Below are 57,671 nucleotides of genomic sequence, written 5' to 3' on the forward strand. Positions count from 1 at the left end.
AACTTCAAAGCTTTTAGAGCAGGCTGAACACCTTATTATCGCATATGCCGTCGTATTAGTTGAAGCTGCGGCTATACTTATTTTCGGTTGGATTGTGATCAACTGGATTGTAAATAAGGTTAAACATAAACTCAAAAATAAAACTGATAATCATGAGCTTCTCGACTTTGTATCAAACACCGTAAATTTCTTACTGAAAATTGTTCTTATTTTAGCCGTTATCAGTAAGCTAGGAATTGAAACTACATCTATAATTGCATTACTTGGTTCTGCTGGTTTAGCCGTGGGTTTAGCTCTTCAAGGGTCTCTTTCAAACATAGCAGGAGGCTTAATTATTTTGATTCTTCGCCCTTTCAGAAAAGGTCATTTTATAGAAGCTCAAGGGCAAATGGGTGAAGTCATTGAAATCGGACTTTTTACAACCATCATCGCATCTCCTGAAAACCGAAAAGTTATCATTCCCAATGCTCCTTTGTCAAATGGAATCATCACTAATTATACTGAAAGAGGTACTGTTCGTTGCGATATAAGTATTGGGATTGCTTATGATGCAAATATCGGAGAAGCTAAAAAAGTATTATTAGATGTTATCTCAAATCATCCGAATAGTCTAGATGAACCAGCCCCAACAGTTATTGTCTCACAATTAGCTGATAGTTCTGTTAACCTAATTGCAAGGGTATTCACGAAAGTTGAACATCTTTGGCCTACTTTTTTTGATCTGAATGAAAAATGCAAAATAGCACTCGATGAAGCAAATATTGAAATTCCATTCCCTCAAAGAGTTATCCATATGAAAAAGGAAGAATAGATGAATTATTTCGAAAAAAATCATCAAAGCATTAAAAACTGGGCAGAGGAAGATCGACCTAGAGAAAAGTTTGTTTTAAAAGGGCGATCATCTCTTTCCAATGCTGAATTACTCGCTATTTTAATCCGAAATGGAAGAGCTTCTTATTCAGCTTTGGATATTGCCAAAGACATTTTAAGTTCTGTTGATCACTCTTTAGATGATTTAGCCACACTTTCTTTAGCTGAATTCACTAAAATAGATGGAATTGGAGAGGCTAAAGCTATTACCATTTTGAGTGCACTTGAACTAGGTCGAAGACGGAAGGGAGAAAAACAAAAGTCAAAACCGCAAATAAAATCTTCTAAAGCTGCTTTTGAACTTATGACTCCTCATTTGATGGATCTTATGCATGAGGAATTTTGGATTGTTGTTTTGAGTAGAGCTAATCATGTTTTAAGAACTATTCAAATTAGCAAAGGTGGCGTTGCTGGAACAGTCGCAGATCCTAAACTCGTTTTTAAATTAGCTCTTCAAGTTGAAGGGGCTTGTTCACTCATTCTTGTTCATAATCATCCATCTGGAAACATCCAACCAAGTCAAGCAGATATACAACTCACTAAAAAAATGAAGAAAAGTGGAGAATTTTTAGACCTCCCAGTACTTGATCACCTTATTTTTTCAAATCACAAATATTTCAGTTTTGCAGATGAAGGCATATTATAGCTTTTGATAATCCAACTTTTATGATTAGGTTTCTAAAACTAAACTAGATTCAGTATACAAGTAAAAAGAAACAAGCTATGAATAAGAAACTAATTGTAGGCTTAGCAATTTTAGCAGCTATCGCATATACTTTTTTAGGACAAAATAATGATGCATCTCCTGAGGAAAAAGAAGCTTTTAATACTGAAATCCTTAAATATAGAGACGATCAAGTTAAAGGATTACAAGCCACAGATTACGAGCCTTTTTACAATGACTCAACTTTCCAAGGGCTCTCATACTTCTCACCTAATTTACAGTACAAAGTAAATGCACGCCTAGATTGGAATGATAATGCAGAAAGAATAGCAGTACCTACCTCATCGGGTAAAAAGAAATATTTTAAGAAAGCAGTAACAGCACATTTTAGCTTAAATGGAAACGATCATGAATTGATTCTTCTAAAACCTGAAGCCAATGCTATGCTCAATTATTACTTTTTAGCATTTACTGACCTAACAAGTGGTGAAGAAACTTATGGAGGAGGCCGTTATATAAATATTGAAGGATTAAAAAAAGGACAGCTCCAAACAACTATAGACTTCAATAAAGCGTATAACCCTTATTGTGCTTATAAAGATGGATATAATTGTCCTATACCTCTCAGAGAAAATAGACTTGCCACAAAAGTAGAAGCTGGAGAGAAAAACTATCAAGCTTCACATTAAAAAGGAACTCACATTTGTTATTCATGTATAGAAACGTGAATAGGAATAAATGGAGAAAAACCTTTTTAAATACATAAAACAGCTGAGTTAAAATTGTTTAAATAGATATAGTTCTGTTATTATCTGCATTATATTTATTGATTAACACCATAGTCTAATTAGACAAATAGTTAGCAATTCTAGCTCACATTCAATGACCACAGTTGTTTCCAGACGAAGTGAGCATTTCTTGATCGATAATATTTGACAAAGAAACATAAAATGAAGAAAAAGTTACTATCAGTTTTCATCCCGTTACTCCTTATTGGGGCTTTGCTAGGAGTCGGATTTAATTATTCTCAATTTGAGGGAGATGGAGATACAGTCACCAAAGAAAAACTCTTAAAGCAACTTCTATTTATGGGACTTGAGAAAGTCCACTATGAGCCCAAAAAGATAGATGATTCTTTTTCTGAAGCTTCTTTTAAGGAATACTTTAAGCAAACAGACCCTAATAAAAGATTCTATCTTGAATCAGATATAGAGCAGCTTAGCGCATATAAAGACCAAATAGATGAAGATATCAACTTTGGTAATGTTCCATTTTTAGATAATGCTGAAGAAATTTATAAACGCCGTACTGAAGAAATCAAAAAATATACAGAAGAGATTCTTTCTTCACCTTTTGATTTTTCCATTGAGGAAGATTTTGAAACTTCATCAGATAAAAGAGCTTACGCAAAAAACTCTGAAGAATTAAGAGAGCGTTGGAGAAAATTCTTAAAGTATGCCGTTCTTACTCGTTATGCTGGAAGAATTGAAGACCAAAATAAAGCGAAAGAAACAGCCGAAAAGGAAGGAAAAGATTTTGAAGAAAAATCGTTAGAAACTATCGAGAAAGAGGCTAGAGAAAGCATCAAGAAAAATTATGATGATTACTTCGTTCGTTTAGATAGAATGACTCGTGATAAAAGAGTTGCAAACTACCTAAATGCTGCCATCAGTACTTACGACCCACACACAAGTTATTTCCCACCAAAAGACAAACAAGATTTTGATATCGGAATGTCTGGACAACTTGAAGGAATTGGAGCATCTCTGACTCAAACAGAAGGCGAAGTTAAAGTTGTAAGAATTGTACCTGGTAGCCCATCTTGGAAACAAGGAGAGTTAAAAGAGGAAGATATTATCATTAAAGTAGCTCAAGGAGAAGAAGAGCCAGTTTCTATTGAAGATATGCTACTTGATGATGCCATCAAGTTGATCAGAGGTAAAAAAGGTACTGAGGTTAAACTTACAGTAAGAAAACCAGATGGTAGAATCACTGTTATCCCAATCATTCGTGATGTAGTGGTTTTCGAAGAATCATATGTAAAATCAGCGATATCAATTACACCAGAAGGTAAGAAAGTTGGTATAATCAACCTTCCTAGCTTCTATGTTAACTTCAATCAAGCTGGAGGCGGAAGAAGATGTGCGACAGATGTTGAGAGAGAGCTTTTAAGATTGAAAGCTGAAAACGTTGAAGGAATTGTATTTGACTTAAGAAACAATGGAGGTGGCTCACTGCAAGATGTGATCGAAATGGTTGGTCTATTTGTTGGTGAAGGCCCTGTTGTTCAAGTGAAAGGACGTAATGATGAAATTGAAGTTCACACAGCTCCTGCGAGACCTGCAATCTATGACGGCCCATTAGTAGTAATGGTAAATAGATTAAGTGCTTCTGCTACTGAAATTTTCTCTGCTGCAATGCAAGACTACGGAAGAGCAATTGTTGTTGGAGCACAAACATACGGTAAAGGTTCTGTACAGAGATTTATTGACCTTGACTTCCTGTTGAACGACTATTATGCTGACTACAAACCTCTTGGTTCTTTGAAACTTACAATTCAAAAGTATTACAGAATCAATGGTGGCGCGACTCAAGTGGAAGGTGTAAAACCTGATATCACTATTCCAGACATCTACTCATACATGGATGTGGGTGAAGGAAAACTACCTTATGTTCTTCCTTGGGATGAGATTAAATCTGCTGAGTACAAAACTTGGAATAAAGATAAATATGATCTTAAATCTCTTGATAAGAAGAGTCAAAAACGTCAGAAAGAAAATCCTTTCTTCGAAGAACTTGTAAGAGGTGGTGAACAATTGGCTGCAGAAAGAGAGAATACACTTCAATCTTTGAATTATAAAAAGTACGCTGACAGACAAGAGAAACTGAAAGAAGAGTCTGATAAACTTGAGAAATTCCAAGAAAAGCTAGAAGGTTATGAATTCACAATATTGAAAGATCCTCAATCAAAAGAATTCTCAGCGACTTCTGAACAAGAGAAAGAAGAGTTTGCTAAAATTCAAAAAGAGTCTGAAGATAGATGGAAAGAGTCTTTAGAAAAAGATGATTACATCCAAGAAGCTACAAATATCCTTATCGATATTCTGTAGAAGACTAATTCTTAGAAAATAGAACAAGGCATTCCTTAATTAAAAGGAATGCCTTTTTTTACACGATACAGATAACATCATTAAATAAAGAATTGTTAAATTGCATTTTAGTTTAATGCTTTAACAATTTATAATAAAATCATGGGTAGACACTTTTTATTTTTTTATTTATTTTCACTCACTCTTTTTTCTTGTACTGAAAAATACAATACACAAAAAGTCTATGATTATCAAGTAAGAGGACTCGTACAAAAAGGACCATATGTTTCAGGTTCTCCAATTACAATTCAAGAATTAGATGAAAACTTCATTCCTACTGGGCTTTCTTTTAATACTATTATTCAAGATGATTTTGGTTCATTTGCAATAAGACCTAAAATATCCTCTCCTTTTATCGAAATAATAGCTCAAGGTTACTATTTCAATGAAGTATCTGGAGACCTTTCAAATTCTAGTTTATATTTACGATCTATTTTAGAGGTCAAAGAAGGTACTACAGCAAATATTAATATACTCACTACCTTAACAAAAGATCGAATCATTAGTCTTATTGAAGAGTATGGCTACACATTTAGGGATGCAAAATCTCAAGCTACTTTTGAATTATTAAAAGTATTTGATATTGAAGAAAATACTCTTCATTCATTTAATGAAATGGATCTTAGCTCTACCAATAATGAAGCTGCAATACTCATTGCTATTTCATCCATCATTCAAGGTCAAAATACAATTGCTCAATTATCTGAATTCATTTCAAAGTTTTCTGTAGATTTTAAAGAGGATGGGAAAATTGATTCTGAACTTATTTTAAGACAAATAAAAGAAAACTCAGAAACTTTAAATCCTTCACAAATAGCTAATAATCTAAAAACTAGATATACATCTCTTGGATATGACATTCAAATACCTAAGTTTGACCACTACATCAACAAACTTATAGACTTGAAAGTCATGATGGTATATCCGAATGATCAACAAAAAGACCTATCTAATGATACAGAAATAAAAATCTTTTTCAATAAAAAACTTGATCCTGCTAGTATTAGCTTAAATACAATTTATTTAAGTCTCAAAAATGAAATAGTATCAACCAGTCTTAGCTATAATGAAAAAGACAATTCTATTACTATACGCCCTCTAGAGGAACTGAAATCATTATCAAGCTACACCATTAATATAAAATCAAATCTTAAAGCTCTTGATGATACAAAAATGTCAGATGAATTTATAAGTCAGTTCACAACAGTAAGATTAGATATTGTAAGTGACCTTACTAATCATTATATATTTTCAGGAAATGTAAATGATATAAGTGGTAATAATAATCAAGTAATTCTATCTCAGACTTCCTATTCATCAGATATAAAAGGAGATAGCAATCAAGCTTTAAACTTTAATGGAAATGGTCACTACATGGATTTTAATAGATCTATAAACCCAGTTACTGAAGATTGGACTTTCTCCATATGGTTTAAACTAGATCAACTCCCTTCAAATAAAGACGATGCATTTTTCTTAACTAGTAATAATCATAGTAATGAAAGTGATATTTACCTATATGTAGATAATGATGATAATATGATCAAAACAGGGATTGCTAGTAGTCGTTCTAAAGTCTCTACAAATGTTGTGGTGTCAAAAGATCAATGGTATCAAGCTGCAATTACTTATTCTTCTGATTCATTAAGTATATATGTAAATGGAGAATTAAAGTCTAGAACATCAAATCAATTCTCCTCTAGCAACACAACTAACGAAAAGTTTAGAGTAGCCTGTAATTTAATTGATAGTTGGTATGGTTACAATGAAAATAAAGGTAGAATTTTTGGAAGTATAGATAACTTAAGAATATACTCAAGAGTGTTGAATGAAACTGAGATTGAAAGTATATACAACCTAGAAAATATATCTTCAAACTCTCGCATTTCAAATATAAGTTTCGTCCCTGATGAGATAACTTTAAAATCACGAAAACAGAATAGTTGGCACTAATACTAATTTAATAAAAAGTATTTAGGCATTCCTTAATTAAAAGGAATGCCTTTTTTTAGATTAATTGACAAAGATATTTACTCAAAATTTGACCAATTTGATCAATGAGCTGTATTAAGTGATAGATGTAGTTCTGTATTCTCCAATAATCTTCTACGTTCCAACCTTCTGACTCTAAAATCACAGCTTTTCAAAAGCAAAAACACAAATATCAGAAGCCAGAATAGTAAAAATGAAATCATAACTTTATTGATATTCATACTAATCGTCTGAACATTAAAACTTGTTTATTAAGCCACTTCAAGTGATAGTTCACCTCCGTCAAAGTCTTCAACAACATTGAGGTTTATAGTTGTTATCTCATTTGCTTTTACCTCAAAAGGAATTGATTTATCAATCATTGTAAACTTATGATCTGCTATTGAATACCTGAATTCCATATAGTCAAAAGTGTATTCTCCTTCAGGGAGGTCTATGCCTTGCTCTAGCGCATCAATTCTAATTTTCTCATGGTTGATAACAATAAAACCATATTCCAAAACCGAAGAGATAACTACACTTTCCTCTACATCTTGAATAAAATTAATATTAATGGTTCCCCTACTTTGGTAAGTATCATTTTGCTTATCTGAACAGACAAGTGATACTAAAGACAGACTTATTATGAATAGAATATTTTTCAACATTTCATTTATAACTTTTTTATTAAACAAAAGGTGATGCCCCTAGCAAAGGAGTTGAACCTTTGCACGTTAAAATCGAAAAAATACGTGATACCGATCTAGGGGTTAATAAACACAGTCTAAAAGTCTATGCCTATCTAATAAACTCTATAGTGTATTGCTCCTAAAGGCAGAATCGAACTACCTCAAAACACCATGTCAGGATTCATTTCCGGTTATATAATTCTCTTGATAAAATTTAGGGTGTACGCTCCCTCCCCATTTCATTATTATAAATAACGAGGCGGATAAATGCCAACTAAAAATCTCAAAGAGGTTTTAGCTTGTACCAAGACTTATTTTCATATTCAGAGCAAACAATACATATGAATTGACATTAAAGTGTAGGATAATTAAATGCCTATTCATTCTACTTTTATGAATATAAAAAACTCCTAGTGTGGGAGTCGAACCCACACTAAACCAATCTAGGAGTACAACAACAAACCTAGCATTACGACTCTACTTTTGAATCTACTGACAATCAGATTGAACAGTAAAACTCAAAGCTTTGAGAAGCTCTGCCTTCTGAGAAATTCAACTATGAATACTAAGATTATTTTAAGAGATCCTTTTAACTGAAAATGCTTTCTTTAGGGATAAACTTTAAGGAATTGATTCCTTTTAGATCTTTATACTAATTCTAATTATCTAATTAATCTTCAATAGGTATGGTGATTTGAACTATTAGAAGATTAAGATCTTTCTACTAGGTACTAGTAAATACCCACGCCCGTCTTGGGGTGGCTATACATTTATTTGTATTAATCATTGCTTGTCAATATTGGAATTATAAAAACGTTAGTAAGTAATATTTGATGTTTGCAATATATAAAGAAGGTTTTTAAATCAATGTGAACGTTGTTATACAATAGTTAAACAAGTCTTCTATTAACAAATAATTCCTCTAATTAAATAAAAAAGTCCCAAGATAACTTCCGAAAAAGTTCTTGAGACCTTAGTGGGCAAACTCAGTTCTCAACAGAGTTGAGAGTATTAAGGTATAACTAATTCAATGAAGGCCTTTTACAAGACCTTCATTCCTATTATTTATTTAATAAGCTTATTGAATACTTTTGGTGTTCCATCAATAATCAATGTGTAGATATACATACCTGATTGAAGTACAGATGTGTCATACTCCACTTCTGAAGTTCCAACAGACTTTCTACCTGCTTCAATGCTATCTACTAATTGACCTTGCATGTTATAAACCATAATCTTCACATCAGCTGCTTCTGTAAGATCGAATGAGAATTTAGTACTTGCTGTAACTGGATTTGGATAGTTCATCAACTTGAACTTGTTTGCAAGGATCTCATCTTCTACTCCTGTAACTAATGCTTCTCTAACAATTACAGATACTACTTTTACTACAGATGCCATTTCTGGGTCATAAGCAGTAATTGCAATTTCTGTTTCACCTTCTTTGATAGCTGAAATGATAAACTCATTATTAGCAAAACCTGAAACAACAATTCCATCGTTATTGTCGGCAATACCATAAGTCAACTCATCTCCGTCAGGGTCAGTGATCGCTTGTGTAGCATCCCAGTAGAATACTTCTCCCAAGTCAATTACAATTGTATCAATTTCCTCTGCAACAGGAGCTCTGTTGACATTCATTACTTCTACATCAATAGTAGCAGTTGTTGTAATTCCATATTCATCTACACCAACGATATCGAATGAATGCATACCAGAATGATCAAAAGACGGTGTAAGTGAAATATTCACTTGATTACCTTCAATTGTAGCTGTACCTAAATCATCGAGATTCTCGATCGAAATTGTGAAGTCATGAGACTCAGGATCCATTAAGTTATAACTTAACATTAATGTATCTCCCTCATTCATGCTCTGCTTTTCAACGTTACCATAAACTTGTGGGCCTTTGTTGATGTACATACTCGCGATGAATGAGCTTTCATCTTCAGACAAATCAGGGTCATTTGTGATAATCGCTACTTTCGCGATCAACTCATTTGCTCCTCTTCTGAATCTAGCATCAAAACTAGCAGTTACATCTAGGCTATCACCCATCTCGATTACACCTTCATCATGACTCAATTTGAACCACGTACCATCTACTTTATCTTGAGCATACGCTCTAGCATAGTAACCTGTTGTAGCAAATCTTGTATCAGTTGTAATATCGATCAAGCCGTCATCTGCCACGAAATAGAACGTTTCAGCATAAGTCTGGTCTAATGCGATCAAACCTTGAGGGTATGTAGCATCTGCTTCATAAGTGAAGGCTACATAGATATTTTCACCTGAGAAGAATAATACTTCTTCACTCAATTCAAACAACTCTGCTTTACCCGTTTGTTCTGAAGAACTTGTTTCTGTAGTAAATGTCTCAGTATGAAGTGTAACAAGATTGTCAATCGTTCCTGTCATTACTTCTACTTTGATTTTTCCATTCTCAAGTCCTTCTGGTCTGTACCAAGTAGATACATGTGATAAACCAAAACCTCCTTCTGGAGCGATGAATTTAGTCATAGAAGTCATTTCTTGACTACCACCATATCCAAGTGAATTTGAGATTTCGATATCTTCTGCTCCGTAATAAAGTGCTTGATAGAAATTCGAATCTGCTACTGCATTTGCATATGAAGTAATCCCTACAAACTCATTTATCATTAGAGCTACAGCACTTGCCGAAGAAGAGAAATCAGGCATCATTACCTCTCCTTGGTACTGATAATCAATTGCAAACTGATAATGTAGAGGATATTCGCCATTTTTATTACTGATGTTGAATGACATTTCCTCTTGGTGATCTTCTACCATAGCTACAACAGCTAAAGTATCAGCCATATCAGACTCAAATACTGGAGGCAAATAGAAGTTAGCTTTCACTAAAAGCTCATGCATACTACCATCTGCATAGTTCAATTTAAGAGTATCTTCATATACCCCAGGTTCAGTTGGCTTAAGAACTACTTGAGCATCTACAACCTCATTTACTTTAATTACTAAAGGCTTATAGAATGGATTCAAGAATAAGTTATAGTCTACAAATCCTGGAATAGCAGGGAATGGCAACCAAGGGTTAACTTCCTCTAAAGTTCCCCAGAATTCTAAACCAAGGTTTGAATCTGAAATCACTTCAATTTCTCCTTCAGCTAAAGTATGATGAGCTGTACCTTTATTTTCAATTGCAAACTGATGTCTTGTCCACCATCCTGGTTGATAAAGAACATCACCCAAGTCAAGTTCTTCAACATTCCAAGACAATGCTGACTCTCCATTTACAGTCAAGTTTACAGGAATTGAAATATCTTCACTGTTTGGCGTATGGTTTACAAAAGTAAGATTAGTAACATAGTCTCCTCCAATCAATTCTGTTGCGTTCAACTCAAAAGTAATGTCTTTACTTTCTCCAGCAGCAATATTGATAACTTCTGAAGGCGTGAACTCAATTACTAAGTTATCTTTAATCAGACTTCTATAGAAATTCGCCATTGTACCTTCTGTACCATCAATATTTTCAACTCCTACTACCAAATTGTGATTCCATTGGTCAATTGTCTCTTGGTTAATTGTTTTGTATTGCATTTTGATTCTGCCATCCAAGTACAAAACAACTTGAGCTTCTACCAATCCACCATTTCCTTCTCCGAACGAATGTACCCAACGGTAGTAAGTAAATACCGCTTTATCTTCAAACTCTTTGAAGTAGATACCTTTCATATCATTTTCATCGAAGTAATCATAACCCGTTAATCCCCAGAATACAGCGATAAAGTTGTTAAACTTATCTTCAAAAGGAATAACGTTGTTGATGATTGGTGCTAATTGAACAGGCTCAGTAAATGTGATAATACCAGGGTAACCCATCCAAGCAGTAGAATACTCTTCTCCGTAGAACATAAATGGTTTCTCAAAGTCAATCTTAGCAGACATGATCGATTGATCGAAATCCAATTTTTGACCTTCTCCATTTGTTACAATCTCAATCCAGTCAAATAGTGGTGCATCAGGATCTTCAAGACCAATCAATGCATCATCATTATGATTGAAGTAATATTCAAAGTCTCTCAACGATGGTAGAGACATTGCTCCAACATCAGATTTCTTTTCATATAACCAGTTGCTTCCTTTTGTCAACATTCTAAGCGTAGTATCTCCTGCTACGTTAGAAACATTTACTGTAAATTCAGCTTTCTCACCATGATTCAATGTGAATGACGATTGATCATAAGTTAAATCAATAGCAGGTGCACCGATAACATTCGCACTTACATCAAACACATATGTATTATTCATGTCATCCGTAAATGTAATCTGATCTGAGTACTCACCTAGCTCTGAAGCATCAAAGTAAACTTTTACTGTTGTACCTAATCTAGCTTTAAGTTCAAATGTCTCTTTGTTTACAGAGAATTTAGAACCGTCAGCAAAAGAAGTCGATACTATATCAGCATTGCTATTTCCATCATTCAGGAATGAAATCACTCTGAATAGATCTGTTCCTCTGTAAATCGAACCGAAATCAACTGTATTATCTGAAGTTGATACAATTGCTTCACCACCTTCATTGATATCTACATTTACTGTGAAATGTGCAATTGGTAAAGATGGGTCATTATTTTCGATCGCAATATTTTGCGTATTCACACCTTCTACCAAGCCGTCAGTATCAATATCAAAAGTAATCTCCAATGAGTCACCAACAGCAACTACACCATTTGTATGAGATAGATTTGAAATGATTTTTGAACCAGGGAACGTGATATCAATCCAAGTTGGTTGCGCCCAATACCCAAACAATCTTTCTGGTTTTCTATATACATCATAGAAGTAAATACCATCTTGCTTGTCAGGACTCTCGATACCCATCATAGGATCCCAAATATCAGCATCAGACCAATAAACATCTAGGTATCTCATTTCTGCGTGACCATCGTAGTAAACTGCCAATTGGAAGTTCATTGGTTCTCCAGATAATCCGTGAGTTACTTTTGAATGTACATTTTTATATTCAAATACTACGTGATCATCAAATACATGATAAAGTAGTTTTGTATCGTGAAGTAGATCAAAGTACTGGTAATAAATCGCAAAGTACCCATTTGAAGTAAAGCTAGAACCTAGCAAACCACCCCAAGAACCATTTACAGGATCTTTATCATCCAACGCGATCAAACCAATATGCGACATATAAAGCTTGTTCACTAAAGTATCGTAGAATGGGAATTTGAAGCTCAAATCTACTTCTACGAAGTCAAGGAAAGGATTACTCTTAAACTGATCAGTAACATCAACTGTACCATCCATTCCATCAATTTCTTCCCAAGTGAAGCCATCATTTCTCAACTCCCAAGCATAACCAAACTTATGTCCACCTTCTTTACTTGGTTTCGAGCTATATTTAGGAATGTTGAAATCCAATGGGTAATCACCTTCATTCTTGATCATAATAGAAGATGTAGCTGCAGCCCCATGTGCCAAATAATGAACTTGCGATTGAGGTGTAACAGCGATCTCAGCTGGTGCTTCACCATTACCAAACAGATTTACAACTGCTTTGTAACCATTTCTATCTGTGATTGATAAAACTGCATTCGAGTTACCAGGAGTTGTAGGTACATATTTCACTACTAAGTCTTCAGCAGTTCTTGGCATTACATTGTATGGCTTAGAAACGATTTCAAAAGGAGAACCATCTAAACCTTCGAAAGTAAATGAACCTTTAAACAAACCGTAACCATAGTTCTCCATTCTGATGATCAACTCTCTTTCAGAACCAACTTGAACAGAACCAAAATCCACAATACCAGGAGTAATCAAGTTTGGTTCTTGACCCGCAATTGTAACTTTAGTCGAGATTCTAGCATCTGCTGCATTCTCATCATTAGATTTGATCAAGATATTAGTCTCAACATCACCATTCTTCAAGTGAGAAATATCTGCACTGAATTCTACCTCAGTTTCTCCTACTCCATTGATCATTCCTTTTGCTGGAGTCAATGAAATGAAGTCACCTTGATATTCTTCGTCAGTAAATGCACCCATAGTAAATGCCCATCCTGGCTCTTGCAAAGCATCTGCTAAATTATTCCAAGATGTTCCATCATCGAATGAAATCCATTGGTACCTCTCCGCATCTGGATGATCTGTGATACTGCTAATACCAATTGGGTAACGGTTACCTGCTGGTACTTTTACCACTAACCACAGAATATCATTTTGCTGTACATAATATGATTCATTGTAATCCAATGAAATAGTATGAGAACCTTCTTGTGTATCTTCAATTTCTTTTGACAATACCAATTTAGCATCTGCTAAAATATCTCCATGATAAATTTCTACAGTTGCTTTTCCTGTAGAGATATTATTCAAATAAACATCCATTTCTGTGATATTGAATCCATCAGGATTAGACACAGAGTAGGCTGCAGCGATTGTATTTGATTTTGACAAATCTTCATCTCCGATCAAATAAACTGCATAGAATGACTCCGTATAGTAAAGATACTCGTTTTTAAACTCACGAAGTGGCTCATAATCTTCATTACGAACTACATCAAGTGGCATTACACGAGATCTCTCTAAAGAAATATCAGCATTTTGAGGGTAACCCAAACTAGCATTTGCCCATGATTTAACATAAACATCTGTTTGTCTTGTTTCCAATTCCCACTCCAAAAGTGCATCATTGGTATTACCAATCATAAATGTGTCAACAACAACAGTACTCTCAGTAACATCACCATCTAAATCAATAGCAAATGACCATGAGTTTGGCGCTTCTGGGTATGTCATCGCTGGTCCCATATTAGTCGTAAAAGTAAGTTCTTCTGACAAGTCTGAAGGATTTCCCCAACGGTCAAAAGCTTGTACTTTCAAACTATAATCTGTAGAAGATGTAAGCTCTTCAATTCTATACTCATAAGTCTCTCCTGCTGCTACATCTGAGAATACGAAAATTTCTCTCGCTGTATTCTCATCAAAAGCACCTTCCGAGAGGATGATTTTAAACTTACTAGGTTTTTCATCATCCTCATCAGCAGGTACCGTCCAATTCAAGTCAACAAAATCGTTTGAGATTGCTGATACTATTAATCCGGTTGTAACCTCTGGACCAATGCCTGAGTTTTCTTTTATAGCTAAGCTTGCATCAATTAAACCTGTTCCTAACTGTCCAATAAAATCAGGAGCTGTTTCATCGAGTGACAAACCTGCAAATACAATTTGATTCTTTAGTACATCTTGAGAAAAATCGCCTCCACCTAGTTTTGAAACAACTAAGGCCGCAATACCACTCACATGTGGACAAGCCATTGATGTTCCGTCTAAGTAACCATACTCATTACCAGGTAACGTACTCAATACACCATAAGATTGTCCCTGCCAAGTATCTCCACCAGGAGCTGCAATTTCAATCCATGATCCAAAGTTTGAGTAAGAAGCTTTGTCTCTTGTTCCATCAGTAGATGCTACAGCAACTACAGACTCGTAATAACCAGGGTAATATGCTGCATTTCTACCATCATTTCCTGCGGCAAAAATAACAATACCACCTCGCATAGGGCTTCCTTCATAATCACCTGCCTCAGCAATAAAATAATCAATCGCATCAAGTACAGATTGCTCATACTGACCTGGAACTAAATATCCCCAAGAGTTTTGAGAGATAACAGCACCATTATTCGCTGCATAAATAAATGCTGAAGCGAGGTCTCCTCCTCCTCCGCCTTCTGATAAAATCTGGCAGGCCATGATACGAACACCATCTCCATTTCCAGAACCACCAGCTACACCAGCTACACCTACACCATTATTATTCACTGCCGCTACTGTACCCGCAACGTGTGTACCGTGAGTTTCTGGATCAATGTTTCCAGAGTTATTGGTGAAGTTATAACCATATACATCATCGATATAGCCATTACCATCATCATCTACTCCGTCTTCACCATTAAGCTCGGCTTCGTTGATCCACATATTGTCTCTCAAATCTTCATGATCGACATCAATACCACCATCTGTTACAGCTACAATAACATTTGTAGAACCTGTAACTTCTGCCCATGCTTTATCCAATTGAATAGAAGCATCAGCTCTCTTTCCTGCTTGGCTTCCATCATTAAAATAATGCCATTGGCTAGAAAGTAGTGGGTCATCCATTGTCATAGAAGCAGAAGCATTTGCTGTAATAGCAGCAACCTCTTCCTCTGACAATACTCGAACACCTTTTTCACCACCAATAAGTCTTTTTTCAAGAATTGGCTCTGAAAGCTCTACCGTTTCTACATTGTTATACGCTCTACAAACCACAGTAGGGTCTACATCTAAATCGTACTCAATGTTGTACCAAAGATGCAATCCGTGCTTTCTTAGTTTGTGTTCAAATTTGGCATCATAAGGAAAAACTCTTTCCAAATGATGCCCATTGAATTGCTTTGATACTGCGTCAAAGCTGGCAATTCCTAATTGCCCTGTACTCAGTCCTCCATAACTAACTGTTTGAAGTTTGTCTGCTGTACTTTCAGCAAATTTTACGCGAATGATTCCTTTCGCTTGTCCTTGGTTGTTGTAATTAACAATACCTGTTCTTCCCTGAGCCGTTGCTGTGTAATACTTGTGGGATGAAATAATACAGCACAGACTCAAAAAGACAAAGAGTAAACATCTTCTCATCATTTTGAGTGAGTTTTAGTAATTGAATTGGTTGAAGATGAAGCCAATTTTTGCATTAGCTTCTTTAAGAGATTAATCTCTTTTTTTCGATCCTCAATGAGCTTTATCAAATCTTCTTTATCAGAAGAAGTAGTTTGATTTTTCTTTGACATAGAAGTCGATTAGTCTCAAAAAAAATTGATAAAGCAAGCTTACTGGTTTTTCACCAATTCATCTCTAAATAGTACACCAACAAATCTCCACGATGGTCACAACATTTACCCAACAGCAACTACTACATTGGCACTACAAAAAATCTCAAAACCCTGATTTTAAACACTTAAAGATTAAAAATTCACAAACATTTTAAAATGCTATTTACTCTTGTGAAAGAAGGTTTTTGAAAAATGTTTGATAGTCGGTATCCGTATTTGTAAGTCCCAATTTCTTCCTCAATCGGAATCTCGCAACTTCAATTGATTTTGTACTTTGGTGGGTTATACTAGAAATATCTTTTGTGCTCAAGTTCAAATATAGGTATGCACAAAGCTTCTTTTCATTAGGCGTTAGTTTCGGATAATGGGTATTTAATTGATCATAAAAATCCTGATTAACCTGTTCAAAACGTACTTCCAATTCTTTCCATACATCTCCTTGTTTGTCATTCTGTAAATTGAAAACAATTGATCTTAAAGCCTTTTTGGTTTTAGCATCAACTTGGTCGTACAAAGCTACTATATTTTCTGAAACCGAGTTAATTAATTCATACTTCTGCATCAGGTGCATAATATTCGTTGTCAACTCCCGATCTCTGAAGGAAATATCCGCTTGAAGTTTTTCATTAATTACCTTAATCTTTTCTTGCTCAGATTGTGTCAACTCAACCTCTGTTTGATACTGTATTGTTTTTGCTTTCTGGTGCTTAAGGTTTAATCTGTAGTACCTAAAAATAAGATAACAGACTATCAAGATTAAGCTCATCAAGACGCTTAGTCCTATTATAACATATTGCTGATTTTGTTTTTCATCAATAAGTTCTTGTCGAGCCAATTCCAATTCGTGCTGCTCTTCAAATCTTTCCAACTGTATTTCATAGGTTTCAGAAAGCAGTAAATCTGAATATTCCTTATACTTCTTTAAGTAAAAAATAGCATTTTCAAATTCTTTTACTTCTTCATAATAGACATACAAATTATTGTATGTGTCTTTCATGTGAGTCGGTGAATTAAGTTCTTCAGCCTTTTCCAAAGCTACTTCATAAATTGGTAAGGCTATATCAAAATCACCTTTCAGTCGATGAATATTACCGAGAATATTCAATGAATTTACTACACCACCCCTATCATTTGTTTTCTGCTTAATATCATAAGCCTCTTCAATGGAATTTAGAGCATCATCCAATCTCCCCAATTTTAGATACTGGATCGCCATATTGTGCAAGACTTTACCTCTAAGATTATCTTGAACACCTCCTTTACAATAATTTAATGCTGTGTATAAGGATTGAATTGCCTTTTGAGGGTTATCGGTGTTGTCATATAAGGCTCCTAAATTCAAATATATATGAGGTAAATACTTCTCTGAGAAAGTATCATCCATTTTTTCCAGCTCCTTTATAAGTCTGAGAAACTCTTTTTCCGACTTTTCAAACTGCTTTTCTCTTTGCCCTAATAAGGCTAGATTGATTTGTGTTCTAATCCTAAGCTTCGAGGCTCCTAACTCTGTAAATATTTTCTCTGCTTGTAAATACGATTCTTTCGCATTAATTAAAAAGCCTTTGGTCAGATAAACATTCCCCCTGTTTTTATAGAATTCTCCGAGCAATTCAGAATTGGGTTCTTGGCTCAATAATAAAATCCCTTCCTCTAAGTAATTCAATGACATGTCAAGGTCAGACTTGAAATAAACTTGCGAAAGTTCATATAATAGTTTGGCTCGATCTTCTATTTCAACAGTCTTAGATAGTTCATGCTTCAAACTGTCTAAAGAATTAGCCCATAGCGGTGATGATACTATGATATATAGAAGTAAAGTTTGTATAGATCTCAAGATAGTCGTGTGATTTTGTTGCTTAAGTAAAAATGGTAAAAAAATCTTGTGAGTAGCTGCCATATTCACTCTGTTAAAGAAAAGACAACTTTTTTAACAATTAAAAAAGGTAAAAAATATTGATATAATTAAATATTAAATAATAATATTTAATGAAAAGTGAGATTAGCACGAATATTCCTCGCTAGAAAGCAAATTGTACATGATGTTATTCTCAATACAACAATCCACACTTTAGGCTTTAGAATGCTTAAAATATTTCATAGAAAAGAATGATATACCGTAAGCAATTAAACATCCTAAAAGAACATTACCTAAACGCCACACGGCAACTTCTAAGACTTGAGCTCGTTCGTAGTTGGCCATAAAAATTGTCATAGAAGTCAGTGTTGCTGCATAGGGATATTTTTTACTTGCATTATAAATTCCTAAAACAAAGCCTGTACAAATAACGATGTAATAAAATTGAACTGAATGCAGTTTATAAAGAATAAAATATCCTACTAAAGAAACTAGACCACCTATCGATGTCCCAATTGCTCTGTGTCTTGCCTTTTTAAATGCTTTCTCAACATCATCTGCTGGTGCTAAAATGACAATAATAGTAATATACATCCAGCCTTCATGGTCCAATTGTAAAAAGGTCTGAAATAAATGGGCTATGGAAAGACCAATCACAACATTTAAAGTACGTACAAAATCTTCCCACTTCATATTTTCAAAGGTGTTAGCTTCTATTTTAATAAATGAGTATTCAAACTCATTTCTTCTACTAATTACTATTTATAGTTATCACCAGATATATTATCAAACCAATAAATGCTACACATTCATTCATTGTAGAATTAAATATCAAATTATTGCTCTTATTTTTTTACGTCTTAGCCATTACCTGTTTCTTTCTAGTACCATTATCTGCATAGACGAAATTATTAAGAAGTAAAAATATTCATGATAGTTTATAAACTTGTCACATTTATACTCATACTGCTAATGATAACTCGATGATAAAACAAAGAGCGTAAAGTCAAGAAAATCATTCTGACTTTACGCTCTCATACACCCACAATAACTGATCGTTGTTTTAATTGAATACCCTCATCAAGGAGTTTGTAAACTTGTATTTAGAGTCCAATAATCCATTACAAAAACGTCATCTAATAATGGTCCTACTTTTTGTACAAGAGCCAAATGAGCCTTGTGGAAAAGGTAGATTTCTCTGCCATGCGCATTATTAAATGTCAAAGTAAAACAGTATTGGAAACCTTTGCTATGCCCTTCTGTACTGTTGTTTAAGCCCCATTCCATATGAGCAATTTCTGGAATCTGATTTTTTAGGTTCGAGAATCGAGCTACGGCTTCATCGATCTTGTTTTGGCTAACGTCAGCCTTGAATTTAAGATTGACAACATGTCTCAAGACTTTACCTTTTGTGCTAGGGCTGTTGAGAGCGACTTTATAACTCACCAACTGTTTTAGGTCAAAACGAACTGCTCCTGCAATGAAAAGTAATTCATCTTTTACTTTCAAGGCATTCAAACCGTAATAGATAGGAAAACCCGTTTTTAGAGAAGACAGAGGTGATAGTACTCCCTCTTTATTCAGTTTACAAAGCTGAATGCTTTCGTCATCTCTTGTTCCTACCGCTACAATTGCTTCTTCATCATTGGTCTTCAGAATTTCGATTCTTGTTTGACCCGAAAGCAATGTTGTTTCGTCATCGATTAGGGTAGAATGAGGAAGAAGTTCACCTCTCTTATTTACCTTGAAAACACTCACCGCATCTCCGTGATAAACGAAATCTTTCTTCTTGATGAAGTTGATTCTTTTGTAGTATTTGTGGTGTCTGTGTCCTACCACTACATAGTGGTTGTCTCCTAAAGTAACACCTGTAACAGGATACGTACCTGTCAAGAAACGGTCTGTTGTATTATCACTGATATTTGTGATGTTTTTGAAACGACCGCTTTCATAAACTCTAAAACCACTTAGACCATTGTCTTGAAAACCTCCTGTGTACAGATAAGTCTTTCCATTGATTTTATGTACATACATCCCAATGATACCATCCGTGTGAATTTTATCATTGTCTTTTTGGGATTGTACATGTGTTAGAGAACCGTTAGACTGAATTTTGAAACAGCTTAAACCCGGTGTTTTTTCCAAACCACCGACAAAAAGGTAAGCCGCATTTTTCATTTTGATTACCTGTAGCGTAATGACTGTTCCGATATACGTTTCGTCAGTATCGTTTAGAATAAAGACTCTTTCTAGTGAGCCATTTTCTAGTATTTTGAATACTTCTACTGCATTTGCTCCTTTATTTCCCACAAAAAGGTAATCAGTTCCACTGATTTGAGAAGCTACCAATCCTCTCGCTGGACCTTTACCAATAGCAAGTTCATGTCTGCTGATCGCAGAAAGTGCTCCGTTTTGATCAAGGGAAAAAACGTCTATATTTCCACCATCTCCTCCAGAATAGACATAGTGAGAATTTCCTTTCTCATAACTAGTGACACTAACAGTGTTGTTTGCTGTACCTTTAAAATCTTGTCGGTTAAGCGTTGCTTCTTCAGTAGTTTGAGCAAAACTGATCGAAGATAAAAAGAGTATGCTAACGAGCAGGATACTTTTAATGCTGTTCATATAAAAAGTAAGTTAAAGTTTTGGGATTACTCAATAGCTGCTAATGCCCCAGTAGTAGCTATTTCGTGATCTTGTTCGATAGTGCCTCCACTGACGCCAATTGCTCCTATGATTTCTCCATCATCATTTTTAATTGGTACACCACCAGGGAAACTGATTAAGCCATCATTAGATACTTCAATATTATAAATAATTCCACCGGGTTGAGTAAGTTTCCCAAGATCTCCTGTGGCAATATTGAAATACCTTGCAGTTTTCGCTTTTTTGACTGCTACATCTATACTTCCTAAATAGGATTCATCCATACGCAAAAAAGCTTTCAAGTTCGCTCCAGCATCCACTACGGCAATATTGACCAATACATTGTCTTTCTCCGCTTTTTCTTTGGCTGCCAACATCACTTTTAGAGCATCTTCTTGCGTAATGTTGTAAGTCACTTGAGCATGAGCCAATGTGCATATCGATGAGAGGATAAATATAAGGATAAAACCTTTTATATGTTGAAAGGACTTCATGACTCAGAATTTAGTTGTTTTAGTAGTAACTCAGCGACAAGAATAGATGAGGCAGGATTTTGCCCTGTGATTAAGTGACCATCTTCTATAGCATAAGATGCCCAATCCTCTGCATTCGAGAAGATTCCGCCTTTATTTTTCAATTCATCTTCTACCAAAAATGGAACGATACCGTCTAATTCAATCGCTTTTTCTTCGCTATTGGTAAAAGAGGTTAATTTTTTTCCTTTTACAAGCGGTTCACCCGAAGCTAAAACAGCATCTTTCAATACGACAGGAGCATGACAAACGGCAGCCACAGGCTTATTTTGCGTATAAAATTGCTCTATAAGCCCCACAGAAGTTTTGTTCTCGGCTAAATCCCAAAGTGGACCGTGACCTCCTGGGTAAAAGATAGCATCAAAGTCATTTGGGTTGACTGTGCTTATTTCTGAAGTATTAGAAAGTTTGACTTGTAATTCTTTGTCATTGTTGAATCTGACAGTTGAAGGAGTTTGAGAACCCTCATCATCACTTTTCGGATCGATAGGAGGCTGTCCACCTTTTGGAGAACTTAAAGTAACGTCAACATTATTGTCAGTAAGGTAATAATAAGGAGCTGCAAACTCCTCTATCCAAAAACCTGTTTTTTCACCTGTGTCTCCCAAACGGTCGTGGCTTGTGAGAATAAATAATACTTTCTTCATCATTTACATTTGTTTGAAGACAAAATTAGTGCTCCAAATCAAAAGAATGGTTGAACTAGTTCAACACTAGAAAAGAAAGTAATGCTTATTTTTGGGGTTGCTTTTTCAGTTTGCTTAGGAATTCATAGGTAATGCCTAAGTAGCTTGCAATCTGCCTATCGGTGAGTTTGGATGAGATATTGGGGTAATCTCCGATAAATTGATGGTATCGCTCTTTGGCTGTAAGGCAATTGCTATTGATCAAACGTCTTTGCCAAGCTACAAGTGCTTTTTGAGACATAACTCTGAACAACTTTTCTACTGCAGGGAGTGATTCATACAAAGCGAGTTTATCAGACCTTTTGATTAAAAGTACTTCACTATCTTCTATGGCTTGGATATTTAGGTTTGAGGGACTCTGATTCATAAAGCTATCAATATCCATCAACCACCAATCTTTTACGGCAAAGTATAAAGTAATTTCATTACCCTTTTTGTCAAGAGTAAAGACTCGAAAACAACCATCCAAAACAAAGCCTTCAAACTTGCAAAGTTCTCCTTGTTCTAAAACGAACTCCTTTTTATTTATAGTTTTAGGCTGAAAATACTGGCAGAATTCGTCTAATTCATCCTTTGAGAATTGTACATTTCGCTGTATGTTTTCTTTTAGTAATTGGTGTGTCATGAGTGTGAAGTCAATGATTGGATGATCTGCTAGCGTTCAGTTTTGAGACTACCTCAAAAATTAGTTGATCAATTAGAATCTGGGCTATAACTATTCTAAAATATCATGTTGTTTTTGGTATCGGACATACTCATGTTTTGTAATACCATCTCCTTCATCTTCAAATCGGATGAGATCAATCCAAGGACCTCTATAATTCTTTTGTAGGAAATTCGGAACGATAATATTTAGAGTCTCCATTGCTACACCACTTGCCGTAAAGGACTGCGCCCAACTGTGCTTAAAAAAATCGTCAAAGTTATCAGGTTCAATCAGTTCAATATTCAGACATTTTGCTCCATTTTCTAATACCTCAATCTCAACGCCAAGCTTTAAGCCCTTCATCTTTTTAGAAACATGCTCTGCTATTTCTTTTGCTATTTCAATGAGTGGAGTGCCTTTTTTCACTCTAAGAAAATCATCTACCACACTCGTAATGATAAAATCACCTTGCACATAGTTTAAGCCATACAAAGGTAAAATGTATTCGCTGTTTCCTTTGTCTACAAATTCATAGCTTACAATTTCAGGCTTTTGCCCAAAAGAAAAGTATGGTAAAAAGTAAATGAAAACACTAAAAAAGAGTTTGAATAAAAAGTTTACGTTCATCGGTTTAATTGAATGGTTAGTTTATATAGGGAATATCAATTTTTAGAAACTCAAATCTATCGAATCAATTGGACTTTTAATAGTTATTGATTTGGTTCTTTAATACTTACTCCTTCTCTTCTTTGAAATAGAATTCTTTGTTTTCTCATAAAAAATATAGTTTAACCAAAACCTATTAACGATCTTTATTAAAGTAGAAGTTTTGAAATATAAAAATCTACTTAAAACCCAATTATCAAAACCATTCCACAGATCAATAAAATGGAGAAAATGACATTCAAAAAAAATCTAGAGAAGTATGGATATACATTACCCAATACATCTAAACCAGGTGGTAGTTATAAATCCGTAAATATCAGAGATCATATTGCATACATCGCAATTCAATTCCCTATTTGGAATGAAGAATTTAAATTTCAAGGGAGATTAGGGAATGAAATATCCACGGAAGAAGGATACAAAGCGATGGAAATCTGTGCTTTGAATGTTTTAGCTCAAATAGAGGAAAAGGTTGGCATTGATAATATTGTTGGATTGAATCACATCGATGCCTACTTCCAATCAAGTGAAAATTGGGATGACTCACCTATTGTTGTTAATGGAGCCTCTGACCTTTTTGTAAAAGTACTAGAGCAAAAAGGAGAACATTCAAGAGCCATATTTGGCGTTTATAAACTTCCACGGAACTTTAGTGTCGGGCTAACGGCTACTTTTACGATCAAGAAATATTAAAAAAACTTACTAATTTTACTATATAACTCACAAACAATTAAATAAAATTGAAATATAATATTGAGACGATTCAACAAGAGTTTGAATCTGGGAAAAGGAATAAATTCCTTTTCTTTTGGGGACACCGAAAATCAAAAAACGGAGAAATTGGACAAAGCTGTTTAAGCCAATGGTGGAGTTCTGAATTTGAAGTTGATGGTATTAAATACTTTTCTGCCGAGCATTATATGATGGCCGAAAAAGCTAAACTTTTTAATGACCAAGTTAATTTAGAGAACATCATAAATTCAAAATCGCCTGCTCAAGCCAAGCAATTCGGAAGGGAAGTCAGAGGCTTTATAGAAGAAGTTTGGTTGAAACACAGGTATCAAATTGTCGTACGAGGAAATTTGGCAAAATTTGGTCAAAATCTAGAATTAAAAAACTTCCTAATCTCAACTAAAAAAAGGGTATTAGTAGAAGCAAGTCCTGTTGATGCTATTTGGGGTATTGGTCTTTCCAAAGATAGTAAAGTGATCGAAAACCCGCTGAAATGGAGAGGCTTGAACTTATTGGGTTTTGCTTTAATGGAAGTAAGAGATGAATTTTTAAAATAAAGATATCTTGAATGTAATCTGATACCTTTTTTCAAATCACAAACAATAATTTATTTTTTCAGATGAGACAAATTACTTTTTTAATTTTTATCACACTGTTTTCATGTAAGATATATGGACAGGATATCAAGAATATCCATCCTACTTATGTTCATGCTCTAGATTTTTCAGCATCTGAAAAAGCGAAATGGAAACAAAGAGATACGCTACTTGACCAATTATCTTCAGGGGAAAAGAAATGGAGTGATATGACTCCTCAAGAGCAAGAAATCATGCAAAGGTTTGGAGAGATATATGAAGATATATGGGACATTGTAGGAGGAGCATGTAGTTGGTATTGTGGAGGAGGTCCGAAAGAAGTTACCGCTAGCAGTTATTTAAAATCTCAAGGATCGAATAGCTATGCCCCCAAAAATGCTCATGATTTGAGTTATAAAACTGCTTGGGTAGAGGGTGTAAGTGGATATGGAATAGGTGAAAGCTTGACCTATACATTTTCAGCTATATCACCAAGAATTACAGAAATCATTGTCGTTAATGGATATGTGAAAAGTGAAGCAGCCTACAAAAATAACTCAAGAGTAAAAAAACTAAAGCTATACATCAATGATAAACCACATGCCATTTTGCATCTAAAAGATGAAATAGCAAATCAAGGATTTAAGTTTGAGCCAATAGGTGTTAGTGAAAGAGATGACTTTGAACTTCTAAAAACAAAAGCAGATTGGACGCTAAAGTTTGAAATTCTAGAAGTATATAAAGGCTTAAAATATGATGATGTAGTTATTTCTGAAATTTATTTTGATGGTCTTGATGTGCATTGCTTTGCAGCAGGAACTAAAATTCAACTAGCTAACAGTTCTGTCAAAAACATTGAAGAGATTGAAAATGGTGATATGATTGCCTACATGGATTTTAAGACTAAGACCTTAAAATCTGCAAAAGTTGAGAAAACAGAAAAAGTAAGACACCATAATTTGGTGAAATACCAATTTGAAAGTGGGCAATCAATTATAGCTACTCAAGATCACCCTTTCAAATTAGAGGAAAAAGGTTGGGCTTCTTTAAAACCAAGTAAGTCGAAACAATACAAAGGTTTTGAAAACATAGCTAAGATTAAAGTTGGGGACACTTTTATAACAGCCGAAGGTACTGAAAAACTAACTTCAATTGATTTAATCAAAGAAGAACAAGTTACCTACACAATTTCCAAACTAAGTTCGGGAGATAATTTTATTGCAAATGGGTTTATAGTAGGCGTAGAAGAATTGAAGAATTTTAATTTACAGCTTTCTAAGTAAGAACGATAGAGTCAAATGAGCTAGTATTATTAAACTCATTTGACTCTTTAGTTCTTTAAAATGGTTGATAACAACCTACAAAATTCTAACATTTCGATTTTCGCTACTTTATTTCGATTTTCGCTACTTTATTTCGATTTTTCGATTAGAAGTAGTTGTTTATGATAATCATTAATTCTTGCATTGGCATTTATATCTACTAACAAAATAACGGACATCATAGCGATAGTCGTGATCCCAATTGCTCTCCACATCGGTTGTTCCATAAAGAAAATTAGCATCGCTGCAACTGCAATGATACATGGTATAACTTTAAGAACTCCATTTTGAAACTCTTTTACCGTTTTGTCAGCTCTGGTAATTTCTGATTCCAAAAATGCAGCTGTATCTTTTTCATACTCCTTCGGAAAACTATTCAGTCTGTACATATTATTTCCTACCAATCCAATTCCGATAATTAAGAGTAAAATACCAGCAACTATTGTTGGAGTAACAAATGCTTTTGCCATTTCAGTTTTACCTAAATGCCAAAACCCTGCACTTCCCAATAAAAACAAGATTCCAAAAACAATGAAAAAACTTGTCGAAAAAACTTCGGCTTTTGCCCAATCTGTGGCAGTTTTTAATATATCCATATCAATTAATTTATAATTCGATTTATCCTCTTAGTTGTTGATTACTATTTAAGCTGCTTGGACTATAGCCAAAAGCTTTTTTGAAAGCAAACGAGAAATGTGAGAGGTTTTCAAAGCCTACTGAAAGATACACATCAGAAGTCTTCTGCTTTTCTACATTGAGTTTATGATGTGCCAAATCCAATCTCTTTTCAGTCAACCACTTTCCTGGGGTATTCTGAAATATTTTCTTAAAATCTGATTTGAAAGTCGTTAAGCTTCTCCCTGTTAAAAATGCGAACCTCTCCAAAGGAAGATTATACATATAATGCTCTTCCATATAGGCTTCAAGATCGACTTTCCCAATTTCACTAAACGTACCAAGTATCTTACTAGCCCTTTTATCTACGGTATCAATAATGGTGAGTGCTTCCGTAATTTTAATTGGAACAAGAGCTTCTGGAAGTTCATCTTCCATATCAAAGTAAGGCAATAAGGTTCCAAAGAAGCTTTCTAGCAAAGGATGTGGGTTTATGGGTCTTTGCTTTGAAATATTTTCAATCCAATCCTCTGATACAGGTTTATTCAAATAAAAGTCTCTAAGATTTTCATCTGTCAAGAATAAAGATACGCATTTAAATGGTTTCCCATCTGCAGGCTTTTTAAGACTTCTTGTCAACTGATTTTTGGGTATCAGCACTGTATCTCCAGGAACGAAAGTCAGTGTATTTTTTCCGTAGGTCAGAATTAACTCCCCCGAATAAATAAACACAATGATGTGTTGTGGTGAAATGGTCTCCCATGTGTATTCTTTATCTGTTGTTCCTGATAAAAATACTTTGCCCTTACTTGATGCTTTTGGATGCTCCATTTGTTAAAGATATTACAATTGAAACGTTTGTCCTGTTGCTTGCTCAGAAACTGACCACAATTTTGTAGCGATGGTTTTATCTTGAGCAAACGATTCTAATTTACATTCTCCTACTGGTCCTGTCCATTGCATTCTACCTGTAGGACCATAATAAGCCTTCTGATTCATGTTTACTTCATTTTCTGTAGCACACATGATCTCAGGATAAGCTCCTTTTTCTGCAGATTGAACTAATGGAGTCAAAGACATTAAACCAAAAATAATTCGATCTCTTAAACCTCCACTATTTTCAATAAGCGAAGTAGCTGAAGCTCCTGGGTGACATACATAGACTTTTACGTTCTTTTGAGCTGCTGTAATCCTGTCTTGTAATTCATAGGCAAACATGATTTGAGCCAATTTACTATGACAGTAAGTATGATTCGGATGATAGTTTTTATCCCAATTCATATCATCAAACTGAATCGTCTTCAAGCCCATTTTATACCCTTCACTTCCTACAACTACAATCCTTCCTTTCGTTTGGTCTATCTTTGAGAATAAAAGGTTAATCAATAAAAAGTGTCCATAATGATTCACCCCGAGCTGACTCTCGAAGCCATCTACTGTAAACTTTTGCTTGGGAACTTGAGCAATAGCTGCATTGCAGATCAGTGCATCAATCTGAGGAATCGTATCATTCACTTCTTTTGCTGCACTTCGTACAGAATCAAGTGAAGCTAAATCCATTTTGATAAACGAAACTTTTGCCTCATTGCCAAATTCTTCTTTCAATTCAGCTATTGCTGCATTCGACTTTTCTGCATTTCGGTTCAGCATCACAACCTCTGCTCCCTTTGTCAACAAAATTCGAGCAGCTTCAAAACCTGCTCCAGTATTCGCACCTGTGATTAGATAAGTCTTTCCTTCAAGTGATTCGATTCTTTCTAGAGTCCAGCCTTTTTTACCAAATGTGTTGTTCATGTTCATTTCTCAAAGTCTTTATTTAAAATACATTTATCTTGATTTCGGTGTTACAAAGGTCTTGAGAAATCGGGAGACTGAGTTTGTTTAAAAGTCGTTTATTGTTTGTTCAAAAGTTTGAATAAATCTACTTACATAGATTAACACCTATGCTTTGTCCTTCCCAAAAAATGATACTTCAAACTATTCGTGAAGTGAAAAAGGGTAAAACGCCTATCTTCTCATTTGAAGGCTATAATCTACTTACTTCCACACTGTTAACATAACAAAACCTAATACAATAACTATTATCATATTATTGACTGACATTTATAGTGCAGAAGTGTTAAGTAAATGTACTTCATTTATATAAATCAACTCAATTGCCCTATGTAAAGGGTAAAAGGGAAGGAAAAGTACTAACAATGAGAAAAATAGATTCTACGACCAACTACATCACCTTAGATGGTAACGAAGCCGTTGCCAGTGTCGCATATAAGGTAAACGAAGTATGCGCCATCTACCCTATCACTCCATCCTCTAGTCTTGGAGAAAAATGTGACGAATGGGCAGCTAAGGGGGTTAAGAATATTTGGGGCAATGTGCCCTCGGTAATGGAAATGCAAAGTGAAGGTGGAGCAGCGGGTACCGTACACGGTTCCTTACAAGCTGGAGCCTTAACGACTACATTTACAGCCTCCCAAGGACTACTTCTGAAGATTCCAAACATGTATAAAATAGCAGGTGAATTAACCCCTGCCGTATTTCATGTTACCGCTAGATCTTTAGCTACTCACGCGCTTTCAATTTTCAATGATCATTCCGATGTCATGGCTGCCCGTCAGACTGGTTTTGCCATGCTTGCATCTTCTTCTGTGCAAGAAGCAATGGATACTGCAATTATAGCACATGCAGCTACGCTAAAAGCACGTATTCCATTCATGCACTTCTACGACGGATTCCGTACCTCGCATGAAATCAGTAAGATTAATCCTGTGAGCGATGATATCATGCGTCAGATGATTGATGAAGAGTACGTACGTGCTCATCGTGAAAGAGCTTTAACACCAGACCGTCCGAAGATCAGAGGTACTGCACAAAACCCTGACGTTTACTTCCAAAGCCGTGAAGGTGTAAATACATATTATGCAGATTGTCCGTATGTGGTTCAAGAATATATGGATCGATTTGCAAAGCTAACAGGACGTCAATATAAAGTCTACGAATACGAAGGAGCAGAAGATGCTGAACACGTAATCGTAGCGATGGCTTCGGCAACTGAAACCATCAAACAGACTGTTGACTACTTCAATGCCAAAGGGCAGAAAGTGGGTGTATTGAAGGTTCGTTTGTACCGTCCTTTCGATACAAAATTATTTATGGAAGCATTACCTGCTACTGTAAAGAAAATCTCTGTTCTTGATCGTACCAAAGAACCTGGTGCTTCAGCAGAACCGCTTTGCCAAGATGTTGCAATGACATTGCTTAACGGAATTCAGGCTGGCTATGGAACTTTGAAACAAATGCCAATGATTATTGGTGGACGTTTCGGACTTTCGTCAAAAGAGTTTACACCATCTATGGCGAAGTCTGTATTTGACAACCTATTTGAAGAAAAGCCTAAGAATAACTTTACGGTTGGTATCCTCGACGATGTAACCAATACAAGTTTGACTTACGATCCGAATTGGGATATTGAGCCAGACAACTTGTACAGAGCTTTATTCTACGGATTGGGTTCTGATGGTACCGTTGGGGCAAACAAAAACACCATCAAGATTATTGGTGAAAACACTCCTAACTACGCACAAGGATATTTTGTCTATGACTCGAAGAAAGCGGGTTCAATGACGGTATCTCACTTGCGTTTTGGTCCAGATAATTTCCAAGCACCATACTTGATCAACACTGCTAATTTTGTGGCTTGTCATCAGTTTGTCTTCTTGGAGAAAAAAGAAATGCTCAACGAACTGAAAGAAGGTGGAATCTTCTTGCTCAATACGCCATTCGGTAAAGATGAGCTTTGGGATCAAATGCCTCGCAAAGTTCAAGAGCAGATCATCAGAAAGAAAATCAAAGTCTTTGCCATTGATGCTCAAAAAGTAGCAGAAGAAAGTGGTATGAAACGTCGTATCAATACGATCATGCAAACCTGTTTCTTCGCTATCTCAGAGATTCTTCCAAGAGAAGAGGCGATCAATGCGATTAAAGACGCTATTCATAAAACATACGGAAAGAAAGGGGATAAAATTGTCAATATGAACATCACTGCGGTTGACAATACCCTAGATAATCTTTTCGAACTTGAAATCCCAGCTGAAGCTAAGAGTCAGATCGAGATGCAGCCTCCAGTATCGGAGAATGCACCTGACTTTGTAGATCAAGTATTGGGTAAAATCATTGCTGGTTTCGGTGATGATGTACCAGTGAGTGCTTTGCCAGAAGATGGTACATTTCCTGTGGGTACAGCGGCTTACGAAAAACGTAACATTGCCCTTGAAATCCCTGTTTGGGATATGGATCCATGTATCCAATGTGGTAAATGTGCGGCAGTTTGTCCTCACGCAGCTATCCGTATCAAAGCATTTGAAAAAGATGCAGTAGAAAATGCACCAAGCACGTTCAAACATACTTCTGCTAGAGATAAAGACTTCAAAGCAGATGGATTAGAATACTCTATCCAAATTGCGCCAGAAGACTGTACAGGCTGCTACAACTGTGTGGAAGTTTGCCCTGCCATGAGTAAAGAGGTAGAAGGACGAAAGTCGCTTTATATGCAACCTCAACTTCCTTTGAAACAGCAAGAGAAAGAAAATTGGGACTTCTTCTTGTCTATTCCAGAACTTGACCGTAGCAAGTTGAAGAATTCAGCCTTGAAACAACAACAATTGCAACAGCCATTGTTCGAGTTCTCGGGTGCTTGTGCAGGTTGTGGAGAAACGCCTTATATCAAGATGCTAACGCAGTTATTCGGAGATAGAGCTTTGGTTGCCAACGCGACTGGATGTTCATCTATCTTCTCGGGTAACTTGCCAACTACGCCATACACTACCAATGCAGACGGTAGAGGTCCAGCTTGGTCTAATTCATTATTTGAAGATAATGCAGAGTTCGGACTTGGTTTCCGTTTGGCAGTAGATGAGCAAACAAAGGTTGCAAGAGAGCTTGTTTCTGACTTGAAAGGAGAAATTGGAGAAGAACTTTCTAACAAACTTCTTTCAGCTTCACAAGACAATGAAATCGAAATCTTCGAACAACGTGAGCGAATCGAAGAAGTAAAAAGTATTCTTTCTCAATCAGAAGATACAAAAGCAAAACGCTTACTTGACGTTGCTGATTACCTTGCCAAAAAATCTATTTGGATTGTAGGAGGTGACGGTTGGGCTTATGACATCGGCTATGGAGGACTTGACCATGTACTTTCAACGGGTAAGAATGTCAATATCCTTGTTCTTGATACCGAAGTTTACTCTAATACAGGTGGACAAGCGTCAAAATCAACGCCACTAGGGGCGATCGCTAAGTTTGCGACAAATGGTAAACGCACAGGTAAGAAAGACTTAGGTGCTGAAGCGATGGCTCACGGAGGTGTATATGTTGCGACTATTGCCTATGGTGCAAATGACAACCAAACACTGAAAGCCTTCTTGGAAGCAGAAGCCTATGACGGACCTTCTATCATTATTGCTTACGCTCACTGTATTGAGCATGGCATTGATATGAATGCTCCTCTAGCACATCATAAAGCCTTAGTTGATTCAGGACAATGGATTCTATACCGTTACAATCCTGAGCGTGAAAATGAAGGCAAGAACCCATTAATCTTGGATTCGAAACCTAAACAGCTCAGCATTGCCGACTTTATGCAGTTGGAAAACAGATTTAGAATGCTTGCCAAAAATGATCCTTCTAAGGCGAAAGAATTGGCTGAAAGAGCATCTAAAGAGGCAGGACAACGCTACAGACGTATGAAGCATTTGGCTGAAATGGAATTTGAAATAGAAGTAGAAGAAAATGATCCTTCAGTTTCAAAACCTGTTGCTAAGAAAGCTGTTCGCCCAGCAATTGGCGGAGCGAAAAAGCCCATTAAAAGAGCAGTGATTCCTTCGGCTAAGAAAGTGGAGGAAAAAACGGAAGAATCTGCTAGGCCAAAACGTCCTGTGGTGAAACGACCTGTAATTGGCAAGAAACCAAGTACAGAAGTTGAAAAGAAAGCAGAAAAAACGGAAACGCCTAAACCTGCTCGTCCTCGAATGAGACCAAAATTCAAAAAGTAATATATAAGGGTTGGAGTTATTCTCCAGCCCTTTTTTTATGCTATTGACCTTCGTCGTAGGAGATATATAGATACATTTATTACGTCTGATGCTTCCTAAATTAGATTCCCATTAAAATGAGACCCCATGAATGGGCATCTTTACTATTTCAAAAAGAATATTTCATTTAAACTGATTCTTCACAACTCATATTAAAAAACTTTGGAAACCTAGCTGGCTACATTTAGACCGCTAAAAAATTTTCGAAAGCATAACTGGCTGCATTTAGATCACTAAAAAATTTCCGAAAGCGTAGCTGGCTGTATTTAGATCACTAAAAAATTTCCGAAAGCGTAGCTGGCTGTATTTAGAACACTAAAAAATTTCTGAAAGCATAGCTGGCTGCATTTAGAGCACTAAAAAATTTCTGAAAGCGGAGCTGGCTGCACAATGAAGGTTAAAAAACACCTTCTAAATTCACCTCTATCATTTTTGAAGTGATAGGATGTATAAAGCTTATCTGATCTACTTGCAAACAAAACTGTTCTGCTTTTTTACCATAAAGCTCATCCCCTACTATCGGGCTATTTAAACCATTCTGATGTGCCGCATGCAGTCTCAGTTGGTGAGGACGTCTTGTTGTCGGATAAAAAGCCACCTTCGTTTGAGCTTCTATTCGCTCTAAAACTTCCCATTTTGTACGTGTCCCTTTGCCATAGTCATAACAAATCTGATGTTCTTCACTTCCTTTAGATACAGGCCGAATAGGTAAATTGATATAGCCACTATCCGTTCCAAGCGTACCATCTAACAGAGCTACAAAACGTTTTTTGATTTGTTTTTTCTTAAAAAGTAAAGTCAACTGTTTACAGACCTCTTCATTTTTAGCCACTACCATAAGTCCAGATGTTTCATCACCTAGTTGATGTGGTAAATGTGCACTAGGGTATTTTTTTCTTAAAAAAGAAAAGACTGACGATCTGTACTTAGCTTTTGGCATTGAAGGCAAATCTGATGGTTTATTGATGATCATCAAATGCTCATCTTCATATAATTCCTCAAAAACAATTTGTTCTTTTTCTTCAGCTGACCAAGCTACTTCTAGTCCTTCCAACATATGTCCTAAAATAGGTACACACTTTTCTTTACAGGCAGGGTAAAACTTTCCATGCTCTTTTTCTCCCGACTTTGGAGGAATCCCCCACCAGAATTCGGCAATCGCAATAGGTTTCAAATGATGTTGGAAAGCATATTGTAGCAGTTTTGGAGCTGCACATTCTCCAGAAGCAGAAGGCGGTTTTTCATTATGATTTAGACTAAAAATTTCAAACAAACCTTTTTTCTCAAGCTTAGTATTAAGGAATTGATATTCTTGGAAAAATCGCTTTTGTAATGAAGATGATTTCTCTTTTCTAGCCTTCTTCAGTTCTGTCACTTTAGCTAAATACAATGCTGAAGACTTCTGTTCTGTCGGAGTCTCAGCTTCTAGTTTTTGAAGTGTTTCATTCAGATGATTCACTTTTAACTGCTCTTCCATAAAAGAAGGATCAGCAGTTTCAAAATCAAAAATTGGAGGTACAAAGCCATCAAGCCTTACTTTTCCTGCTAATTTCCCAGAAAAAGCTCTTAAATAACCATACTCCCCATTTTGATCTTTGATTACCAAAACCCCAAACATTTTCCCAGATGCTTTCGGCGATTTCGTTGGCTCAAACCCAAAATCATGTACCCAATCCTTTTGAGAAAGCAAATAAGATTGTAGATCAGCTACTGCTTTTTGAGCTACGGTAGGCGTTTGAGTTTGAAAAGGAGAATTCAGTTTACGAGGTAAACTATCTGTGTCTACATCTACTTTTAGAGGAAAAATACACAGTTCTTCTTTATGTTCACCAACTTGTCTCATGCCCTAAATCCCTATTAGCTTAATTATATTTCTGTACAAAGCCACAAATGTACAAATGTTTTCAAGAATTACACCTATCTCATAAGTAGCTCATCATGAAACAGTAATATGTCTTCCAAAGCCGCAATTTTCTATATATTTTTATTGTTAAACAATATTAGGTTATGTTCTTTAACCTTAGTATTCAGTTTTTCGTGAACAATTAATGAGAAGTCAAACTTCTGGATCGCACATATTCTAAACACACTAATAAAAAACTTATGACAAAAAGCCTTAGCCCCTCTCGCGTCATTGTTGGTTTAGATTTTTCACAGACTGACACCTATGTTTATAAAATGCTCGCTTACCTCGAAAAAGTTTATCAATTTGAGCAGATCTATCTTTTTCATGTAATTCGAAATGTCAAACATAGTTATTATGAGAATGTAAATCTTACAACACCACTAGATGAAGCTTTACGAGACCGAATGAAATCTGAGTCAGCCCCTTTTTTAAGTGAAGTGAAAGCACCTATTGACTACATGACTGTGGAAGGTGATCTTGGTGCTGAACTGCTAAAATGGCAAAAAGTAAAAAATGCAGACTTGATTCTATTAGGAAGAAAAGAGGAGTTTGAAAATACACACCTTCATGGTATTCTAAACCTCTGCCCTTGCTCACTTTGCTTTGTTCCGACCAAAGAAATCCACCTACCTATTTCAAATGTCATTTTGCCAATCAATGGTTCTGAAGAGTCTGTGATTGCTATGAATTTCGCACTCGATTTCCATAATAAAACACTCCCGTTACAGTCTTCAATGATTGATATTGCATGTGCCTACACCATTCCTCAAGGCTATTCTTATTCAGGAAAATCAAGTGAAGAGTTTAAGGAAATCATGAAGAAAAATGAGCTTCTAGAAATTCAAGATTTTCTGAGAGAAAACGATTGGTGTGAAAAAGTAGATGATATACACCTTATTTATGTAGATTTTTGGGATGAAGTAGCGGAAGAATTAGCCGCTAAGATGAAAGAAATGGAAGCTTCTTGTTTGGTAGTAGGTACCCAAGCAAGAACTCGAATCACAAGATTTTTTAAAGGAACAAAGGTTAAACGTATGATTAAAGCGATTGATGATAAAGTCATTTTTGTGGCTAAAGATCAAGACAAAACCTTTGACCTTATGGATATGATCAACAGCATTTAAAGTAACTTTTTTTCAAGTCATAAAGACAGCCCTTTGCAACGTTTGTGAAGGGCTTTTCTTTTATAGAGTTAATAACTCTAATTCTCAGAAATTCTTAACACTATCACAAGGCACACAAGCTTGATATAATACTATATTCACCATCTATTAACCTATTCAATCCACTCTGCTAATCTTACTATACAAATACTCATAACAATCTTTACATTAAACTATTGACTTTCAATTCAAGAGTACTCTAAAGTCATTTCACACTCAAAAACTAATTCGAGACAGAGCATACAGAATCGCAGGTGGTACTAGACTTCAATTCGTATACAACTTACACTATCATGTCTATCACAACTACTCATTTCTTAGAGCATAGTTCTGTCCAACAATTCTTTTTAAATTTTTAATTTCATGAAAAAGTTATTTTTACTTTTTACAATCTCAATTGTAACAACGGTGCAATTATGGGCTCAAAGTCCTGTTCATAGCTGTGGTACAGATCATGCTATGAAACATTTCCTAGAAGCTCACCCCAAAGAACACTTTGAATATCAGTCGCTAGAAAGTTTCACCAAAGACTTTGCTAAAAGAGCGCGAGAAATCAGAACTACTCGAAAAAGTAATATGAGAACGAGTGCTACTTCAAGTACTCCAACATATATTATTCCTGTCGTATTTCATGTTTTCGGAAATGTACAAGGTGGAGCTGGTGTTGACCAAAGTTTGATCGAGTATTCATTAGAGAAATTGAATGAAGACTTCAATGGATTGAACAACGATTACGATCAAGTTTCTGCTCTTTTTACACCTATCAAAGCGACACTAGATATAGAGTTTCGCTTAGCTAAAATAGATCCTGATGGTAATCCGACTACAGGTGTCACATTTAATCCTGTAGCTTCTGGATTTGGAAATGGAAGCGGTTATGACACTCAGATTCAACAATATGCTTGGGATAATTACAAGTATATGAATATCTACATCATGAATGATCTTTATGATGATGGTGCAACAAATAACTCTGGAGTAGCATGGTATCCGAATACATGGATGTCTGATAATAACCTCTCAAGAGTAGTCTACAATGGACTATACCTTGGTACAAATACCAATGAAAACTTCCGTAGAGTTTTGACCCACGAATTTGGACATTGGTTAAACCTTGCACATACGTTCGATAATGGATGTAATAGCCCTGGTGATAATGTAGACGATACTCCTGCCACTACTTCAAACTCTGGTACATGTAATACAACTACTGAAACTTGCCCTGGAGCTGGCATTCCGAATGGTGAAAACTATATGGATTATTCCAACTGTTACCGCATGTTTACAGCAGGACAAGTAGATAGAATGTTAGCTGCCTTACAGCACCCTTCTAGATATTCATTGTGGCAACAAAGCAACCTTGAAGCTACAGGTGTTTTAGCCGATATTGGTCCTCACTTAAGCTATTCCTCTTCTAATTTTGAAGAATCTGATAACAATAACGGTACGATCAGTCAGACTGCAAATATCACAGCTAAAGATGGAGCTCAGTTTGCTGTAACTGGTGCCCTTACAGAAGGGACTCACTTCACAAGTTCAAATATCCCAAATGGATTAAGTATTTCTATCAATGTTTCTGATGTATTCACTGCTTCTTTAAGTTTTTCGGGAACAAGCTCTTCTCATATCGATGCAGATGACGTTTCTAATATAGAGATCACATTCCTAGATGCTGCAATAGTTGGAGGTGCTTCAACACTTTTCAATCCTTCAAACACAGCTATCAGCATAGATTTTAATAATCCTTATGAAATTATATATACAGATGTAGCCGACATTACGGTAAATGCAGGATCAACTTGGTCCTATTTTGAACTAGGAGAAGGTGATGGCGCTTTTGGTCTTTGGTACGACAATGGTGATCTGAGAATTGAAACCTATCAAAAGGATTTGATCAGTGAAGGAAGTACTCGTAACATATCTTTACTTTCATTTGACGACCCGATCTCTACAACGAGTAACTGGGTAGCTGGAGGAGCTTATCCTGATGAACATTATCTTAGAACAGATTCATATACAACTTGGGACGGTCAATCAGCTTATGCTGCTTTTAGTTTCACAAATGATAAAGGGAAAAGAGTTTATGGTTGGTTCAGACTATCAGTGAATAATAATGGTAAAAGTGTCACTCTCTTAGATTATGCCTATCACCAAGGACCTGAATACACAATCAGAGCAGGACAAACAAGTATTGACACTTCTACTCCAAGACTTGCTTATACTTCAACTTCATTTGCTGAATCAACTGCGAATGATGGAACAGTAGAAGGTTCTGCTACGATTACAGCAAACGAAGGAGCTCAATTTGCTGTAATTGGTACTCTCACTGAAGGGACTCACTTTACTCGTTCAAATGTCCCTGCTGGCTTGTCTTTGAATGTAACTGTAAACTCTGCAAACTTGGCTGATTTGACCATTTCAGGTTCTGCAGTATCACACATCAATTCAGATGACATTTCAAATATTGGAATTACCTTCTTAGCGCCTGCTATTGTGGGAGGTACGAGTGGTGTATCTGATCTTTCATTCAATAGTATTTCTATCGACTTTATTGATCCATATCAAATTGTTTATACAGACATTGCAGATATAACTGTAAACAGCAGTGCTACATGGACATCATTCAGTATCGATGGTCTAAATGAAGCATACGGTATTTGGTATGATGGAGGAAATTTGAGGTTTGAGACCTACGAAAAAGACATGATTTCTGAAGGTTCAAGTAGAAATATCACAAAACTTGCTCTAAACACATCTATCTCTCCATCAAGTAACTGGGTTGCTGGTGGTGCATACCCCGATGAACATGATGTTCGTTCGAGTAATTACACGGTATGGGATGGAAGCACAGCTTATATGGGTTTCAGAGTAGTAAACACAAACGGGGCTCATAATTATGGATGGTTCAGGATATCAGTAAATGCAGATGGTACAGCTTATTCACTACTAGACTACGCCTACCATGAAGGACCTAATCAAACCATACTCGCAGGACAAACAACTTTAGGTACAACTCCGACACCAACACCTCCAGTATCTGAATTTATAGCAGATCGTACCACCATTTCTGAAGGAGAATCGATTGTATTTACAGATCAATCTAGTAACTCCCCTAATTCATGGAGTTGGGTATTTACAGGTGGAACACCTGCTACAAGTTCATCACAAAACCCTACAATTACTTACAATAGCCCAGGAGTTTATCAAGTAGCACTTACTTCAACTAATGCTGATGGAAGCGATTCTGAAACTAAAATAGATTATATCACTGTAAATGCCATTGTTGGTACGACTCCTCCAGTTGCAGAGTTTACAGCAAATACAAGCAGTATTTTAGAAGGACAATCCGTAATTTTCACAGACTTGTCAACTGAAAATCCGACTAGTTGGAGTTGGACTTTTACGGGTGGAACACCTGCTTCAAGTTCGTTACAAAATCCTACAGTAACATATAACACAGCTGGTACATATGAAGTTGAGCTAACAGCAAGCAATAACGACGGTTCAAGTACTGAAACAAAAACAGGATTTATCACCGTTACTCAAGCACCTACGGTGAGTTATTGTACTCCTACCAATGGAAACCCTGCCGGTCAATACATCAAACAAGTCACTTTTGGAAGTATTGATAATTCTACAAATTACGTAAGTGGTGGTTACTCTGATTTCACAAATTTAAGTACAACACTTACCAGTGGCAGCAATACAACTTTGAGCGTTACACCCCACAACACTTGGGCAGGTACTTATGCTAAAGCATGGATAGACTGGAATGGTAATGGCACTTTTGAAAGTACTGAAGAAGTACTAAGTGGTAGCGGAGTTGGAGGTACATATACAGCTACAGTAAGTGTACCAAGTAATGCAGTAAGTAGTACTCGTATGAGAGTAAGAGCACTATATTATGAAGCTCCTGAGCCATGTGGTGATGAATGGTTTAGTGAAATAGAAGATTATACCATTAATATCTCAAACGCCGCTGCTGGTCCATCACAAATCGCATTTAAGAACAGCTTCTTTAAAATCTTACCAAATCCATCAAACACAGGAATATTCAAGCTGTCTTGGACTGGGGAAAAGAAAACAAATGTATTCTTCAGAATTTATGACTTGAGCGGAAGAACAATTCTCACTAAAAAAGTAGATGTAGTGAGTGAAGGTCAAACGATTAAATTAGACATCAATAAAGAGCAAAATGGTTTATACATTCTGAATATGAATTCTAGCAATGAGACCATTAATGAAAGAATCATTTTTCAATAAGTAATACATAAGTAGTCGTTCAAAAAATAAGGTTACCTCTAAATAGGGGTAGCCTTTTTCTAAAGCATTAATTCCATATAAGTCTACAACATTGCACCACAATACTTACAGTATTTAGCATCTTCATCATGCCCTTCTTTACTACAAGATTTACATACCTGTGTTGAAGGTTTAGAAGCTCTAGAATATTCTAAGGTTACAATTCCCGTAGGTACGGCAATAATTCCATAACCAAGAATCATAAGAAAGGCAGCTAGACTCTGACCGATTTCGGTTGAAGGAGCAATATCCCCATAACCAACTGTTGTCATCGTTACAATCGACCAATATACTCCTCTTGGAATACTTGTAAAACCATGTTGAGGACCTTCAATCAAATACATCAAAGTTCCCACAATTAAAGCGACAGTTAAAACGACGGTTATAAATACTGTAATTTTAGCTCTACTCGCATACAGAGCTTTACGCATTTGCTCACCTTCTCCTAAATAGCGCCAAAGCTTAAAAATACGGAATACTCTTATCAGTCGTAGCGACCGAAAAACTATAAGTGGAGTTGTGTTTATTGCAAATAATGTAAGGTAAGTTGGAATGACAGATAATAAATCGACAATTCCGAAGAAGCTAAAAATATATCCCGAAGGTTTATCAACAAGCCATATTCGTAAAAAATATTCGAGCGTAAAAAGGAAGGTCAAAGCCCATTCTATGGCTAAAAACCAATTACCATAAGCTTCTCGAATAGATGATACACTTTCTAAACTTACAATCAGAATACTGAAGAGAATCAATACAAGAAGTACTACATCAAAGAGTTTTCCTAAAGGGGTGTCTGCTTCAAAAACAATTTCATGTAGACGGTCTCTTATTTCCTTCACTCTCATATCCTCCAATTTTATTGCGCTTTTTTAATTTGCCTTACCCCCTCGAAAGTATCTCCGTCATTATTTGTCCACATCATTTTCATACCCTCCCCTTCAACACTCACAAATTCAACTGTGGCATAAAGTGTACGGCTAAAAAACTTTGTATTTTCTAAAGGAACCAACTCACAATAAGCACCTTCATTTGCTCTAGCTTTCAATACACCATTTATCTTTTCGATAAATACAGTGAAATTCGGCCCAAAGGAATATGCGCCTCGGTATTGCTTTAAATTTGTAGGATATTGCTTCGCTAAAGGAATGGTTTTAGCTCTTGATTTATAGTCTTCATTGAAGACGATTGCAGCAAGATCATTTCTAAAAAAGTCCGCTACTCCTGTCTGTAAATTGCCCAATATAATTATAGTGATATCATCATCATTATAATGGAGATAATCTGACATATACCCATTTATACGTCCATCATGACCAAATACCCTTTGTTTATAAGAAGTATACAAAGAAATACCCGTACCATAATTGTAACCATAATCTTTGAAAAACTCTTCATAAAAAGCCTTACTGAAATAAATCCTATTTTTTAAGGTACTCACCCAAATAGAAAGGTCTCCCACTGTACTATATAAAGACCCAGAACCTTTTAATAAATCATGTTCAACAAAGTCTGCTTGTTTCAAGCCATCATACCCTTTAGGATCGTAGCCAATCGCTAAATTAGGAACAATGTCTTGTGATGAGCTATGCCCAGTTCGTCTCATTCCAAGTGGCTTAAATATATTTTCATTCAAGAAAATAGCATAAGACTGATGACTCAATTGTTCAATCAATTGTGCTAAAACGGCATAACCACCATTGGAGTATTCATATTTTGTCCCTGCTTTAAACCTTGGTTTCTCAGATAAAAGTAAACCTGTTAATTTAGAGAGTGAAGTCTTATTGGTCTGAATTTTTTGAAATGAAGGAATACTGAATAGATCAATAAGGCCTGAAGTATGTGTCAGTAAGTGTTTGATCTTAATACCTGAAGCATTCGGATAACTAGGAAAATACATTGAAAGATCATCCTCTATATCCAAAAGACCTTGCTCCTCCAACTTTAAAATTGCCGCTGCTGTAAATTGCTTAGAAATAGAGCCAATTTTAAAGCGAGTATTTAATGTATTAGATATATGAAAAGACTGATTTGCTTTACCATAAGCTTTATCAAAAATTACAGTATCAGCTTTCACTATTCTAACAACACCACTAAAATCTGAGGTATTTACATACGACTTGATATAACTATCTATTTTCTCATCTAGCTCTTGTGCTCGAAGCTGAAATGAAAGAATAAAGAGTAAAAAGATAAGTTTTACTTTCATTTATATTGAAAAGGAAAAAGTCCAATTGAAACTTGAATTGGAATAAAAATACAAAAATATTGAACGTAAAAAATGAAAATCAGTCTCTCTTTTAAATTGTACTTTTCAGTTTCATTCAAAAAATCATCGATTCATATATCGTACCAAGACCATCTCAGGACTTTTCACTTCAATACAACTTACTCCACCATAATCAATTCCTAGTCTAAAAGCATATTTTAAATCTAAGTTCATGGCATTTGAAAGCAAAGCTCTTATCACACCCGCATGGGTAACTACAACCGCATGTTCTGCTTTCTTAGTTAATAATTCATCCCAAAAGGAAAGTACTCGTTTATTTAATTCTACAAAAGATTCTCCATTTGGTACTTTTTCATTTACAAAGTCTTCACTCCATTTACTAAGCGTATCTTCTGGAATATCATCCCATGCTACATTTTCCCAATCACCAAAATCCATTTCCATCAATCTTTTATCTGTAAAAAAAGAAGGATTTTGATAGGAAGTCTTTTCTAAAATAGCTTCTGCTAGTTGTTCGCATCGAACTAAAGGGCTCGTATAAATATGCTGAGGAACTACTCCTATTTTTGATATGACTTTCTTAAAACTTTGTGGTGCATCATCTGGAAGAGGAATATCTGCTTGTCCGTAACAAATTCCTGCATCAATTTTTGGTTGAGTATGTCTGATAAGATAAATGTTCATGATGTAATAGTAGATTTGTCTCTAGTCTAAACATAGTTAGTGTGGGTAATTGTTCGAAAGCATTTTTACCTTATGCTGTAGGCAATACTCCGAACTCTTCTCCTAAGAAGTAAAAAAATGAAGTGATGATGATCGACCAAACCACTGCACTTATAAACATATAGGATATAATTCTGATTTTCCTTTCACCGAAAGAAACAGCTACTAATGTTCCTCCTATTGGAGTTAGTAACAAAGGGGTAAGAAATGCGACACCGAACATGCCATAGCTTCTCCAAATTTTCACAGCCTTTCTGTTTCTACTGGAAAATATCTTTCTTTTCTTACCAATAAGTCTATGGATGATTTTATTTCTTACAACAGGCCCTGCCAGTGTAAGAATCAGCACACTCATCATCATTCCTACAATCGTAAAAGTGATTGTTTCAATGATATGAAGTTCCATTCCTAGTCCTGTGATAGGCCCAAAAACAAATTTGAACATGCTTCCAGTAACAACTGAAAGGTATTTAAGAAGCTGCGCAATCATAGCTAGATGATAATAGGTTGAATCTAAAAAAGTCTACTCGATGTCTGTCTCTAAAACGATTCTAAAAAAAAACTAGTTTTCTAAACATAGAAAAACCTAACTAGGCTTCAGAAAGCTGTTAGGTTTTTCCAATTTAGAGGCCTTATGGCTTATAATTTTGGTCCAAAACATAAGTCTCCTGCATCACCAAGGCCAGGAACGATATAAGATTTATCATTCAATTCGGCATCTACTGCTCCTAACCAAAGCGAGTGCTCAGTTTGTATATTGTTATTTACATAATCTACCCCCTCTTGAGCTGCAATAGCGGCTACAATATGAACATGTTTAGGTGTTCCATTTTTTAATAAGCCCTCATAAGCTTTCACTAAAGACTTTCCAGAAGCAAGCATTGGATCGACCAATACAACTACTTTACCAGTCAAATCATCTGAAGCCACATACTCCATGTTTATTTCCACTTCCTCTCCTGCTTTTGTTGGCATACGGTAAGAAGCAATAAAAGCACTATTTGCATGATCAAAGACATTTAAAACCCCTTGATACATTGGAACCCCCGCTCTCAAAATGGTAGTAATTACCAACTCGTCTTTAATCTCACAAGAATTGGCTACAGCTAAAGGCGTTTGGATTTGCTTCGGAGCATAATCCAATGTCTTTGATAACTCGTAGGCTAAAATTTCACCAATTCGTTCCAAGTTTCTTCTGAAACGCATACGGTCTTTCTGAATCTCGATATCTCTTAATTCATTGACAAACTGCGTTCCTATGGAGTTATTTTCAGTAAGAATAAACATGCCTTCTATTATTTTCTAAATGTTACTTATTCTCTAAAAAAGAGAACATCTATACAAAGGTAATCGCTCAATAGTGCAAAAAAAGAAATAAGATGATTCAAATCCTAACTCTAATTTCTCACTACCGAAAAAAGCTCTGCTTCCAGTCTTGGTAGCAGAGCTTTATCAAAATAAAATTTATACTTTACGCAAAGAATGCGATAATCTGCGAACAGAAAATTACTGTCACCAATGCAAATGGATAAACCGTAGCATAAGCAACACTTGGTGCATCTGTATCAGTCATTGGCTCAATAGCACTCAAACCTGGTGTTGAAGTCATACCTCCTGTCAAGGCTCCTAAAGCTGAGAAGAAATTGATTTTCAATACAACTCTTGCAATTACCGTAGAAACCACCATTGGGATAATAGTAATCAAAGCACCAATTCCAAAGATTCCAAAACCATTTTCAGCAATAGTAGGAACAATTTTAGAACCTGCACCAACTCCTACAGGAGTAAGGAATAATACAAGACCAAGAAGTCTCAACATTGCATTACCCTCTGAAGATAAGTTCCAAATGATTGGCCCCGTTTTTCCTTTCCAGCTCAAAAGCAAAGCAGCGATCAATACACCACCTGTTAGTCCTAGGCTAAACTCATTTCCTCCAGGAAGAGGGAAATTCACTTTACCTAAAAGAACTCCGATTACGATACCCATAGCAATAGGTAAGAAATCTGCTTGTTTCAAGGCTTTAGAGCTATTCCCTAATGCCTCACAAAGTGGTACAAAGTTTCCTTTTGTTACCGATACTTTCAATTTATCTCCAAAACGGATTTTAGTACTTGGTCTTGGTACTAAATCAATATCCGCTCTACGAATCCTTACTACAGTTGCTTGGTAGTTATCTCTCAAGTTCAATTCTTGAAGAGATTTCCCTACAACATCTTGCTTGGTTGCGATAATCCAATCTACCTCAAAAAGACCTGAACGAGGGATTTTCTTATCAGTTGGCGTACCCAACAAAAGTTCTACTTTATGTAGTGCTTCAGAGGTACCTACGGCTCTCACCAAATCTCCTTCGCTTAAAACAGTATCTTGGTTTGGAGAAATACTTTCGTCACCATGCATTACACGAGAAATACTCGCTTTTGTCATAGAACGAATACTCAAATCACCAATTGTTTTTCCGAAGACATTCTGATTTGTGATGATGAAGTTTTGGTTGACTACTGGAGGAGCTGAGCTTGTTGTTTGAGCTTTGTAATTGTCATCTTCTTTCTTCAAATCTACTCTAAATAACTTTGGAGAAAGTCTTAAGAATAAAATTACACCAATCACCCCAAACGGATAAGCAATACCATAACCGATAGACGCAAGATCAGAACCTGTACTATCAATAGCAGCAGCCAAACCAGGCGTACTTGTTAATGCTCCAGTGAACAAACCTGCAGCAATATTGATATCCACATCAAACAAGAATGCTAAACCAAGTGTGGTCGCACAACCTGTTGTTACGGCCAGAACAGCCATAATAATCAACTTTGAACCTTGCGATCTGAAAGATTCAAAGAATGATGGACCAGCCTGCATCCCGATCGTGAAGATGAAGAGAATCAAGCCTAATGTTTGAATGATTTTAGGAATAGCAAAGGGTACTCCTAAAACTTCCTGAGTAAACCACCCATAGAAAAGGGCCACAAAAATAATTGCGGAAACCCCAAAAGAAATTCCCTTGATAGAAATTCGACCTAACAATATTCCTAAGCCAATAATGAGGAATAAAGCAAAATAGTCTGTTGTTAATACTTTAATGATGAAATCCATAAATTTCCTTTACGGTTTTAAGACACAAGAAACCTGTTAGTTGAAATATGGCACAAAGAACGAACATCCCAAAGTTGATTTAAATGATTCAAATCAGCTTAAATTGGGAATTAACTTTGAAGCATTTCATGAGAAATATTGTCGCTTTTTATCATGAAAACATAATTGCAGATTTTTTTTCTACTTAGAACATCTTTTTATTTTTATAGATTCGTACTTTGCAATTTTGTGGCGGCAGAAAGCAATTAATTCATATTTATCTTTACAACTTTCTCTTGAATTGGCGAGAAGATTGTAAAGGCTAGATTCAAAAATGTGCTTTTCCAGCATTAAGTGGAAAAACCAATAATCCAATTTTTGATTTATGGACAACAACATTAAAAGGATTGCAGTAGAGCTTAGCGCAGGACTAGGCCAAGTGGAAGCTACTGTAAAGTTATTAGATGAAGGAGCTACCGTTCCTTTTATTTCTCGTTACCGTAAAGAAGTAACAGGTTCTCTAGACGAAGTTGCAATTTCTCAAATCAGAGATCGTATTGAGCAACTACGTGAAATGGATAAGCGTAGAGAAACAATTTTGCGTACCATCGATGAGCAAGGCAAATTGACTGATGAGCTTAAGAAAAAAATCGATGCAGCAGAAACAATGGCTGAGTTGGAAGATTTATACCTTCCTTACAAACCAAAACGTCGTACAAAAGCACAAGTAGCTAGAGAAAAAGGCTTAGAACCTTTAGCTGATATCATTTTTGATGAGCAAAATATTGATGTAGAAGCTGAAGCTGCCAAATTTATTGATGCTGAAAAAGGTGTAGAAGATATCGAACAAGCTATGGCTGGTGCAAGAGATATCATCGCTGAAAAAATAAACGAAGACCAAGAGTCTCGTCAAGAGATTCGTGAGCTATTCGAAAAACAAGGTGTTTTCACTGCAAAAGTGATTCCTGGTAAAGAAGAAGAAGGTCAGAAATACAAAGACTACTTTGAATGGAGTGAAGGTGTTGAAAATGCACCATCTCACAGGGTACTAGCCATGAGAAGGGCTGAGAAAGAAATGATCATTTCTTTGAACTGTTCTCCTGAAGAAGGTGATGCACTTTTCAAATTAGAAGACAGATTTGTTCATGGTTCAGATCAAGTAAGACTTGCCGTTCGTGATGCATACAAACGTCTGATGAAACCATCAATGGAAACAGAGGTTCGTCTTTCTTCTAAAAAAAGAGCAGATGAAGAGGCAATTAATGTATTTGCTGAAAACCTTCGTCAGTTGCTATTAGCTGCTCCACTTGGGCAAAAATCAGTTTTAGCCATTGACCCAGGATTCCGTACAGGTTGTAAAGTGGTATGTTTGGACAAACAAGGAAAACTACTTTATAACACGGCAATATTCCCTAACGAACCTCAAAAGCAAACAGCAAAAGCAGGAGCTGAAGTTGCATACTTATGCGATAAATATAATATAGAAGCAATTGCGATTGGTAATGGTACGGCTAGCCGTGAAACAGAAGCTTTCGTAAAAAGCTTAGGTTTACCTTCTAAAATCCAAGTGATTGTAGTAAATGAAAGTGGTGCGTCTGTTTATTCTGCTTCTGAAGTAGCAAGAAACGAATTCCCAGATCATGATGTAACTGTTCGTGGAGCTGTTTCTATTGGTCGTCGTTTGACTGACCCTCTTGCTGAATTGGTAAAAATTGATCCTAAATCTATTGGTGTGGGACAATACCAACATGATGTTGACCAAACTTCATTGAAAAAAGGATTGGATGATGTCGTAATCAGTTGTGTGAATGCCGTAGGTGTAGAGGTAAATACAGCAAGTAAAGAACTTCTGACTTACGTTTCTGGACTTGGAGCGACCATTGCGGGTAATATCGTAAATTACAGAAACGAAAACGGTCCTTTCAAAACAAGAGCTGAACTTAAAAAAGTACCTCGTTTAGGACCAAAAGCGTTTGAGCAAGCTGCAGGTTTCTTGAGAATTCAAGACGCTAAAAACCCACTAGACAAAAGTGCAGTTCACCCAGAAAGCTATGACATTGTAGCTAAAATGGCTGCAGATCTAGGCTGTTCGGTTGATGATTTGATGAAGAACGATGAGAAACGCGGTCAAATCAAATTGCAAAACTACGTTACTGATACAGTAGGCCTTCCAACACTTACAGATATTGTAAACGAATTAGCAAAACCAGGTCGTGACCCTCGTGAGCAATTTGAAGCATTCTCTTTTGCGGAAGGAATTGAGCATCCTGAAGACTTGAAAATCGGAATGACGCTTCCAGGTATTGTGACTAACATTACAAACTTTGGCGCTTTCGTGGATGTTGGAGTTCACCAAGATGGTTTAGTTCATATTTCTGAGCTTTCAGACTCATTTGTAGATGACCCTAACAAAGTGGTTAAAGTTCATCAGAAAGTTGAGGTTAGAGTACTTGAAGTTGACCTAAACAGAAACAGGATTGCACTTTCAATGAAATCTGAAGGAAGCGGACCTGCAAGAAGTAAAAAACAAAAACGACAAGATCGACAGGAGCGACAAGAAGCTAGAGAAGAAAATACAGACAATCTTTCAATGGAAGAAAAGCTGAAAATGCTTCAATCTCGCTTCAAGTAAAACGATATAAACCGTTTCTTTTCACTAAGAAACGGTTTTTTTATTTTTTGCCTTTGAAACCATTATCTTTTAAACTAGATTTCGAGTTAATTGAAAACAGATTTCCATCAATAATTACGAAGTATGGAGGATATACTAAACAAAGTAAACGAAGCGGTTAACTATATTCAAGCAATAGATAATAGCACCCCAGAAGTAGGTATCATTTTAGGAACAGGATTAGGGGGATTGGTTAATCACATTGACATTGAACACTCAATCGATTATGCCAATATACCGCATTTCCCAACTTCGACGGTAGAGACTCATTCTGGGAAATTAATTCTAGGTACTCTCAGTGGAAAAAAAGTCATTGTGATGCAAGGACGATTCCATTATTATGAAGGCTATTCTATGAAAGAAGTAACTTTCCCTGTAAGAGTAATGAAGTTTTTAGGTATTCAGAACCTATTTATTTCCAATGCTGCAGGTGGAATGAACAAATCTTTCCAAAAAAGTGACCTAATGGTGATTGAAGATCATATCAACCTTTGTTATGAAAATCCACTTACAGGTAGAAATATCAACGAATTTGGAGATCGTTTTCCAGATATGTTTGAGCCTTATTCAAAGTCATTCATTGAACTCGCTCATAAAGTGGCGAAAGACAATGAGATTGATCTGAAAGAAGGTGTTTATGTTTCAGTTCCTGGGCCAAATCTTGAAACCAGAGCGGAGTACAGATTTTTGAGTATGATCGGGGCTGATGCTGTTGGAATGTCTACGGTACCAGAAGTTATTGTGGCTGTACAAATGGGATTACCTGTTTTAGCTGTCTCTGTAATTACCGATTTATGTTACGAAGGTGCTCTGCATAAAGTTAATATTCAGGATATTATTCAAGCTGCGGCAAAAGCGGAACCAAATTTGATTCAACTTTTTAGAGAAATTCTTTCTCAGATATAATTATTTTACAAAAATAAATAACACATAGAAGTCTCATTATCACCTTATAAACGAAAAAAGGTTCACAGAATATCACATTTTAACAAAACCATTTCACTATTAGCGTGTTAGTATGTTTATGCAAATGTGAATAATTACAAATTTTGTGTATTGAGTTATCCACTGACTTAATTTTTTAAAAAAAGTTTGAGGTGTTTTTGAAACTAAAAAAAACCGATATTGGCAATGCATCAACCTAATTCTCTTCTCGTAACTCTCGATTTAAGTCCGATGGATGAGTCTTTGATCAGATACGCATTTTCTGTAGCTGATGGACTAATGGATATTGAACGTATTGTGCTTATACATGTAGGAAAAAACCTAGATAAGATGGTTCCTCATGAAAATGGTCACATTACTAAAAAAGAATCGATACATAAAAAAATAGAGGATTTACTCTATAAAACCGTTACAAGAGAAATCACGGAACAAGTAGGAATAGAAGTAGTAGCAGGAGAACCATTACAGGAAATCTTGAGGATTAGCCGTGAAATGGACATTGATGGTATTCTTGTAGGTAAGAAAAATATCAGCGATGGTTCAGGATTATTAGCTCGAAGAATCACTAGAAAAGCACTCTGTACAGTATTGGCTGTAACAGAAAAACTTCCAGTGAGCCCTAAAAAAATACTTGTACCACTAGATTTCTCAAAAACTTCAGAAATTGCGATGAGCCGTGCAATGGCTTATGCTCAACGCACAGGTTCTGAAATACTTTGTTTGAATGTGGTCAGTTTACCGCAAGGATTCTATGCTTCAGGAAAATCTGAAGAAGAGTTTGGCGCGATAATGAAACAAAACTGCATCAAAAAATATAAGCAGTTTATCCATAAATTTGAATCTGAAGATGTAAAAATATCGAGCAGATTCCAATTTGATCCGAATAACTCTGTGGCTAAAATCATCAACAATATTGCTTTGGTTGAAGATATTGATGTCATCGTTATTGGATCGAAAGGTCGTACTGATTTAGCTGCTACATTCTTAGGTAGTGTTACTGAAAAAGTACTCCTTCACAATATGAGTATTCCAACTTTAGTTGTAAAAGAAAAATCAAAGAACTTGAGTTTATTCGGTGCTTTGATGAACATATAAGATAATGACAAACGCAAATACTTTTCATAACTCACAAACCCTCAGACTTCTAGTTTGAGGGTTCTTTATTTTCCAAGCACTTACCTTCTTCAATTTTCAAGACCTAAATACACATTGCTTACTTCTTGAATAAACTCTTGCAATATATAATGTTCAGCTTCAGCTAAAGTGAGATACGCCCCTTTCCAATTCTCTTCTATTTTCCACGCTCCTACTTTCAAAGGCTTATAAAAGGTATAGTCTAAGTCATAATCATTCAGACCATAAGCTGAATAATAAAAGTAAGATTCTTCAAACAGAGAATCTTTCATAGCTAAACCAAAACCTAGACCTATATTTTTATTTGGAGTCACATATATTCCTGTATCAAAATGATGCGGCCAAATTCTGATTTCTCCATTAGTCTGTAAATGATTTAGCAACAACATACATGCTTCATTTGCCATTGCTCGATTCTTAGTCCATTCTAATTTTTCTTTCTCAGATAAAGCTGGAAATACATTATTCTTAAAAGGATATGCTGTGATTTGAAAATGTAATCCTTTGATATAGTCCTCTGATTTTAGCCCTAAATCAGCTATAAAAGATTGAAGAATCCGCTCAATCTCCATTTGAGTTTTACCTTCAATAGATACCCTAATCAAAATATTCCACTTATCATCTATGAGCTGAAAATCAAAAGCTAGTAAGTTCAAAACCATCATCACTCTACCTTTTTTGCTTTCTACCCACCTTCCAAATAAACGCATTCCTATAGAATCAAAAGCTAGATTTGTATGGCTATCATCACTTTTCTTTGGAACATAACTACGGTTGAACTTCGCGATGCTTTGAGACAGTTGGTGAATATATTCATCGGTTTTATTGTACTCCTGCATACTTTATCCCTGTTAACAAATGAGTTTGATAATCAAGAGTAGAAAGGTCACTAAAGTTAAACTGATTGAATGAATGATGACCACAACTTCTCGCAACAACTTTCATTAACTCTGAAGAAGCATTAAAGAAATTAGCTAATTGCTGAGCTGACTTTTCAATGATTAATCTACTTCTAAGATTTTCTTTTTGAGTGGCAATCCCAACAGGACAATTATTTGTTCCACATGCTCGCATTCCCAAACAACCAATGGCTTGTAAGGCGGCATTAGAAACTGCAATCGCATCTGCCCCCAACATCATTGCTTTAGCGAAATCTTCAGGAACTCTTAATCCTCCTGTGATAATTAAGGTTATATCTTTCCGACCTAATTTATCTAGATGTCTTCTCGCTCTTGCAAGTGCAGGAATTGTTGGTACATTTATATTATCTCGTAGAATGGTGGGTGCTGATCCTGTCCCCCCTCCTCTTCCATCCAAAATAATGTAGTCTACCCCGACTTTAAGAGCAAAATCTATATCATCTTCGATCCTACTTGCAGCTATTTTAAACCCCACAGGAATCCCTCCTGTTTGGCTACGTACTTCTTCAGCGAAAGCTTTAAAGTCTTCAGCTGTTTTTAAATCTGGAAAAGCAGCTGGAGAAATAGCTGTTTCACCTTCTTTAAGACCTCTCACTTCTGCTATTTCTTTAGAGACTTTATTTCCTGGTAAATGTCCACCTGTTCCCGTTTTTGCACCTTGCCCTCCTTTGAAATGAAATGCTTGTGCTTTTTTCACTTTATCCCATGAAAAACCAAACTTGGCAGAAGCCAATTCATAGAAATACCTTGAATTATTTGCTTGTTCATCAGGCAACATACCTCCTTCCCCACTACAAATCCCTGTTCCTGCCATCTCGGCTCCTTTTGACAGTGCAACTTTAGCTTCTTGAGAAAGAGCTCCAAAACTCATATCAGAAACAAAAAAGGGAAGGTCCAACTTCAAAGGTTTTTTCGCATTAGCTCCAATGACTACTGAAGTTTCTACAGATTCTTCATCCAATAATGGTCTACGAGATAACTGAGCTGGAAGAAACTGAATATTTTCCCACTTGGGCAAAAGGTTACGATCTACCCCCATACTTGCTGATGGCCCATGATGACCAAAATTTGATAAACCATTTTTAGCCAATTCCTTTATATAAGCAGTATAAGGTTCCGTATTCTCTGGATGAGTATCCATATAAAGTCCTTGATACTCTTCACGATTAAATGGTTGAGGGTGTTTTTCAGCAAATGCTAATATTTCGGAGCGATCGACACATACAAATCCTTCATTTTTATGCGTAGTAAACTTATGAAGCGCTTCTTTATTATTGTATGCACTCACTCCAGTATCTAATCTATAATCCCAATTATGAACTCCACAAATTAAGTTTTCGCCATCTACAAAGCCATCAGACATCAATGCACCTCTATGTAAACATCTGCCATATAAAACTGAAATCTGATCATCAAATTTGATAACCACTAAATCAATTTCTTCAGCAAGAGCATAAGTAGGTTTTCTATCTTCTAATCGTTTTTCTTCAATGAGTTTTATCAGGTCCATCGTAATTGTAATTGGGTATCAAAACAGGTGTAAATAATCTAGTATTCAACTTACTTAGAAGTTTAAAAAGTTATCAGATTTTATCTTAGAAAAAAGTACACCCAATCTTGACTAAGAAACTAAAATTCAAATTCGTGAAGTTAAATGAGCTTTTCTCTAAGTTATTTACATTCACTTATTATGAATCAAATATTTTATAACCCTATGCTATCCTATCACACTTGAGACTATAATTCATAGAAAAGAAATAATACTTTTCTACCTCTGAAGTGGATAAATCTTATATTTGTTCTTATTGATTAATTTTTTTTGGATTCAGATCACAATCAATAGCCATTATGGGATTGAAATCTATATTAAGTAAGCCCCTTGCTAAATACACTGTTAAACAACAGAATAAATGGGCTAAGCAGCCAGTTAAGGCTCAGGATGATGTTTTTAAGTCTTTGATTTCGGGTGCTGAACATACCGCTTTCGGTAAAGATCACAACTTCAATGAGATCAAAAATTATGAAGACTTCAAAAAGCATGTCCCTATTCGTGATTATGAAGATTTAAGACCTTATATAGATCGAATTATTGCGGGAGAAAGTGATGTTTTGTGGAAAGGAAAACCGACTTATTTGGCAAAAACATCTGGTACTACTTCAGGGATGAAATACATTCCTATTACCAAAGACTCTATCCCTAATCATATTAATTCTGCAAAAAACGCAATGTTGAATTACATTGCAGAAACAGGAAATGCTGAATTTTTAGATCATAAAATGATTTTCCTTTCGGGAAGTCCTGTACTTGATAAAGTTGGAGGAATACTTACAGGTAGACTTTCGGGTATTTCAAATCATATGGTTCCTTCTTACCTCAAAAAGAACCAAGTACCTACTTACGAAACAAACTGCATCGAGGATTGGGAAGATAAACTAGACAATATCGTTAGAGAAACTTTCGATGAATCAATGTCATTTATCTCTGGTATTCCACCATGGGTTCAGATGTATTTTGACCAATTGGAAGAAAAATCTGGTAAGAAAATAGCTGACCTATTCCCTAACTTCTCTCTGTTCATGTATGGTGGAGTAAATTTCGCGCCTTATAGAGAAAAGTTATTTGACTCAATCGGTAAAAAAGTTGATTCTATTGAGACTTACCCAGCTTCTGAAGGTTTCATTGCGTTCCAAGATTCTCAAAAAGAAGACGGACTTCTAATACAATTAAATTCTGGTATTTTCTTTGAATTCGTACCTGTAGAAGAATACGGTTCTGATAACCCGACTCGTCTGAGTATTAAAGATGTTGAACTGGGCAAAAACTACGCTCTAATTCTTAATTCAAATGCAGGACTTTGGGGGTATTCAATTGGCGATACGGTCAAATTTGTTTCAAAAGACCCTTACCGATTAGTTGTAAGTGGACGAATCAAACATTACATCTCTGCATTTGGAGAGCACGTAATTGGAGAGGAAGTTGAGAAAGCAATGAATCATGCTTTGAGCGTTTGTCCTGAAGTAAAAATCACTGAATTTTCTGTAGCACCTCAAGTAAACCCAACTGAAGGTTTACCTTATCACGAGTGGCTTGTTTCGTTTGAACAACTCCCAAATGACTTGGATAAGTTTGGGAAAGCTATTGATGAAAAATTGAGTGAGTTGAACGGGTATTACAAAGATTTGATTGTAGGTTCGATCACTCGAAACGCTGTAATCACGCCGCTTCAAAAAGACGCATTCCAACAATATATGAAATCTATTGGCAAGCTTGGAGGACAAAACAAGGTTCCTCGTCTGGCTAACAATAGAGATATTGCGGATAAAATTTTGGAGTGGAAATTAGAAGAGACTAAATAAAAAAATGAATACACAAGGGAGGTTTTTTAACCTCCCATTGTGATTCTTTCAACCAGCTATGAAAAGAAATATTTAATGCAAAGCTTTAAATATTTACTAATATCAATACAAATATAGCAATTGTTAACGAACGCCAAACTTGCCCTTTTTATTTTTTCAGAAAAAGTTCTTTCAAAGTCAATTTTCTTCTTAGCTTCTCAAAAAGTATTGAAATATAAACACTTACCCACACACCAAATTGAAAGTTTTAGCGAATTCTTACGCTCAGAACAGCTACTTTCTCTCACTAAAAAGCTCAAACAGTATTTGAATTGAAAAAAGAAATGATAAACTATACAATTCATTACTAAGGCAATATTCGGTACTTTTATTACTCAACTTGAATCTGAAAATCATACGAATTCATTTTTATGAAGTCAATTCTAAGATATGCTTTACCTATTTTACTTTTAGCCTTTATCATTTGGGATAAATTATTTCCTGATTTAAACGAGTTTGGAATTGCATTAAATTATATCATGCCATTTCTGAGCTTTTCCTTACTACCCTATATATTTTACTTTGTCCTTAAAAGAAAGTGGAAAACTGTCTTCCTAGCTCTTCTTACCGTTATTTTATCTATTCCCTTCTTGCAAGGCGTATTTTCTTGGACTTTATTTTCTGAGAATAATCCAGATTTCATCAAAGTCTTGAGTTATAATACGAGAGTGTTTAATATCTATAAACACCTGAGCGGAAATGAAGATGAAAATATCAAGGGTGCACTTTCCTTTGGGATTGAACATCCTGCTCAGATTAAGTGTTTTCAAGAATATTTTAATGCTAAAGATGCCGAAAGAGAATATTTAAGAATCACAAAAGCCTTTGAGGATAGTTCCTATTTTTCACATACACATGCCTTTTTGAAAAATCATGTCGATCATGAATTTGGTTTGGCTATCTTCTCAAAATTTGAGATTGTTGATCGGGGAATTGTTCCTATCAGTAGTTCGAGACAAACCAATGGAGCTATTTATGCTGATATAAAAATTAGAGACAATAAAGTTAGAGTTTATAATATTCACCTTGAGTCTCTCGGAGAAAAATTCCCTTCGAAGCTTTTGGAACCTAAAGTGTTTATTGCTTTCTGGCAAAGCTTCACCGATCGATACCAAAAGAGAGTCATTCAAATACAGGAAATTGTCGATCATGTTCAGAATAGTCCTTACCCTGTAATTCTCTGTGGAGATTTAAACGATGTACCTCACGCCTACAGTGGACGTTTATTAAATCAAAACTTATCCTCTTCATTTGAAAAAAAAGGACAAGGTTTTGGCTTTACATTGAATAAAGATAATCTCCTATTTTTCAGAATCGATCAACAGTTTTTTAGTGAAGGGCTTAAAATTCATGACTTCAAAACACTAAATCATATAAAATGGTCAGACCATTTTCCAATAGAAGCTGAATATTCCTTTAAATAATGTCATTTTTTTACTTATTATAGTAGAAATCTTTTGTGATCTAGACCGTTGTAGTTGGAATAAAATGAAAAAGATACTTTTATCTATACTTGCTATTTTTCTTTGTGGAACGCTACAAGCTGCACATATCCTCATTCCGATGGATGACAGCCAAGAGAACCATTTGAAAGCATATGGCATCGCTTATTGGATTTTGGAAAAGGAAGTAGAAGCCGAATGGTTTCTTAATTATAGAGGTGGAAGTTTCTTGATTCCTTATTTGCAAGATTTTGAAAATGAACTTGTCATCAGAGATGTTTCTTATGAAGTAATTTCGAGTGCTCAAGTTCGAGAAATCAAAACTATGATCAGCCATGCTGAATCGAATATGGATATCATGAAACTTGAGGTAGCACCTAAAATTGCAGTCTATTCTCCACCCAATAAGCAACCTTGGGACGATGCCGTTACGCTCGTTTTGACTTATGCAGAAATACCTTATGACATTGTTTTTGATGATGAAGTGTTAGAAGATGACCTACCTCAATACGACTGGCTCCACCTCCATCATGAAGATTTCACTGGGCAATATGGTAAATTCTATAGAGCATTCAGACATCAAGCTTGGTACAAAGAGCAACAAAAAACTTATGAAGCTTCTGCGAAAAAACACGGATACGATAAGGTTTCTCAATTAAAACTTGGAGTAGCTCAAAAAATTAGAGACTTCTGTGCTGGTGGTGGCTTTCTATTTGCAATGTGCTCTGCTACTGACACCTATGATATTGCTCTAGCTGCAGCAGGAGTCGATATCTGTCACGAAGTTTTTGATGGAGATCCTCCATTTTCTGATGCACAAGAAAGACTTGATTACTCAAAAACTTTTGCCTTTCATAAATTCAAACTCTACCAAAACCCGATGGTATATGAGTATTCTGATATTGATCAGCAATACAGGGAAAGAGGTTTAACAGAGGCAAATGATTTCTTTACCTTATTCAAGTTTTCGGCAAAATGGGATCCTATTCCAACGATGTTGACTCAGAATCACAAGCACGTTATCAAGGGTTTTATGGGGCAGACTACTGCCTACAAGAAAAGACTTGTAAAGCCAGAAGTCATCATCATGGGGGAAAATAAATCTTTGAATGAGGCAAGATATATTCACGGAACTTACGGAAAAGGAACTTGGACATTCTATGGCGGTCATGACCCTGAAGATTATATGCACCATGT

38 protein-coding genes (2 of these 38 cut by a window edge) are annotated in these 57,671 nt (G+C 35.7%); 17 read left to right on the forward strand and 21 right to left on the reverse strand.

Annotation, left to right across the window (positions count from 1 at the left end):
* The 5 genes from BC781_RS00260 to BC781_RS00280 all read left to right on the forward strand — a co-directional run.
* On the forward strand, nt 1-811 hold the 3' portion of the coding sequence (locus BC781_RS00260; RefSeq protein WP_109615247.1) for a mechanosensitive ion channel family protein. Its footprint begins 11 nt before the window's first position; only the last 811 of its 822 coding nucleotides appear in the window; its start codon lies off the left edge, out of view; its stop codon occupies nt 809-811.
* On the forward strand, nt 812-1,516 hold the full coding sequence (gene radC, locus BC781_RS00265; protein WP_109615248.1) for a RadC family protein: 705 nt from the start codon (nt 812-814) through the stop codon (nt 1,514-1,516).
* A 77-nt stretch (nt 1,517-1,593) separates the two neighbouring features.
* Nucleotides 1,594-2,223: a DUF1684 domain-containing protein gene (locus tag BC781_RS00270; protein WP_109615249.1), complete on the forward strand. Its 630-nt coding sequence runs from the start codon at nt 1,594-1,596 to the stop codon at nt 2,221-2,223.
* A gap of 261 nt (nt 2,224-2,484) precedes the next feature.
* A complete protein-coding gene (locus tag BC781_RS00275; protein WP_109615250.1) occupies nt 2,485-4,644 on the forward strand; it encodes a carboxy terminal-processing peptidase in 2,160 nt (719 codons plus the stop codon).
* A gap of 141 nt (nt 4,645-4,785) precedes the next feature.
* Nucleotides 4,786-6,636, forward strand: a complete 1,851-nt coding sequence (locus BC781_RS00280; protein ID WP_109615251.1) for a LamG-like jellyroll fold domain-containing protein — start codon at nt 4,786-4,788, stop codon at nt 6,634-6,636.
* 290 nt (nt 6,637-6,926) lie between these two features.
* Here the strand turns inward: BC781_RS00280 and BC781_RS00285 are convergent, their stop codons facing one another.
* The 9 genes from BC781_RS00285 to BC781_RS00325 form a co-directional block, all read right to left on the reverse strand.
* Complete coding sequence (locus tag BC781_RS00285) at nt 6,927-7,322, reverse strand: hypothetical protein (protein WP_109615252.1); 396 nt, start codon at nt 7,320-7,322, stop codon at nt 6,927-6,929.
* A 1,086-nt stretch (nt 7,323-8,408) separates the two neighbouring features.
* On the reverse strand, nt 8,409-16,016 hold the full coding sequence (locus BC781_RS00290; RefSeq protein ID WP_109615253.1) for a S8 family serine peptidase: 7,608 nt from the start codon (nt 16,014-16,016) through the stop codon (nt 8,409-8,411).
* Between the two features lie 354 nt (nt 16,017-16,370).
* Nucleotides 16,371-18,104: a tetratricopeptide repeat protein gene (locus tag BC781_RS00295; protein WP_109615254.1), complete on the reverse strand. Its 1,734-nt coding sequence runs from the start codon at nt 18,102-18,104 to the stop codon at nt 16,371-16,373.
* Between the two features lie 171 nt (nt 18,105-18,275).
* A complete protein-coding gene (locus BC781_RS00300; protein ID WP_109615255.1) occupies nt 18,276-18,755 on the reverse strand; it encodes an FUSC family protein in 480 nt (159 codons plus the stop codon).
* Nucleotides 18,756-19,142: 387 nt separating this feature from the next.
* Nucleotides 19,143-20,687, reverse strand: a complete 1,545-nt coding sequence (locus BC781_RS00305; protein ID WP_109615256.1) for a Dabb family protein — start codon at nt 20,685-20,687, stop codon at nt 19,143-19,145.
* A gap of 26 nt (nt 20,688-20,713) precedes the next feature.
* Nucleotides 20,714-21,202 carry a GlcG/HbpS family heme-binding protein gene (locus BC781_RS00310; RefSeq protein ID WP_109615257.1) on the reverse strand — a complete coding sequence of 163 codons (489 nt, stop codon included), beginning with the start codon at nt 21,200-21,202 and terminating at the stop codon, nt 20,714-20,716.
* Nucleotides 21,199-21,891 carry a type 1 glutamine amidotransferase domain-containing protein gene (locus tag BC781_RS00315; RefSeq protein WP_317047218.1) on the reverse strand — a complete coding sequence of 231 codons (693 nt, stop codon included), beginning with the start codon at nt 21,889-21,891 and terminating at the stop codon, nt 21,199-21,201. The genes BC781_RS00310 and BC781_RS00315 overlap by 4 nt, the downstream gene beginning before the upstream one ends.
* Nucleotides 21,892-21,973: 82 nt before the next feature.
* On the reverse strand, nt 21,974-22,552 hold the full coding sequence (locus BC781_RS00320) for a Crp/Fnr family transcriptional regulator (RefSeq protein ID WP_109615258.1): 579 nt from the start codon (nt 22,550-22,552) through the stop codon (nt 21,974-21,976).
* A gap of 90 nt (nt 22,553-22,642) precedes the next feature.
* On the reverse strand, nt 22,643-23,200 hold the full coding sequence (locus BC781_RS00325; protein WP_109615259.1) for a hypothetical protein: 558 nt from the start codon (nt 23,198-23,200) through the stop codon (nt 22,643-22,645).
* Between the two features lie 270 nt (nt 23,201-23,470).
* Between BC781_RS00325 and BC781_RS00330 the strand changes: the two genes are divergently transcribed.
* The 3 genes from BC781_RS00330 (at nt 23,471) to BC781_RS00340 (ending at nt 25,829) form a co-directional block, all read left to right on the forward strand.
* Nucleotides 23,471-23,932 (forward strand): RidA family protein, encoded by a 462-nt coding sequence (locus tag BC781_RS00330; RefSeq protein ID WP_109616548.1) that lies wholly within the window; start codon nt 23,471-23,473, stop codon nt 23,930-23,932.
* A gap of 47 nt (nt 23,933-23,979) precedes the next feature.
* The gene (locus tag BC781_RS00335; protein ID WP_109615260.1) at nt 23,980-24,528 is read left to right on the forward strand and encodes an NADAR family protein; all 549 of its coding nucleotides are present in this window, start codon (nt 23,980-23,982) and stop codon (nt 24,526-24,528) included.
* Nucleotides 24,529-24,590: 62 nt separating this feature from the next.
* Nucleotides 24,591-25,829 carry an NADase-type glycan-binding domain-containing protein gene (locus tag BC781_RS00340; protein WP_109615261.1) on the forward strand — a complete coding sequence of 413 codons (1,239 nt, stop codon included), beginning with the start codon at nt 24,591-24,593 and terminating at the stop codon, nt 25,827-25,829.
* 128 nt (nt 25,830-25,957) lie between these two features.
* Here BC781_RS00340 and BC781_RS00345 read toward each other — a convergent pair whose 3' ends face one another.
* Genes BC781_RS00345 through BC781_RS00355 form a run of 3 tightly spaced genes read right to left on the reverse strand, consistent with a single transcriptional unit; the run spans nt 25,958 to nt 28,283 of the window.
* On the reverse strand, nt 25,958-26,464 hold the full coding sequence (locus BC781_RS00345) for a hypothetical protein (protein ID WP_109615262.1): 507 nt from the start codon (nt 26,462-26,464) through the stop codon (nt 25,958-25,960).
* A gap of 22 nt (nt 26,465-26,486) precedes the next feature.
* Nucleotides 26,487-27,314 carry a helix-turn-helix domain-containing protein gene (locus BC781_RS00350; protein ID WP_109615263.1) on the reverse strand — a complete coding sequence of 276 codons (828 nt, stop codon included), beginning with the start codon at nt 27,312-27,314 and terminating at the stop codon, nt 26,487-26,489.
* Between the two features lie 12 nt (nt 27,315-27,326).
* On the reverse strand, nt 27,327-28,283 hold the full coding sequence (locus BC781_RS00355) for an SDR family oxidoreductase (protein WP_109615264.1): 957 nt from the start codon (nt 28,281-28,283) through the stop codon (nt 27,327-27,329).
* Between the two features lie 398 nt (nt 28,284-28,681).
* Between BC781_RS00355 and nifJ the strand changes: the two genes are divergently transcribed.
* The gene (gene nifJ, locus BC781_RS00360; RefSeq protein WP_109615265.1) at nt 28,682-32,533 is read left to right on the forward strand and encodes a pyruvate:ferredoxin (flavodoxin) oxidoreductase; all 3,852 of its coding nucleotides are present in this window, start codon (nt 28,682-28,684) and stop codon (nt 32,531-32,533) included.
* 436 nt (nt 32,534-32,969) lie between these two features.
* Here nifJ and BC781_RS00365 read toward each other — a convergent pair whose 3' ends face one another.
* The gene (locus BC781_RS00365) at nt 32,970-34,415 is read right to left on the reverse strand and encodes an RluA family pseudouridine synthase (RefSeq protein ID WP_109615266.1); all 1,446 of its coding nucleotides are present in this window, start codon (nt 34,413-34,415) and stop codon (nt 32,970-32,972) included.
* 260 nt (nt 34,416-34,675) lie between these two features.
* On the opposite strand from BC781_RS00365, the gene BC781_RS00370 reads away from it, so the two are divergent.
* Together BC781_RS00370 and BC781_RS00375 are read left to right on the forward strand one after the other, a co-directional pair.
* On the forward strand, nt 34,676-35,602 hold the full coding sequence (locus BC781_RS00370; protein WP_109615267.1) for an adenine nucleotide alpha hydrolase family protein: 927 nt from the start codon (nt 34,676-34,678) through the stop codon (nt 35,600-35,602).
* 402 nt (nt 35,603-36,004) lie between these two features.
* On the forward strand, nt 36,005-39,904 hold the full coding sequence (locus BC781_RS00375; protein ID WP_109615268.1) for a M43 family zinc metalloprotease: 3,900 nt from the start codon (nt 36,005-36,007) through the stop codon (nt 39,902-39,904).
* An 83-nt stretch (nt 39,905-39,987) separates the two neighbouring features.
* On the opposite strand, the gene BC781_RS00380 is transcribed toward BC781_RS00375, so the two are convergent.
* The 6 genes from BC781_RS00380 to BC781_RS00405 form a co-directional block, all read right to left on the reverse strand.
* The gene (locus tag BC781_RS00380) at nt 39,988-40,788 is read right to left on the reverse strand and encodes an ion transporter (protein ID WP_109616549.1); all 801 of its coding nucleotides are present in this window, start codon (nt 40,786-40,788) and stop codon (nt 39,988-39,990) included.
* Nucleotides 40,789-40,799: 11 nt separating this feature from the next.
* Nucleotides 40,800-42,149 carry a serine hydrolase domain-containing protein gene (locus BC781_RS00385; RefSeq protein WP_109615269.1) on the reverse strand — a complete coding sequence of 450 codons (1,350 nt, stop codon included), beginning with the start codon at nt 42,147-42,149 and terminating at the stop codon, nt 40,800-40,802.
* 123 nt (nt 42,150-42,272) lie between these two features.
* Nucleotides 42,273-42,854 (reverse strand): alpha-ribazole phosphatase, encoded by a 582-nt coding sequence (gene cobC / locus BC781_RS00390; RefSeq protein WP_109615270.1) that lies wholly within the window; start codon nt 42,852-42,854, stop codon nt 42,273-42,275.
* A gap of 70 nt (nt 42,855-42,924) precedes the next feature.
* A complete protein-coding gene (locus tag BC781_RS00395; RefSeq protein WP_109615271.1) occupies nt 42,925-43,383 on the reverse strand; it encodes a small multi-drug export protein in 459 nt (152 codons plus the stop codon).
* Nucleotides 43,384-43,532: 149 nt separating this feature from the next.
* On the reverse strand, nt 43,533-44,180 hold the full coding sequence (gene upp / locus BC781_RS00400) for a uracil phosphoribosyltransferase (protein ID WP_109615272.1): 648 nt from the start codon (nt 44,178-44,180) through the stop codon (nt 43,533-43,535).
* Between the two features lie 184 nt (nt 44,181-44,364).
* Nucleotides 44,365-45,987, reverse strand: a complete 1,623-nt coding sequence (locus BC781_RS00405; protein WP_109615273.1) for an aspartate:alanine exchanger family transporter — start codon at nt 45,985-45,987, stop codon at nt 44,365-44,367.
* Nucleotides 45,988-46,351: 364 nt separating this feature from the next.
* On the opposite strand from BC781_RS00405, the gene BC781_RS00410 reads away from it, so the two are divergent.
* The 3 genes from BC781_RS00410 to BC781_RS00420 all read left to right on the forward strand — a co-directional run bounded on the left by BC781_RS00410 (nt 46,352) and on the right by BC781_RS00420 (nt 50,677).
* The gene (locus BC781_RS00410; RefSeq protein ID WP_109615274.1) at nt 46,352-48,598 is read left to right on the forward strand and encodes a Tex family protein; all 2,247 of its coding nucleotides are present in this window, start codon (nt 46,352-46,354) and stop codon (nt 48,596-48,598) included.
* 123 nt (nt 48,599-48,721) lie between these two features.
* Nucleotides 48,722-49,543, forward strand: coding sequence for a purine-nucleoside phosphorylase (locus BC781_RS00415; RefSeq protein WP_109615275.1), 822 nt, complete (start codon nt 48,722-48,724; stop codon nt 49,541-49,543).
* Between the two features lie 225 nt (nt 49,544-49,768).
* Complete coding sequence (locus BC781_RS00420; RefSeq protein WP_109615276.1) at nt 49,769-50,677, forward strand: universal stress protein; 909 nt, start codon at nt 49,769-49,771, stop codon at nt 50,675-50,677.
* Between the two features lie 89 nt (nt 50,678-50,766).
* Here BC781_RS00420 and BC781_RS00425 read toward each other — a convergent pair whose 3' ends face one another.
* Together BC781_RS00425 and BC781_RS00430 are read right to left on the reverse strand one after the other, a co-directional pair.
* Complete coding sequence (locus BC781_RS00425) at nt 50,767-51,555, reverse strand: hypothetical protein (RefSeq protein WP_109615277.1); 789 nt, start codon at nt 51,553-51,555, stop codon at nt 50,767-50,769.
* On the reverse strand, nt 51,539-53,146 hold the full coding sequence (locus BC781_RS00430; protein ID WP_109615278.1) for a glutamate synthase-related protein: 1,608 nt from the start codon (nt 53,144-53,146) through the stop codon (nt 51,539-51,541). The genes BC781_RS00425 and BC781_RS00430 overlap by 17 nt, the downstream gene beginning before the upstream one ends.
* 338 nt (nt 53,147-53,484) lie before the next feature.
* Between BC781_RS00430 and BC781_RS00435 the strand changes: the two genes are divergently transcribed.
* From BC781_RS00435 to BC781_RS00445, 3 genes are all read left to right on the forward strand, one after another.
* Nucleotides 53,485-54,993, forward strand: coding sequence for a GH3 auxin-responsive promoter family protein (locus BC781_RS00435; protein WP_109615279.1), 1,509 nt, complete (start codon nt 53,485-53,487; stop codon nt 54,991-54,993).
* Between the two features lie 410 nt (nt 54,994-55,403).
* Nucleotides 55,404-56,456, forward strand: coding sequence for an endonuclease/exonuclease/phosphatase family protein (locus tag BC781_RS00440; protein WP_109615280.1), 1,053 nt, complete (start codon nt 55,404-55,406; stop codon nt 56,454-56,456).
* Nucleotides 56,457-56,520: 64 nt separating this feature from the next.
* A protein-coding gene (locus tag BC781_RS00445; protein WP_109615281.1) for an asparagine synthetase B crosses the window boundary here: on the forward strand, nt 56,521-57,671 show its 5' portion. The gene runs 109 nt beyond the window's last position; only the first 1,151 of its 1,260 coding nucleotides appear in the window; it begins with the start codon at nt 56,521-56,523; the stop codon falls past the right edge of the window.

The sequence above is a fragment of the Sediminitomix flava genome, assembly GCF_003149185.1.
Lineage (GTDB): Bacteria > Bacteroidota > Bacteroidia > Cytophagales > Flammeovirgaceae > Sediminitomix > Sediminitomix flava.

Coding starts and splice junctions, on each gene's coding strand:
- radC (WP_109615248.1), top strand. CDS start 812: ATGAATTATTTCGAAAAAAATCATCAAAGCATTAAAAACTGGGCAGAG.
- BC781_RS00270 (WP_109615249.1), top strand. CDS start 1,594: ATGAATAAGAAACTAATTGTAGGCTTAGCAATTTTAGCAGCTATCGCA.
- BC781_RS00275 (WP_109615250.1), top strand. CDS start 2,485: ATGAAGAAAAAGTTACTATCAGTTTTCATCCCGTTACTCCTTATTGGG.
- BC781_RS00280 (WP_109615251.1), top strand. CDS start 4,786: ATGGGTAGACACTTTTTATTTTTTTATTTATTTTCACTCACTCTTTTT.
- BC781_RS00285 (WP_109615252.1), bottom strand. CDS start 7,322: ATGTTGAAAAATATTCTATTCATAATAAGTCTGTCTTTAGTATCACTT.
- BC781_RS00290 (WP_109615253.1), bottom strand. CDS start 16,016: ATGATGAGAAGATGTTTACTCTTTGTCTTTTTGAGTCTGTGCTGTATT.
- BC781_RS00295 (WP_109615254.1), bottom strand. CDS start 18,104: ATGGCAGCTACTCACAAGATTTTTTTACCATTTTTACTTAAGCAACAA.
- BC781_RS00300 (WP_109615255.1), bottom strand. CDS start 18,755: ATGAAGTGGGAAGATTTTGTACGTACTTTAAATGTTGTGATTGGTCTT.
- BC781_RS00305 (WP_109615256.1), bottom strand. CDS start 20,687: ATGAACAGCATTAAAAGTATCCTGCTCGTTAGCATACTCTTTTTATCT.
- BC781_RS00310 (WP_109615257.1), bottom strand. CDS start 21,202: ATGAAGTCCTTTCAACATATAAAAGGTTTTATCCTTATATTTATCCTC.
- BC781_RS00315 (WP_317047218.1), bottom strand. CDS start 21,891: ATGATGAAGAAAGTATTATTTATTCTCACAAGCCACGACCGTTTGGGA.
- BC781_RS00320 (WP_109615258.1), bottom strand. CDS start 22,552: ATGACACACCAATTACTAAAAGAAAACATACAGCGAAATGTACAATTC.
- BC781_RS00325 (WP_109615259.1), bottom strand. CDS start 23,200: ATGAACGTAAACTTTTTATTCAAACTCTTTTTTAGTGTTTTCATTTAC.
- BC781_RS00330 (WP_109616548.1), top strand. CDS start 23,471: ATGACATTCAAAAAAAATCTAGAGAAGTATGGATATACATTACCCAAT.
- BC781_RS00340 (WP_109615261.1), top strand. CDS start 24,591: ATGAGACAAATTACTTTTTTAATTTTTATCACACTGTTTTCATGTAAG.
- BC781_RS00345 (WP_109615262.1), bottom strand. CDS start 26,464: ATGGATATATTAAAAACTGCCACAGATTGGGCAAAAGCCGAAGTTTTT.
- BC781_RS00350 (WP_109615263.1), bottom strand. CDS start 27,314: ATGGAGCATCCAAAAGCATCAAGTAAGGGCAAAGTATTTTTATCAGGA.
- BC781_RS00355 (WP_109615264.1), bottom strand. CDS start 28,283: ATGAACATGAACAACACATTTGGTAAAAAAGGCTGGACTCTAGAAAGA.
- nifJ (WP_109615265.1), top strand. CDS start 28,682: ATGAGAAAAATAGATTCTACGACCAACTACATCACCTTAGATGGTAAC.
- BC781_RS00365 (WP_109615266.1), bottom strand. CDS start 34,415: ATGAGACAAGTTGGTGAACATAAAGAAGAACTGTGTATTTTTCCTCTA.
- BC781_RS00370 (WP_109615267.1), top strand. CDS start 34,676: ATGACAAAAAGCCTTAGCCCCTCTCGCGTCATTGTTGGTTTAGATTTT.
- BC781_RS00375 (WP_109615268.1), top strand. CDS start 36,005: ATGAAAAAGTTATTTTTACTTTTTACAATCTCAATTGTAACAACGGTG.
- BC781_RS00380 (WP_109616549.1), bottom strand. CDS start 40,788: ATGAGAGTGAAGGAAATAAGAGACCGTCTACATGAAATTGTTTTTGAA.
- BC781_RS00385 (WP_109615269.1), bottom strand. CDS start 42,149: ATGAAAGTAAAACTTATCTTTTTACTCTTTATTCTTTCATTTCAGCTT.
- cobC (WP_109615270.1), bottom strand. CDS start 42,854: ATGAACATTTATCTTATCAGACATACTCAACCAAAAATTGATGCAGGA.
- BC781_RS00395 (WP_109615271.1), bottom strand. CDS start 43,383: ATGATTGCGCAGCTTCTTAAATACCTTTCAGTTGTTACTGGAAGCATG.
- upp (WP_109615272.1), bottom strand. CDS start 44,180: ATGTTTATTCTTACTGAAAATAACTCCATAGGAACGCAGTTTGTCAAT.
- BC781_RS00405 (WP_109615273.1), bottom strand. CDS start 45,987: ATGGATTTCATCATTAAAGTATTAACAACAGACTATTTTGCTTTATTC.
- BC781_RS00410 (WP_109615274.1), top strand. CDS start 46,352: ATGGACAACAACATTAAAAGGATTGCAGTAGAGCTTAGCGCAGGACTA.
- BC781_RS00415 (WP_109615275.1), top strand. CDS start 48,722: ATGGAGGATATACTAAACAAAGTAAACGAAGCGGTTAACTATATTCAA.
- BC781_RS00420 (WP_109615276.1), top strand. CDS start 49,769: ATGCATCAACCTAATTCTCTTCTCGTAACTCTCGATTTAAGTCCGATG.
- BC781_RS00425 (WP_109615277.1), bottom strand. CDS start 51,555: ATGCAGGAGTACAATAAAACCGATGAATATATTCACCAACTGTCTCAA.
- BC781_RS00430 (WP_109615278.1), bottom strand. CDS start 53,146: ATGGACCTGATAAAACTCATTGAAGAAAAACGATTAGAAGATAGAAAA.
- BC781_RS00435 (WP_109615279.1), top strand. CDS start 53,485: ATGGGATTGAAATCTATATTAAGTAAGCCCCTTGCTAAATACACTGTT.
- BC781_RS00440 (WP_109615280.1), top strand. CDS start 55,404: ATGAAGTCAATTCTAAGATATGCTTTACCTATTTTACTTTTAGCCTTT.